Source organism: Hansschlegelia beijingensis, from assembly GCF_014196425.1.
Classification (GTDB): Bacteria; Pseudomonadota; Alphaproteobacteria; order Rhizobiales; family Methylopilaceae; genus Methylopila; species Methylopila beijingensis.
This window is the reverse complement of sequence record NZ_JACIDR010000004.1, coordinates 274369-331788: the sequence shown is the minus strand read 5'-3', so window position 1 is coordinate 331788 and position 57420 is coordinate 274369. Positions and strand designations below refer to the sequence as shown.

Genomic DNA, 57420 nt, shown 5'->3' with positions numbered 1-57420 from the left:
ATCGCCCCGAGCGCGATCCCCGCCGCGAGCGGCAGCCCCCACCAGACCGAGAGTGTCGCGACCGCGGCGGTGGTCAGCAACACAGCGACGGCCGCGAGCGCGAACAGCGGCGCCCAGTGGCGGCGCAGCTCGCGCGGCGCGAAGTCGAAGGCGGCGTCGAGCAACGCCGGCGCGATGAACAGGGCGAGCGCAAGGTGCGGCTCGATGGCGATGCGCGGCGCCCAGGGCAGCGCGGCGACGCCTACGCCGGCCACCGCCAGCATGGTCGGGTAAGGCACCGCGAGATGCCGCGAGAGCTGCAACAGCACGATGGCCGCCAGCATCAGCGTGAGCATGCTCTCAAACAGCGACATGGACGCAGCCTCAGACGCCCGGACGGCTCACGAAAGCGATAGATGATCCGGCGCCGCGCGGCGAGGCCGCGACCAACGCGCCCACCCTTCTGGAACCCGTTTTCGCGCGCGCCAGTTGAGTGGGGCCGGCGGCGCTTGTTTCGCGCCGGCTCAGCCCGTCCGATTTTCGGGCCGCTCCTGAAGGCGACATCAATGACATCCACGCTCACCAAGATCCTGGCCGTCGGCCTGGTCGGCTGCGCCCTCGGCGGATGCAGCGACGAGGCCACCGTTCCGATCGCGGAAGGCTACGGCCCGAAGCCCACGCTTCCTGCGCCGCGCGAGAGCTGGTTTCCGACCGTCAATGTCTCCAAGGCCGTCGGCTGGCCCGACGGCGGCGCGCCCAAGGCCGGCGCCGCCTTCCAGGTGACGGAGTTCGCCGAAGGACTGGACCACCCGCGCAAGGTCTACGCCCTGCCCAACGGGGACATCCTGGTGGCCGAGACCGCCGAGCCCCCGAAACCGGAGGACGGCAAGGGGATCAAGGCCTGGTTCCAGAGCTTCTTCATGGAGCGCGCCGGCGCCAAGGTGCAGAGCGCCAACCGCATCACGCTGCTGCGCGACGCCGACGGCGACGGCAAGGCCGAGATCCGCAAGACCTTCCTCACCGGCCTGAATTCGCCGTTCGGCATGGCTCTCGCCGGCGACCGGCTCTACATCGCCAACACCGACGCGATCGTCAGCGTGCCCTACAAGGAGGGCGACGAGCAGGCCACCGCCACGGTCGAGAAGCTGGTCGATCTTCCGGGCGGTCCGCTCAACCACCACTGGACCAAGGATCTGGTGGCGAGCCCCGACGGCTCCAAGCTCTACGCCACCGTCGGCTCGAACTCGAACGTCGCCGAGAACGGCATGGACGCCGAGAAGGACCGCGCCGCGATCCTCGAGGTCGACATCCCGACCAAGAACGTGCGCCTGTTCGCCTCCGGCCTGCGCAATCCGAACGGCCCGTCCTGGCAGCCCGACAGCGGCGCGCTGTGGGTCGCGGTCAACGAGCGCGACGAGATCGGGTCCGACCTCGTGCCCGACTACATGACCTCGGTGAAGGACGGCGGCTTCTACGGCTGGCCCTACAGCTACTTCGGCAAGCATGTCGACGAGCGGGTGAAGCCGCAGCGGCCGGATCTGGTCGAGAAGGCGATCGTTCCGGATTACGCGCTCGGGCCGCACACGGCCTCGCTCGGGCTCACCTTCAACACCGGCGGCCTGTTCCCGGAGCGGTACCGCAACGGCGCCTTCGTCGGCCAGCACGGCTCGTGGAACCGCCAGCCGCAGAGCGGCTACAAGGTGATCTTCGTGCCGTTCAAGGACGGCATGCCTAGCGGCCCGCCCGAGGACGTGCTGACGGGCTTCCTCAACGACAAGGGCGAGGCGCAGGGCCGGCCGGTCGGGGTCGCGATCGACAAGGCGGGCGCGCTTCTGGTCGCGGACGACGTCGGCAACAAGGTCTGGCGCGTCACTGCCGCCCAGGCCGGCTTCTAGGCCGGTCCAGGACGCGGCGGGCGGACGATCGCAGGCCCCCGCCGCGTCACTTCAGCAGATTGCCCAGCACCTTCGCGGTGTAGTCGATCATCGGCACGATGCGGGCGTAGTTGAGCCGCGTCGGGCCGATCACGCCCAGCACGCCGACGATCTTGCGGTCGCCGTCCCGGAACGGGGCCGCCACCATCGAGGAGCCGGACAGCGAGAACAGCTTGTTCTCCGATCCGATGAAGATGCGGACGCCGTCGCCCTCCTCCGCCCGGCCGAGCAGGTCGATGACGCCCTTCTTGCTCTCGAGGTCGTCGAGCAGCAGGCGGATGCGCTCCAGGTCCTCGAGCGCCTTCAGGTCCTCCAGCAGATTGGCCTGGCCGCGCACGATCAGCTGGCGCGGCTCGCCCTCCGAGGCGCCGGCCCAGCTCGCCAGTCCCGCCTCGACGACGCGCGCCGCGAGCGCGTCGAGCTCGGTCTGCGCGGTCGACAGCGCCTGCTCGAACGCCTCGCGCGCTTCGCCGAGGGTGCGCCCGCGCATCTGACCGTTGAGGAAGTTGGTCGCCTCGATCAGGACCGAGGACGGCAGGCCGCGCGGCAGCGGCAGGATGCGGTTCTCGACGGAGCCGTCCTCGCCGACCAGCACCGCCAGGGCGCGCTCCGGATCGAGCGGCACGAACTCGATATGCTTGATGGCAGGATCCTGCTTGCCCGCCAGCACCACGCCGGCGCCGCGCGACACCCCCGACAGCATCGTGGAGACGTCGGTCAGCACCTCCTCGACCGACCGCGAGCGGTTCGAGCCGCCGACCTGACGTTCGATGGCGCTCTTGTCGTCGGGCGACAGCTCGCCGACCTCCATCATGGCGTCGATGAAGAAGCGCAGGCCGAGCTCGGTCGGCAGCCTGCCGGCGCTGGTGTGCGGCGCGTAGATCAGGCCGAGCGCCTCCAGGTCCGCCATCACGTTGCGGACGGAGGCCGGCGACAGCGAGACCGACAGCAGCCGCGACACGTTGCGGGAGCCGAGCGGCTCGCCCGTCGTCAGGTAGCTGTCGACGATGCGCCGGAAGATCTCGCGCGACCTGCGGTCGAGCTGCGCGATGCCTGCGTTGGCTTCGGTGATCGGGCGTTCGATTGACATGCCTCTGAGGTAGGCCCTCGTAGCGCGCGTGAACAGGCAGGATTTAGGAAGCCGTTCGCGCGATCAAGCGCCGCCATGCTTGCGGCCGGCGCGCCGTGAGGGCAGAAGGAACGCCGTTCCCGAAAGTCTGCGAGCCCTTGATGTCGATCCGCCCGTCGAAACGCGCCCCCGAGGCCATGCGCGCCGTGTCCCTGGAGCGCGGCGTCGCGCGCTACGCGGAGGGCTCGTGCCTCGTGAAGTTCGGCGAGACGCACGTGCTGTGCGCGGCGAGCATCGAGGACAAGGCGCCCGGCTGGCTCCGCGGCCAGGGCCGCGGCTGGGTGACGGCCGAATACGCCATGCTGCCGCGCGCCACCCATGAGCGCACGCGGCGCGAGGTGAATTCCGGCAAGCCGTCCGGCCGCACGCAGGAGATCCAGCGGCTGATCGGCCGCTCGCTGCGCGCCGTGGTCGACCTGAAGATGCTGGGCGAGCGCCAGATCACCGTGGACTGCGACGTGCTGCAGGCCGACGGCGGCACCCGCACGGCCGCGATCACCGGCGCTTGGGTCGCGCTGCATGACTGCCTCGCCTGGATGAAGGCGCGCGACATGCTGAAGGGCCCGGCCCTGAAGGACCATGTCGCCGCGGTGTCGTGCGGCCTGTTCAAGGGCACGCCGGTGGTGGACCTCGACTACGCCGAGGACTCCTCGGCCGAGACGGACGCCAATTTCGTGCTGACCGGCTCGGGCGGCATCGTCGAGGTGCAGGGCACGGCCGAGGGCGCGCCGTTCTCCGAGGCCGAGCTCATGTCCCTGCTCGGGCTCGCCAAGAGCGCCTGCTCGAACCTCGTCGAGCTGCAGAAGCTCGCCGTCGCCTGAGAGGAACCGCCCGTGAGCCTCCCCGCCATCGGCCCCCGGCTCGTGATCGCGACCCACAATGCCGGCAAGCTCCGCGAGTTCCGCGAGCTGCTGGCGCCGTTCGGGCTGGAGCTGGTGTCGGCCGGCGAGCTCGGCCTGCCGGAACCGGACGAGACCGGCACGACCTACGCCGAGAACGCACACATCAAGGCGGAGGCGGCGGCCGCCGCCGCCGACCTGCCGGCGCTGGCCGACGATTCCGGGCTCGCCGTCCATGCGCTCTGGGGCGCGCCGGGCATCTTCTCCGCGCGCTGGGCCGGGCCGGACAAGGACTTCGCGGCCGCCATGCAGCGCGTCGAGGAGGATCTGCAGGACCGCGGCGCGACCGCGGCGGCGGAGCGCCGCGCCGCCTTCGTGGCGGCGCTGTGCCTCGCCTGGCCGTCCGGCGAGGCGATCGCGGTCGAGGGCTCCGTCTCGGGCGAGATCGTCTGGCCGCCGCGCGGCGGGCTGGGCTTCGGCTACGATCCGATCTTCCTGCCGGACGGCCACCAGCGCACCTTCGGCGAGATGACCGCCGACGAGAAGCATGGCGTGACCTGGGAGCCGTCGGGCCGCGGCAGCGGTCTCTCGCACCGCGCGCGCGCCTTCGGCGAGCTGATGCACGCGCTGTTTCCGGAAGGCCCGCCGCGGTGAGCGAGCCAGGCTTCGGCGTCTACGTCCACTGGCCGTTCTGCGCGGCCAAGTGCCCCTATTGCGACTTCAACAGCCACGTCCGGCGCGCCGAGGTGGACCAGACCCGGTTCCTCGCGGCCTACCGGCGCGAGATCGCCCACATGGCGGCGCTCGCGCCCGGCCGGACGGTCGCCAGCGTGTTTTTCGGCGGCGGCACGCCCTCTCTGATGAAGCCCGAGACGGTGGCCGGCGTCCTCGAGGCGATCGCGGCCGCCTGGCGGATCGAGGACGACGCCGAGATCACGCTGGAGGCCAACCCGACCAGCGTCGAGGCGGACCGTTTTCATGGCTACCGCGCCGCCGGGGTCAACCGGGTGTCGCTCGGCGTGCAGGCCCTGAACGCCGCGGACCTGCAGGGGCTCGGCCGGCTTCACACCGTCGAGGAGGCGGTCGCCGCCATGGAGCTCGCGCGAGCGATCTTTCCCCGCGTCTCCTTCGACCTGATCTACGCCCGTCCCGGCCAGTCGCCCGAAGCGTGGCGGGAGGAGCTGACCCGCGCCATCGGCTACGGCACCGAGCACCTGTCGCTCTACCAGCTGACCATCGAGGAGGGCACGCCGTTCTTCGCCCTCCACCGCGCCGGCAAGCTGAAGACGCCCGACGAGGCGATCGGGCGCGCGCTGTGGGACGTGACGCAGGAGGTCTGCGGCCATGCCGGCATGCCGGCATACGAGATCTCGAACCATGCGCGGCCCGGCTGCGAGAGCCGCCACAACCTCGTCTACTGGCGCTACGGCGAATATGCCGGGATCGGCCCCGGCGCGCATGGCCGGCTGATCGTTGACGGGGTTCGCCGCGAGCTCGCGACCGAGCGCAATCCCGAGCTCTGGGCGGCGGCCGTCGAGGCCGAAGGCTCCGGCCTCGTGGTCAACGACGCGCTGAGCCTCGAGGCCCAGGCCGACGAGTTCCTGGTGATGGGGCTGCGGCTCGCCGAAGGCATCGACCTCGCGCGCTTCCACCGCATCTCGGGCCGCAGGCTCGATCAGCGCCGCATCGACGATCTGGTGATGGACGGCATGGTCGAGAGGGTCGGCGCCGACCGGCTGCGCGTCACGCCCGAAGGCTTCCCCGTGCTCGACGCCGTGGTGGCCGATCTCGGCAGCTGACGCGGCGTTGAACGACCTGGCGTTCTGACATACGTTCGTACGGCACTTAGGAGGCTGCGATGGTCGCGCTCAAGCTCAGCCGACAGGGGAACTCGACCGGCGTGGTCCTTCCGAAGGAAGTGCTCGCGCGGATGAACCTCTCTGCCGGCGACACGATCTACCTCACCGAAGCGCCCGACGGCTATCGGCTCACTCCTTATGAGCCGGGCTTCGAGGAGCAGATGGAGGTCGCCCGCCGCATCATGAAGAAGCGTCGCAACGCTCTTCGTGAACTTGCGAAGTGAAAGAGCCCGTCTGGATATCGAAATCGACGGCCGTCGCAGCGCATGACGAGCAGATTGCGGAGCATGGGGGGCGCGGCGGGCTGATTAACGAAGGGGCGCTGGAAGCGGCGCTGCATCGGCCGCGCAATCTTCTCCATTACGGCAAGCCGGACCTCGCGGAGCTCGCGGCGTCCTACGGCTATGGTCTTGCGAAGGACCACGCATTCTCGGACGGCAACAAGAGAGTCTCGGCGGTCGTGACCGAATTGTTTCTGGAGCTGAACGGCTACGCGCTCGAACTGACCGACGCGGAGCTGGTGACGCTCTGGCTCGGCCTCGCCGGCGGAGACATCCCCGAGCAGGCCCTGGCGGACGTGCTGCGAGGGGCGATGAGACCAATGGATCCCTCGTGACCGCCATTCCGAGCGAGGCTCCCGCGGCGCGCCCGACGCCGATGATGGAGCAGTATATCGAGATCAAGTCGGCCAATCCGGACTGCCTGCTGTTCTACCGGATGGGCGACTTCTACGAGATGTTCTTCGAGGACGCGGAGGTCGCGAGCCGCGCGCTCGGCATCGCGCTGACCAAGCGCGGCAAGCATCTCGGCGAGGACATCCCGATGTGCGGCGTGCCGGTCGAGCGCGCCGACGACTATCTTCAGCGCCTGATCGCGGCCGGCTTCCGGGTCGCGGTCTGCGAGCAGACCGAGGACCCGAAGGAGGCCCGCAAGCGCGGCGCGAAGTCCGTGGTGCGCCGGGCGGTGGTGCGGCTCGTCACGCCCGGCACGCTGACCGAGGACGCGCTGCTCGAACCGCGGGCCGCGAACCTGCTGGTGGCGGTCGCGCGCGGCCGCTCGGAGGCCGGAGGGATGATCTTCGGCGTCGCCCAGGTCGACGTGTCGACCGGCGCCTTCTCGGTCGGCGAGGCCTCCGCCGCCGGTCTCGGCGCGGCGCTCGCGCGGCGCGACCCGTCCGAGATCCTGATCCCCGAAACGCTCGCCGAGGAGCTCGCCGCGGCGCTCGGCGAAACCCGCGCGGCCGTCACCCCGGTCGGCCGCGACATCGCCGACCCGGCCCGCGCGGAGGCCCGCCTCGCCCGCCATTTCGCGGTCGCGGCGGCGGAGGCGTTCGGGCTCAGCAAGCCCGAGCTCTCCGCCGCGGCGATGATCGTCGGCTATCTGGAGCGCACCCAGCTCGCGAGCCGGCCGCCGCTCGCCCGGCCGGTGCGCGAGGGCCGCGGCGCGGTGATGGAGATCGACGCCGCCACGCGGGCCAATCTGGAGCTGACGCGCAGGCTTTCGGGCGAGCGCGAAGGCAGCCTGCTCGACGCCGTCGACCGCTGCGTCACCGCCGGCGGCTCGCGCCTGCTCGCCCAGCGCATCGCCGGGCCGCTGCTCGACCCGGACGCGATCGCGGCCCGCCACGACGCCGTGCAGGCGCTGATCGACGCTCCGGAGCTCAGGCGCGCGGTCCGCGCCGCGCTCGGGCGCGCGCCCGACCTCGCCCGCGCGGCGCAACGCGTCGCCTTCGGCCGCGGCGGCCCGCGCGACCTCGCCGCGATCCGCGACGCCCTGAAGGCTGCGGAAGCGCTCGCGGAGCGCCTCGCGGCGCTCGAGACCGCGCCGGACGAACTCGCCGTCATCGCCGCCGCGCTCGCCGGGGCGGACCACGCGATGGCCGACGAGCTCGCCGCGACGCTCGCCGACGAGCTGCCGCTCAACAAGCGCGACGGCGGCTTCGTGCGGCACGGCTGCGACGCGGAGCTCGACTCCACCCGCAGCCTGCGCGACGAGAGCCGCAAGGTGATCGCCGGGCTTCAGGCGGCCTACGCCGAGGCCACCGAGATCCGCACGCTGCGGATCAAGCACAACAACGTGCTGGGCTATTTCATCGAGGCGCCGCAGCAACACGGCGAGCGGCTGCTCAAGCCGCCGCACGCCGAGACCTTCGTGCACCGCCAGACCATGGCGGGCGCGATGCGCTTCACCACCACCGAGCTCGGCGACCTCGAGCGGCGCATCGCGGAGGCGGCCGACACGGTCCTGCGCTGCGAGCTCGCGACCTTCGACCGGCTGGCGGCCCGGGTCACGGAGAGCTGGGAGAGCTGCCGGGCCTGCGCGGACGCGCTCGCGGGGCTCGACGTCGCGGCCGGCCTCGCGGAGGTCGCGGTCGAGCAGAACCTGACCCGGCCGCATGTCGACGACAGCCTCGAGTTCCGGCTGGAAGGCGCCCGCCACCCGGTGGTGGAGGCGGCGCTGCGCCGCGAGGGCAAGCCGTTCGTGGCGAACGACGCCGACCTCTCGGCCCCCGACGACGGCGGCGGACTGATCCAGCTGGTCACCGGCCCCAACATGGGTGGCAAGTCGACCTATCTGCGGCAGGCCGCGCTCTGCGCCGTGCTGGCGCAGGCCGGCGCCTTCGTGCCCGCCGCCGCCGCGCATATCGGCGCGGTGGACCGGCTGTTCAGCCGCGTCGGGGCGGCCGACGACCTCGCCCGCGGCCGCTCGACCTTCATGGTCGAGATGGTCGAGACCGCCGCGATCCTGAACTCCGCCGGCCCGCGCGCGCTCGTCATCCTCGACGAGATCGGCCGCGGCACCGCGACCTTCGACGGCCTGTCCATCGCCTGGGCGGCGATCGAGCACCTGCACGAGGTCAATCGCTGCCGGGCGCTGTTCGCCACGCATTTCCACGAGCTCACCGCGCTGAGCAAGCGCCTGCCGCGGCTGCGCAACGCCACCGTCCGGGTCGCCGAATGGAAGGGCGAGGTGGTGTTCCTGCACGAGGTCGCGCCCGGCGTCGCCGATCGCTCCTACGGCATCCAGGTCGCCAAGCTCGCCGGCCTGCCGCCCTCAGTGGTGCGGCGCGCCAAGGCGGTCCTGGATGAGCTCGAGGCCGCCGACCGCGCCTCCCCGGTGGAGCGCATGATCGACGACCTGCCGCTGTTCGCCGCCACCCGGGCCCGTCCGGAGCCGGAGGGGGAGCCGGTCCTCGAGGCGCTCGACGCGGTCGATCCGGACGCGCTCACGCCGCGCGAGGCGCTCGACGCGCTCTACCGGCTGAAGGCGCTGCGGAAGAGCTGAGAGTCGCCGCGCCCCGCGCGCAATCACCACGCTCGCCGGCATGGCGCGTTTCGCGGTTGCCCCCTATGTTTCGCGGCCTCTGATCCAAGCCCGGCTGCGCGAATCCCGATGTCGACCGTCCGCCAACGCCTGCGCGTCGCGCGCAACGCCCGTGAACTGGCCGACAGCGCCGCATTGGCGCGCGAGCTGTCGGCGCTTTCGGCGCGCCATCGCGGCGACTCCAACGCGCTTCGCCTCGCCGTGGTGGCTCACCTCAAGCAGACGCTCGCGGCCGGCCGCGAGACGGCCCGCCTCTGGCTGAACGAGGACGGCGCCGGCACGGCCTGCGCGCAGCGGCTGTCGGGCCTGATGGACGCCGTCGTGATGGCGCTGTTCCACCACGCGACCACCGACCTCTACCCGCGCGTGAACCCGAGCTCGGGCGAGCGGCTCGCCGTGGTGGCGGTCGGCGGCTACGGCCGCGGCTCGATGGCGCCCGGCTCCGACGTCGATCTGCTGTTCCTGCTGCCCTACAAGCAGACCGCCTGGGGCGAGAGCGTCGTCGAGGCGATGCTCTACGTGCTGTGGGACATGGGCCTGAAGGTAGGCCACGCGACCCGCTCGGTCGACGAGTGCATCCGCCTCTCGCACGCCGACATGACGATCCGCACCGCCGTGCTGGAGGCCCGCCGCATCACCGGCGACGAGGAGCTGTTCGAGGAGCTCACCCGCCGCTTCGACGCCGAGGTGATCGAGGGCCGGGCCGCCGAGTTCGCCGCCGCCAAGCTCGCCGAGCGCGACGAGCGCCTCGGCCGCGCCGGCGCCTCGCGCTATCTGGTCGAGCCCAACGTCAAGGAGGGCAAGGGCGGCCTGCGTGACCTGAACACGCTGTTCTGGATCGCCAAGTATGTCTGCCGGGTGCGCGACGTCGACGACCTCGTCGGCAGGGGCATCTTTTCGGCCGCCGAGCTCCGGCTCTTCAAGAAGTGCGAGGACTTCCTCTGGGCGGTGCGGTGCCATCTGCACTTCATCACCGGCCGGCCGGAGGACCGGCTGTCCTTCGACCTGCAGCGCGAGATCGCGGTCGCGCTCGGCTACACCGAGCATCCCGGCCTGCGCGACGTCGAGCGCTTCATGAAGCACTACTTCCTGGTCGCCAAGGACGTCGGCGACCTGACCGCGATCCTCTGCCACGCGCTCGAGGCGCGCCAGGAGAAGCCCAAGCCCCGGCTCGATCGCTTCCTCACCCGCTTCCGCAAGCGCAAGCCGAAGACCGCGCAGGCGAGCGAGAGCTTCGTCATCGAGGACGACCGCCTCAACGTCCGCGACGAGGGCGTGTTCGCGCGCAATCCGGTGGAGTTGATCCGCTTCTTCCAGATCGCCGGCGCGCAGGGGCTCGCCTTCCATCCGGACGCGATACGGCTGATCACCAAGTGCCTGAAGCTGGTTGACGGCGCGCTGCGCGAGAATCCGGAAGCGAACGCGCTGTTTCTCGAGATCCTGACCTCGCGGCGCAGCCCCGAGAAGGTGCTGCGGCGGATGAACGAGACCGGCGTGCTCGGCCGCTTCATCCCGGATTTCGGCCGCATCGTCGCGATGATGCAGTTCAACATGTACCACCACTACACGGTGGACGAGCATCTGCTGCGCGCGATCGGCGTTCTGGCCGAGATCGACGCGCGGGAATCCTCGGACTCGCACCCGCTCGCCAACGAGCTGATGCCGACGCTGCGCGACCGCGTGGCGCTCTATGTCGCGCTGTTCCTGCACGACGTCGCGAAGGGGCGACCGGAGGACCACTCGATCGCCGGCGCGCGGATCGCCCGCCGGCTGTGCCCGCGCCTCGGACTGACGCCGGCCCAGACCGACACCGTCGCCTGGCTGATCGAGCAGCACCTGACGATGTCGATCGTCGCCCAGTCGCGCGACCTGTCCGACCGCCGCACGATCGAGGACTTCGCCAAGATCGTGCAGAGCCCGGAACGGCTGAAGATGCTGTTCATCCTGACCATCGCCGACATCAAGGCGGTGGGCCCTGGCGTGTGGAACGGCTGGAAGGGCCAGCTGCTGCGCACGCTCTACTGGGAGACCGAGACGGTTCTGACCGGCGGCCATTCGGCCGGCGACCGCAAGAGCCTGGTGGAGCAGGCCAAGAACGACCTGCGCCAGCGGCTGACCGACTGGACAGACGCCGAGTTCGAGGCCTACGCCCAGCGCCATTACGCGCCCTACTGGCTGAAGGCCGAGCCGGAGCGCGCCGCCCAGCACGCCCGCTTCATCGCCCGCGCCGACGCGGCCGGCGAGAAGCTCGCCACCGAGGTCGCGACCGACGCCTTCCGCGGCGTCACCGAGCTCACCGTGCTCGCGCCCGACCATCCGAAGCTGCTGTCGGTGATCGCCGGCGCCTGCGCGGCGGCGGGCGCGAACATCATGGACGCCCACATCAACACCACGACCGACGGCTTCGCGCTCGACACGATCTTCATCGGCCGCGCCTTCCCGGAGGACGAGGACGAGCTGCGGCGCGCCCGCCGCATCGCCGAAAGCATCGAGCAGTCGCTGCGCGGCGAGATCCGGCTGTTCGACATCGTCGCCAGCAAGACGCGCAGCTCCGCCAAGGGCCGGCCGCGGGCCTTCGAGATCCCGCCGGAGGTCACCGTCACCAACGCCTGGTCGGACCGCCACACGGTGCTGGAGATCGTCTGCCTCGACCGGCCGGGCCTGCTCTACGAGCTCACCAACGCGATCTCGCGCCTCAACCTCAACATCGCCTCCGCGCATGTCGCGACCTTCGGCGAGCGCGCCGTCGACGTGTTCTATGTCACCGACCTGACCGGCGCGAAGATCGCGAGCGCCGCGCGCCAGACCTCGATCCGCAGCCGCCTGATGGCCGCCCTGCAGGCCGAGGACAAGCGGGCGGCGCCCGCCAAATAGGGCCGCGCCCGCCGCGGCCTCTCGCGGACGCAATGCTTCGTTGCGCTTCGTGAGGGGCCCCGCCCTGTGCGCCGGCGCCCGCAAATGGTATGGTGCGGGACGAAATCGTTGCGCTCCGCGCCGTCCCGGACGGGCGGAGAAGGAACCCGCCGGACCAGATGCAGCACTCCACCGCCGCTTCCGAGCGCGCGCTCGCCGCGACCGCGCACAAGCTGACCGCCGACCTCGCCGCCGCGAGGCCCGCGATCTATTGGGCCGACCTGATCCTGACCGCGCTCGTCGCCTATGCGGCCTTCGCGGGGGCGCTGCTGCTGCCGACCGGCCTGGAGCGCGCCGCCGCCTTCGTGGTCTCGGCGCTCGCCTTCTACCGCGGCGTCAGCTTCATCCACGAGGTCAGCCACCTTCGGCCGCAGGACGTGCCGGGCTTCAAGGCCGGCTACAACGCGCTGATCGGCGTGCCCTATCTGGTGCCCTCGCTGATGTATGAGGGCGTGCACAACCAGCATCACGCCAAGTCGCGCTACGGCACCGCGCTCGATCCCGAATACATGCCGCTCGCCCGCCAGACGGTGTGGCACGTGCTCGGCTTCATCGCGATCTCGGCGCTCGCACCCATCGGCCTGCTGATCCGCTTCGGAATCCTGACGCCGCTCGCGGCCGTGATCCCGCCGCTGCGCAAGTTCGTGGTGGAGCGCTGCTCGGCGCTGGCGATCAACCCGGCCTTCATCCGCGACCACCCGACGGACGCGCAGCGCCCGCTCTGGATCCTGCTCGAGACGCTGTGCAGCCTGTGGGCCATCAGCTTCGTCGGCCTGACGGTCGCGGGCGTGATCCCGCTGCGCGTGTTCCTGACCGCGCTCGCGCTCGGCTCCGCGGTCGCCGTGATCAACCAGCTGCGCACCCTCGTCGCCCATCACTGGGAGAACGAGGGCGACGAGATGAGCTCGACCGGCCAGTTCCTGGACAGCGTGAACGTGCCGCCGCCCTCGACGCTGCCGATGCTCTGGGCCCCGGTCGGCCTGCGCTACCACGGCCTGCACCACCTGCTGCCGCGCCTGCCCTACCACGCGCTGGGCGCCGCCCACCGCCGCCTGTGCGAGGCGCTGCCCCCCGAGAGCCCCTATCACAAGGGCAGCCATCGCGGCTTCTGGCACGTGACCGGCCGGCTGCTCGGCGCCATCCGCGACAACCGCCGCGCCCCGCGCCCGGAGATCGTGCCGGGCGAGTAGGCCCGAGGCCGCACGGCGCCGCCCTCGCTGGCGCCGCGCTTGCTCATCCCCTGCGCCGGACCTCATCGTCCGACGAACGCCAACGGGGATGACGCCCATGTGCCGCGGCGACGACGCCAACTGCCCTGAATTTCAGCTTCACTACCGCTCCTTCAAGGAGGAGCTGAGCGCCGAGCGGCGCGGCTTCCTCAAAAGCTCCTTCGTCGCGGCCGGGGGGCTGGCGACGCTCGGGGCCGCCGGCGCCGCGTCGCTGGTCACGCCGGCGCTCGCGCAGGCCTCGGCCGCGCGCGCCCCCGGCGAGCGCAGGCATCATCATCTGCCGGCGAACGCCGACACGGTGCACTGGGGTTATTTCTCGAAATCGCTCAAGCCGCGGGTCGAGGTCGAGTCCGGCGATATCGTCACGATCGAGACGCTGACGCACCACGCCAACGACGACCGCGAGCGCATGGTCGAGGGCGATCCGGGCGCCGAGAGCGTGTTCCTGTGGACCAGCGACCGGAAGGGCGTCGACCGCCGCGGCGCCGGCCCGACCGACCCCAAGGTCTACAAGAAGGGTTCTGGCGAGGGCCAGGGCGTCCACGTCATGACCGGGCCGGTCTATGTCCGCGGGGCGGAGCCGGGCGACGTGCTCGAGGTCCGCATCCTCGACTGCGCGCCGCGGCCCTGCGCCAACCCGAAGTTCCGGGGCAAGGCGTTCGGCTCCAACGCCGCCGCCTGGTGGGGCTACCACTACAACGACATGCTCGACGGCGCGAAGCGCGAGGTGGTGACGATCTATGAAGTCGACGCCACCGGATCGAAGAGCTGGGCGCAGGCGGTCTACAACTTCAAATGGACGCCGCAGACCGACCCGTTCGGCGTCGTGCACGAAACCATCGACTATCCGGGCGTGCCGGTCGACCATTCCAGGACCAGCCGCAATTTCGACGTGCTGAAGGGCGTGCGGCTGCCGATCCGGCCGCATTTCGGGACGCTCGGCCTCGCGCCCGCCGAGGCCGAGTTCGTCGACGCGATCCCGCCGAACCATGTCGGCGGCAACATCGACAACTGGCGCATCGGCAAGGGCGCGACGATGTACTACCCCGTCGCGGTCGAGGGCGCGCTGCTCTCGGTCGGCGATCCGCATGCGAGCCAGGGCGACAGCGAGCTCTGCGGCACCGCGATCGAGTGCTCGCTGACCGGCGTGTTCCAACTCATCCTGCACAAGAAGGCCGACCTGCCGGGCACGCCGCTCGAGGGGCTCGACTATCCGATGCTCGAGACCCAGGACGAATGGCTCGTGCACGGCTTCTCCTTCGCCAACTACCTGAAGGAGCTCGGGCCGGACGCGCAGTCGGCGATCTACGGCAAGTCGTCTGTCGACCTCGCGATGCGTGACGCCTTCCGCAAGATGCGCCGCTTCCTGATGGACACGCAGAAGTTGACCGAGGACGAGGCGGTGTCGCTGATGTCGATCGGGGTCGATTTCGGCGTGACCCAGGTGGTCGACGGCAACTGGGGCGTCCACGCGGTGGTGAAGAAGGACATCTTCGCCGGCCGCGCCTGAGGCTCAAAGCAAAACGGCGCCGGACTCGTCGTCCGGCGCCGTCGGCAGGGAAGTCCGTCGGGAGTTACGCGGCCGCGGCCGCCTTCTCGGTCGCGACCTCGGAGATCGTCTTCAGCACCTGGCTGGCGATCTGGTAGGGGTCGCCCTGCGAGTTCGGGCGCCGATCCTCAAGATAGCCCTTGTAGCCGTTGTTGACGAAGGAGTGCGGCACGCGGATCGAGGCGCCGCGGTCGGCCACGCCGTAGCTGAACTTGTTCCACGGCGCGGTCTCGTGCTTGCCGGTCAGGCGCATGTGGTTGTCCGGGCCGTAGACCGCGATGTGCTCGTCGAGGTTCTTGTCGAACTGCGCCATCAGCGCCTCGAAGTACTCCTTGCCGCCCACCGTGCGCATGTACTCGGTCGAGAAGTTGCAGTGCATGCCCGAGCCGTTCCAGTCGGTGTCGCCGAGCGGCTTGCAGTGGAACTCGATGTCCACGCCGTACTTCTCGGTCAGGCGGAGCAGCAGGTAGCGCGCGATCCACATCTCGTCGGCGGCCTTGCGCGAGCCCTTTCCGAAGATCTGGAACTCCCACTGGCCCTTCGCGACTTCCGCGTTGATGCCCTCGTGGTTGATGCCGGCGGCGAGGCAGAGGTCCAGATGCTCCTCGACGATCTGGCGCGCGATCGCGCCGACGTTCTTGAAGCCGACGCCGGTGTAGTAGGGACCCTGCGGGGCCGGATAGCCCTGCTCGGGGAAGCCGAGCGGACGGCCGTCCTTGTAGAAGAAGTACTCCTGCTCGAAACCGAACCAGGCGCCTTCGTCGTCAAGGATGGTGGCGCGCTTGTTCGAGGCGTGCGGCGTGACGCCGTCCGGCATCATGACTTCGCACATGACAAGGGCGCCGTTGGTGCGGGCCGGGTCGGGATAGAGCGCGACCGGCTTCAGGACGCAGTCGGAGCTGTGGCCCTCGGCCTGCTGCGTGGACGACCCGTCGAAGCCCCACAGCGGCAGCTGATCGAGCGTCGGGAAACCGTCGAATTCCTTGATCTGCGTCTTACCGCGGAGGTTCGGCACCGGCGTGTACCCGTCGAGCCAAATATACTCAAGCTTATACTTCGTCATCGCGGGTCTCTCATACTTCAGTTGCGCGATCTGCGGGAAACCGCTCCGTCAGGTGAGCCGCTGCGCGGGAGGTGCGCGGCGGCTCAGGCGGCCATCTGAAGCATTTTGCGTGCCACTCCGCCGAAAACCGCGGCGCCGCGTCGGCGGCGCGCTGGCAGGTGGAACCAAAGGCGCGTTTTGTCCCTTCCCTTGTGACCCCGGACGGCGCCCGCCGCTGCGGCAATCGGCCGACTGCACGTAGTTTCGGCAATTGCTGCTTTTTGATTAGGCAGACCGCTTAAATTCAGGACAGGCGGTGCTACATTCCGGGGAACAGCAAGACGAAAGAAACGCCCATGACCAACACCATCCAGGGCTCCGCCAAGATCTATCAGTTCCCGGTTCGCCATCTCGGTCTCGGCCGCCAGCGGCCCGGACAGGCCGCCTCCCAGGCCCCTGCTCCGCAGGTCAAGGTGCTGGCTTCGAGCGGCTGGTACCATGACGCCGCGATCGAGGACGCCCGCCGCAGCGGCAAGCACTGAGCGCCTCGCGAGCGACTGTTCAGGCCCCGCCGCCGGGCATAGCCTGACGGCGTGACGGAGGGTCGAGCATGTCGCAGAGCGGCGGCTGCCTGTGCGGCGGCGTCCGGTACCTCATTAGGGGCCCGCTCGGCGCGCCCGTCGCCTGCCATTGCGTGCAGTGCGCCCGCACCAGCGGCGCCTTCGCGGCGATGGCCGCCTGCCGCACCAACGAGCTGACCATCCAGGATTCCGGCACGCTCGCCTGGTTCCAGTCCTCCGAGACGGCGCGCCGGGGCTTCTGCGCGCGTTGCGGCGGCAATCTGTTCTGGGCGAGCGAGGTGGAGGATCAGACCTACGTCACCGCCGGAACGCTCGACCGGCCGACCGGGCTGCGGCTCGCGCAGCACATCTTCGTCGCGTCCAAGTCCGACTATTACGAACTGACGGACAGCCTGCCGCAGAAGCCGGAGTGGTGAAGCCGCGCGGCCGCTGGCGCCTCACGCCCTCAGGCAGGCGTTGATCTTCTCGATGACTTCCGTGAGCGGCTCGAGCACCGTGAACATCAGCCCGTCGCCGCCGGTGCCGCCGCCGGCGGTGTGCACCATCGTCTGACGGCCATGCTCGCGCACCGCCACGACGTTCGCGGGGTGCAGGAAGACGAGCGATCGCGTGTCGGCGTCGGTCAGCGAAATCATCTTCATCGGCGGAGCCCCGGCTCTTTCGGGGCGCCACCGTTCCACCCCGCCGCCCCGCTGTCGAGGCGGACGAACGGCTATCCGCTCGGCCCGCCTCTCAGCCGCAACGCCACTTTCTCCCTCCTCGCGGCGAAGACGTGGGGAGGGTGGCCTCGGCCGCAAGGCCGAGGTCGGGTGGGGCCTTGGGCGTAGGGGCGCAGCCGCCCGTCGTTCTCCGGCCTGCAACGGACCCGCAGAGCCGCCTCGCCGTCATGCCCGCTTGCGGGCATCCACGCCTTCCTTCGCCGTCACACTTGAGCAAGTCGTGGATACCCGCGCGAAGGCGCAGGCATGACGCGGAGGTTCGGGCGGTTCCTTCTGAGAACACCCCACCCGGCCGGGCTTCGCCCGTCCACCCTCCCCTCTGCGAGGGAGGGAAAGAGTGCCCTTCGCTCGAGCGCGACGCATCTCACCCTCCTCGCGGCGAAGCCGCGGGGAGGGTGGCCTCGGCCACAAGGCCGAGGTCGGGTGGGGCCTCGGGCACGGGGCGCAGCCGCGGGGGAGTCTCCGGCCCGCGACGGACCCCGCAGGCCCCGCTCCGCGTCAGGCCCGCTTGCGAGCATCCACGCCTTCCTTCCCCGTCACGCCCCCGACGCCCCGCCGGGCGCCTCCGCGCGCATGGGTAAATGACGGCGTTTTATTTCGCGGCCGCCGTCGGCCTCGCGGTTCACTGAACGTCCTTGCCCCGAACGCAGCCCGCCGGAGGATTCAGATGCGCCCGAAGATCTCGCCCTGCCTGTGGTTCGTCGATCAGGCCGAGGAGGCCGCCCGCTTCTATACCGGCCTGCTTCCGGACAGCCGGATCGATCGGGTGCAGAAAAGCCCGGTCGACACCCCCGGCGGCCCGGCCGGCTCCGTGCTGCTGGTCGAGTTCACGCTGGCGGGCCGGCCCTACATGGCGCTGAACGGCGGCTCCCCCGCTCAGGCGGACCCGCTCGCGGTGTCCTTCGCGGCGGCCCTCGAGACCCAGGAGGAGATCGACCGCCTGTGGGACGCGCGCTGATCGCGGATGGCGGGGCGCCGCGGCAATGCGGCTGGCTGGTCGATCGCTACGGCTTCCCCTGGCAGGTGTTTCCCTCGTTCGTGCTCGGTCTTCTCGGCGATCCCATGAGAGGGCCGCGCATGATGACGGCCCTGATGGGGATGGAGAAGCTCGATCTCGCGGCCCTGAAGGCCTAAGCGGAAGGCTGAGGGGCGCGTCGGCGGGCCCTGATCTCCTTGCCGTTGCGGCCGCCCCCTGCTATCCGCCGCGCCATGACCGCAGCGCCGCAGAAAAACATCCGCAACTTCTCGATCGTCGCCCACATCGACCACGGGAAGTCCACCCTCGCCGACCGCCTGATCCAGCAGACGGGCGGGCTGCAGGCGCGTGAGATGACCGAACAGGTCCTCGACTCGATGGACATCGAGAAGGAGCGCGGCATCACCATCAAGGCGCAGACCGTGCGCCTCAGCTACAAGGCGCAGGACGGCGAGACCTACATCCTCAACCTGATGGACACGCCGGGGCACGTCGACTTCGCCTACGAGGTGTCGCGCTCGCTCGCCGCCTGCGAGGGCTCGCTGCTGGTGGTCGACGCCAGCCAGGGCGTCGAGGCGCAGACGCTCGCCAACGTCTACCAGGCCCTCGACAATGGTCACGAGATCGTGCCCGTCCTGAACAAGATCGACCTGCCGGCCGCCGAGCCCGACCGCGTCAAGGAGCAGATCGAGGAGGTGATCGGCCTCGACGCCTCCGACGCGGTGCCGATCTCGGCCAAGACCGGGATCGGGATCGACCTCGTGCTCGAGGCGATCGTGAACCGGCTGCCGCCGCCCAAGGGCGACCGCGCGGCGCCGCTCAAGGCGATGCTCGTCGACAGCTGGTACGACACCTATCTCGGCGTCGTGGTGCTGGTGCGGGTGGTCGACGGCGTCCTCAAGAAGGGCATGAAGATTCGCCTGATGGGCACCGGCGCGTCCTACGACGTCGACAAGGTCGGCGTGTTCACGCCGAAGATGACCGACGTCGCGGAGCTCGGCCCGGGCGAGATCGGCTTCCTGACGGGCTCGATCAAGGAGGTCGCCGACACCCGCGTCGGCGACACCATCACCGAGGAGAAGCGGCAGACCGCCGAGATGCTTCCGGGCTTCAAGCCTGCGCAGCCGGTGGTGTTCTGCGGGCTGTTCCCGGTCGACGCAGCCGACTTCGAGGACCTGCGCGCCGCGATGGGCAAGCTGCGCCTCAACGACGCGAGCTTCACCTACGAGATGGAGACCTCCGCGGCCCTCGGCTTCGGCTTCCGCTGCGGCTTCCTCGGCCTGCTGCACCTCGAGATCATCCAGGAGCGGCTGGAGCGCGAGTTCAACCTCGACCTGATCGCGACCGCGCCCTCGGTCATCTACAAGATCAAGATGACGGACGGCTCCGAGATCGAGCTGCACAACCCGGCCGACATGCCGGACGTGGTCAAGATCGACGAGATCTCCGAGCCCTGGATCCGCGCCACGATCCTCACGCCCGACGAGTATCTCGGCGCGGTGCTGAAGCTCTGCCAAGACCGGCGCGGCGTGCAGATCGACCTCAACTATGTCGGCAAGCGCGCCATGGTGGTCTACGACCTGCCGCTGAACGAGGTGGTGTTCGACTTCTACGACCGGCTGAAGTCCATCTCGAAGGGCTACGCGTCGTTCGACTACGCCATCACGGACTACCGCGTCGGCGACCTGGTGAAGATGTCGATCCTGGTGAACGCCGAGCCGGTCGACGCGCTGTCGATGCTGGTCCACCGCACCCGCGCGGAGGCCCGCGGCCGCGCGATGTGCGAGAAGCTCAAGGAGCTGATCCCGCCGCATCTGTTCGTGATCCCGGTGCAGGCGGCGCTCGGCGGCAAGATCATCGCCCGCGAGACCATCCGGGCGCTGCGCAAGGACGTCACCGCCAAGTGCTATGGCGGCGACGCCACCCGCAAGCGCAAGCTGCTGGAGAAGCAGAAGGCCGGCAAGAAGAAGCTGCGCCAGTTCGGCCGCGTCGAGATTCCTCAGGAGGCCTTCATCGCCGCCCTGAAGATGGACGAGTGAGCGGCATCAGGTTCGGCTTTCGTTCTTGACACGACAACCTCCGCGTGTGAATTTTCATGAGCACACGCGAGGGGGGGGGCTGAAGATGGCCAAGTTCAAGATCAAGAAGTCGGGCGACAACCAGTACTACTGGGTGTTCGTGGCCGATAACGGGCAGACGATCTGCGTCACCGAAACCTACACGAGCAAGCAATCCGCCAAGAACGCGATCGATGTCGTGAAGGCGAAGGCGGCGGACGCCGGCACCGACGACGAGACCTGAGACCGCGCAGCCGGGGCTATCAGGCGAACTCGACCTCGACGTGCCGGTCCTTCATCTCGACGATCCGGCAGGGGCGGATGATCTGGTCGGCCTCGATCGCGAGGTCGAAGCGCTCCGGCAGTCCGACTACGGTCGAGACGTCGAGCCCGGCGCCGGTGGGCGACAGCGCCCGGACCGTGCAATCGATGGTCGAGGCGCCCTTGTTGAACAGGATGCGGCCGCCCTTGAACACGCGCCGGCGTCCGGGCTTCTCGCGCGTCGCGGAGCGGCCCATGACGCAGCGGTCGCGTCCCTCGGCCTTCGCCCGGTAGACCGCCGCGTCGGCCTCGCGCAGCAGCGGGTCGATGTCGGTCGCGCCGGCCTCGGCCGAGACGACGCCGAGGCTCGCGGTGACCCTCAGCTCGCCCTCCGGCGTGGCGTGCGTCTCGGCCGAGATGGCGAGCCGCAGCCGCTCGGCGACGTCGAGCGCGGCGCGCGGCCCGGTCTGCGGCAGCAGCACCGCGAACTCCTCGCCGCCCAGCCTGCCGATCACGTCGGACTTGCGCAACTGCCCGAGGCAGGCCCTGACGCTGCGCGCCAGCACCGCGTCGCCGACCGCATGCCCATAGGTGTCGTTGACCGATTTGAAGCGGTCGAGGTCGAGGTTGATCAGGCTGATCTCGTTGCGGTGGCGGGCCGCGAGATGCAGCGCGCGCGTCGCCTCCTCACGGAACGCCCGGCGCGACAGCGCGCCCGTCAGCGCGTCGGTGTTGGCGAGAAGGCGGAGCTCCAGCCCCTCCATGACGATCTGCGCGAGGTCGCCCAGGATGGCGACCTGCTCCTCGTCGAAGCTGCGCGGCTCCCGGTCCATCACGCACAGCGTGCCGATGGCGTGGCCTTCCGGCGTGCGAAGCGGCGCGCCGGCGTAGAAGCGCACATGCGGCTCGTCGACCACATAGGGATTCTGCGCGAAACGCGGATCGGCGCTCGCGTCGCAGATCACCAGCGGCGCGCCCTCGCGGATGGTCACGCAGCAGAACGCGTCGCCCTTCGGCGTCTCCTGCAGGTGCAGGCCGCGGCGCGACTTGAACCATTGCCGGTGCCCGTCGATCAGCGAGACCAGGGCCATGGGCACGTCGAAAATCCTGGCGGCGAGCCGGGTGACGCGGTCGAACGCCTCCTCGCTCGGCGTGTCGAGCACGTCGTAATGCGCGAGCGCCGCCAGGCGCTCCTCCTCGCTCGCCTCGGCCGATTCGACGTGAATGGCGGCCACGGAAGCTTGGTCAGAACCCACTGCGAACACTCCTGCTATGGCCGATGCGGCCCCGCCCCCTCCCGGCGGCTTCCGGCACGATGGGCGCAGCCGGCTTACATTTGGTTGCCAGGATCGATCGAAAATCCCGGCGACCCGCCAAGGTGCTGGCGCAGCCGGCCGGCGAGCGCCGCAGGGTCCTTGAGCTCGCACTCCCAGAGCACGAGCGGCTCCCAGCCGAGCGCGCGGAGCTCGACCAGGACCCGGGCGTCGCGCGCGACGTTACGGCCGATCTTGGCGCTCCAGTACTCCGCGTTGGCCTTGGGGGCGCGCGCTCCGCGGGCGCAGTCGTGGCCGTGCCAGAAACAGCCATGGACGAAGACGACCTTGCGACGCGAGGGAAACACCAGATCCGGGCTTCCAGGCAGATCCTTGCGGTGCAGCCGGAACCGGTAGCCCAGAGCGTGAGCGGCGCGCCGCACGAGCATCTCGGGCCGCGTGTCGCGGCCCTTCACGGCTCGCATCACCGCCGAGCGCTCCGCCGAGGGCGGCGCGATCATCCCGCCGCCTGCGCCGCGGTCGCGCAGCCGAGCAGCGGCTCCAGCAGTTCGGCGGCCAGAAAACGCACGACCGGCGCCGCCACGCCGTCTCCGGCGAGCCGGTAGGCGTCGTTGTAGCTCGTCGGCAGGCGGTAGCTCTCGTCGAGACCCATCAGGCGCGCCGCCTCGCGCGGCGAGATCAGCCGGCTGCGGATGCGGTCGCCCTCGACGAGAAGCAGCGTCTGCCGGCTGGAGCCGCCGGCGGGCGTCCTGAGGCAGCCGGCGCGCCCGTCGAAACGTGCCTCCGCGCGCTGCGCCTTGACGCCGTTACGGTCCGTCCGGATCCGCTTGTAGACCGCCCCGACCCGCCGCTCGCCGGAGGCCGCGATCGCTCTGATCCGCTCGCGGTGCAGCGGGGCCATCAGGGCGAGCAGCGCCTCGGTCTCCTCTGGCGCATGCCAGCGCACGCCCACAGGTTCGTCCTCGATGAGGTCGGCGAGGCAGGGAACATTGGCCCGAGGCGCAGAGAGGCGCCACCAGATCCAGCTTCTCGTGGACTGCTCGTCGAGCGCGGAGTGAGCCGCGAGGAGGGCCTTGGGGTGCCAGAGCGCCGATGGGGCGGAGGCGGCCGTCTGCGGCGGCGGCGCGAGGTCGTCGGCGACCGCGAGGATGAACAGGCGCGGCCGCGACTGCGGCAGAAACAGCGCGGCGTCGATCACCATGGCGCCGAAGCGGTAGCCTGCGGACGCGAGCGCCGCGCCGATGGCCGCGAAATCCCTGCCGCCGCGCGACGTGAGCGTTCCGACGACGTTTTCGAGGATCAGCGTGCGCGGCGCCCGGCCTTCCGCCTTGAGCGCGAGGATCGCATTCCAGAACCCCCAGAAGGCGCTCGAGCGGCCGCCCGAAAGACCTGCTCCGGCCCCCGCAAGAGAGAGATCTTGGCAAGGGAAGGAGCCCCAAGCGAGGTCGACGCGTCCAGGCAGCATTGCGGGCGTGACGTCGTGGACGTCGCCGACCCACAGGTCGTCGTCGCCCCAGTTCGCCCGGTAGGACGCGGCCTTCTTGGGGCTGAGGTCATTTGCGAACAGGCAGCGCCAGCCGGGGCCGAGCCCGGCCCGCGCCATGCCGCCGCCTGCGAAGAACTCGTAGAAGGTTGGGATCGCCGCCTCGCGCTCAGCAGGTCCGACGGCTCGTCAGGCGACCGCCGTCGTAGTGTCGTTCACCGGAGCCTCCGGGACGTTCTTCTTGATCGACTCGATCGCCTTCACCGCCGAGGCCTTGGCCACATAGCCTTCGGAGACGAACATCGTCTCGCCATTGGAGGCCTTGAAGCGAAAGCGGTACTCGCCCTTGCTGTCCTTGTAGATCTCGAACTTGTACATCGACGTCCTCCCAAGTGGCGCGCCCGCTCAGGGAAGGACGCTAGAGCAAGTCCCGGTCAGCCGCCAACGACCCTGCTCAAATTCAGTGGAAATCCCGCGATTTCGGCATGATTCGCACGTCGCGCGGGTGGATCCGCGGACGTGCGCCACGCTCCATCTGGGGGTGCAGGAACTCGTCGGCGTTGGAGAGCTGCGGCTTGAGCTCGCGCTCCGACAGACGGCCGAATTCGCGGGAGCGGTCCACCAGGCTTTCCGCCACGAGGTGGACGACTCCCTCCGGACTGCGCTGCACCCGGCCCTCGATCAGCACCAGCCGCGAGCCCATCACCTCCTTGCGGAAGCGCGCCATGATCGTGGGCCAGATCACGGCGTTGGCGATTCCCGTTTCGTCCGCGATGGTCATGAACACCACGCCCTTGGCGCTGCCGGGTTTCTGCCGCACCAGAACGACGCCGGCGGCCTTCAGCCGCCGACCGTCGCGCGCCGCGCGAACCTCGGCGCAGCTCACCGCGCCCTCGCCCGAGAACAGCGCGCGCAAAAACTGCATCGGATGGCCTTTGAGCGACAGCCGCGTGGTCTGGTAGTCGGCCACGACATGCTCCGTCAGCGGCATGGCGGGCAGCGGCGCCGTCGCCTCGCTCGCGTGGTCGGCGGCGTCCGCGGCCTCGAACAGCGGCAGGGCGACGTCGTCCGGCAGGCGGCGCACCTCCCACAGCGCGACGCGGCGGTCGAGCTTCATCGAACGGAAGGCGTCGGCGTCGGCGAGTTTCACGAGCGCCGCCTTGGGCAACCGGGTCCGGCGGCGCAGCTCCTCGATCGAGGTGAAGAAGCCCGAACGGGCCGCGACGAGCGCCTTTGCCCATTCCTGCCGAAAACCCTCGATCTGCCGGAAACCGAGCCGGATGCGCAGCGCGCCGTCGGGACGCCTTTCGAGCGTGTTGTCCCAGAAGCTGACCGCGATATCCGCGCCGCGCACCTCGACGCCGTGCTCCCGGGCGTCGCGGACGATCTCGGCCGGAGCGTAGAACCCCATGGGCTGCGCGTTCAGCAGCGCGCAGGCGAACGCCGCCGGATGACGGCATTTGAGCCAGGACGAGACATAGACGAGCTTGGCGAAGCTCGCCGCATGGCTCTCCGGGAAGCCGTATGAGCCAAACCCCTCGATCTGCTTGAAGCAGCGGTTGGCGAATTCGGGATCGTAGCCGCGCGCGATCATGCGGCCGACCATCTTGTCGCGAAACACGTCGACGCCGCCGCGGTTGCGGAAAGTCGCCATCGAGCGGCGCAGCGCATTGGCCTCCTCGCCGGAGAACTTCGCAGCCACCATCGCGATCCGCATGGCCTGCTCCTGGAACAGCGGCACGCCGAGCGTCTTCTCCAGCACCTTCTTGAGCTCGTCCTTCTCGCCATGTTCGGGCGCCGGACCGGGATAGACGATGCTCGCGGGGTCCTTCGCCCGCTGCGCGAGATAGGGATGCACCATGTCGCCCTGGATCGGGCCGGGCCGGACGATCGCGACCTCGATGACGAGGTCGTAGAACTTCCTCGGCCGCAGCCGCGGCAGCATGTTCATCTGCGCCCGGCTCTCGACCTGGAACACGCCGAGCGAGTCCGCGCGCGACAGCATCGCGTAGACCTCGTCATCCTGCTTCGGAACCGAAGCGAGCGACAGATCCTCCCCGTCATGCGCGCGGATCAGGTCGAAGGCCTTTCGGATGCAGGTCAGCATGCCGAGCGCCAGCACGTCGACCTTCATGATCTTGAGCGCGTCGATGTCGTCCTTGTCCCACTCGATGAAGGAGCGGTCCGGCATCGCGGCGGGGCCGACGGGGACGATTTCGTCCAGCCGGTCCTGGGTCAGGACGAAGCCGCCGACATGCTGGGAAAGGTGACGGGGAAAGCCGACCAACTCGGAGGCGATCGCCACGGCGCGCTTGAGATACGGGTTCTGGGGATCGAGGCCCGCCTGGCGCACATGGACTTCGTCGAGGCCTGAGCCCCAGCTGCCCCAGACCGTGCCGGCGAGCGCGGCGGAGATGTCCTCGCTCAACCCGAAAACCTTGCCTACCTCGCGGATGGCGCTGCGCGGCTTGTAGTGGATCACCGTCGCGGCCAGCGCGGCGCGATGCCGGCCGTAGCGCTCATAGATGTACTGGATGACCTCCTCGCGCCGCTCGTGCTCGAAATCGACGTCGATGTCCGGCGGCTCGGAGCGTTCCTTGGAGAGGAAGCGCTCGAACAGCACGTCGGTCTCCGCCGGATCGACGGCCGTGACGCCGAGCACGTAGCAGACGGCCGAGTTCGCGGCCGAACCGCGCCCCTGGCACAGCACGCCTATCGACTGCGCGAAGGCGACGATGTCGTGCACGGTCAGGAAATAATGCGCGTAGTTCTCGCGCTTGATGAAAGCGAGCTCCTTGGCGAGGAGTTTCTCCACCTTGCGTGGCGCGCCCTGCGGATAGAAGCGCTTCACGCCCTCGCGGACCAGATCCCGCAAATGGCCGTGCGGGGTTTTTCCGGGAGGGATGGGCTCGCTCGGGTAGTTGTATTTCAGGTCATCGAGACTGAAGACGATCCTCTCGGCATAGCGCAGCGTCTCCGCCACCGCCTCCGGCGCGTCGCGGAACAGGCGCTCCATCTCCGCGGCCGGCTTGAGGTGGCGTTCGGCGTTGGCTTCGAGGATGCGGCCGGCCGTCTCCAGCGTCAGGCCTTCGCGGATGCAGGTGACGACGTCCTGCAGCGCCCGACGCTCCGGCGTGTGGTAGAGCGGCTCGTTGGTGGCGATCAGCGGGACCCTGCAGCGGTCGGCGAGCCGCTTGAGCCGGCTCAGCCGACGCCCGTCGTCGCCGCGCCGCGGCATGGTCGCGCCAAGCCAGAGCGTTTTGGGAAAAGCGCCCCGGAGGGCTTCGACGGCCGCTCTCGTCTCCGCGCCAGGATGCGGCGGCGGCATGACGATGGCGTTCAGCCCTTCTCCCCAATCAAGGAGGTCGGAGAGGCGCAGCAGGCACTCGCCCTTCTTCGCCCGCTGCTTGCCGATGGAGAGCAGCCGGCAGAGCCGTCCCCAGGCCGCCCGGTCATAAGGGTGGACCACGATGTCCGGCGAGCCGTCCTCGAAGACCAGACGCGCGCCCGGGAGCAGCTTCACCGGCCGCGGCAGCTCGGGATTGGTCAGCGTCGTGTAAGCCCGCACCACGCCGGCCACCGTGTTGCGGTCGGCGATGCCGATCGCCTCGACGCCGTAGAAGCTGGCGGCCGCCACATACTCCTCGGGCCGGGAGCCGGCGCGCAGAAAAGAAAAGGCGGTCATGGCCGCGAGCTCGGCGAAGCGGCCGGTCATGCGAACAGCCCATGCACGAACCAGCGCGGATGGCGGACCTCGCGGCCGAACAAGCCGTCGCGGAACAGCCAGAAGCGGGCGCCGACGGTGTCCTCCACGCGGAAATAGTCGCGGGTCAGCGGCGCTTCGTCGTCCCGCCACCATTCGAGCGCGATGCGCTCCGGCCCCTCGGCCCGCACCACATGGTGGGTCGCACGCCGCCAGACGAAGCGCAGCGGCGGCCCGTCCGGCACCTCCGCCAGCACCTCGACAGGCTCGGGCCGCGCGAACATCCGGAGCGGCCGGCGCGGCGGCTCGCCTGTCCGGACCTGCGGCCAGGCGGCGGCCTCGCGGACGTCCTGCGCCGGACGCGGCGCAGCCTCGGCTTCCGGCCGGTGCGCGTGGCCGGCCAGGAAGCGGAGCACGCGGCGTCGGCCGTGGCGGGCCGAGAGACGGTCGACCAGCTCGGCCAGTTCGTCATCCGCCCGCTCGCCGGGACCAAAACCCTGCGGACTCGGCGTCAGCGGTTCGACGGCGAGCGCGGAGAGCCGCATGAGGTCAAAGCCGAACCCCGGATCCAGCGGGTCCGCCAGCGCGTCGAGACGTTCACGGAACAGGCGCAGCAGAAGGTCCGGGTCGCGGGTCGGCGCGCCGACGCCGAGCGCGATGCGCACGACCTTGCCGTCGGCGCGAAAGAAGGCGGCCTCGGCTTCCCGCAACCCTTCGCCCGCAGTTTCCAGGCGCGCAGCGAGCGAGCCGGCGAGCGCGCGCAGAACCGCGAGCGCCGCGTCGGCGCTGGAGAGCGGTTCTGCGAAGCGCCGCTCGACCATCCGGACGGGGACCGGACGGCGCGGCGAAATCGGCGTCTCGGCTCGCCCGAGCGCCTCGTCGAGCATGGAGACGAGCCTTGCGCCGAAGCGCGCGGCGAGTTCGCTCCGGCTGCGGGCGGCGACGTCGCCGATCGTCTTCAGCCCGGCGCGGACGAGGCCGAGCCGCGCAGCCTCCTCCAACCTGAGCGCCGCGATCGGCAGTTCTGCGACGAGCGCGGCCTCGCTTCCGGGCGGCGGGACGGCGCCTTGCGAGAACCAGGCGAGCGCCCGCGCCGGCCCGGGGGCGCCCGCCACCGCGGCGCGGGCCATAAAGCCCTGGCGACGCAGGCCGGCGACGAGATCCTCGGCGAGCGCAGCCTCGCCGCCGAAGAAATGCGCGCAGCCCGAGATGTCGAGCGTCAGCCCGAAGGGCGGATCGAGCGCGACCAGCGGCGTGTAGCGGTCGCACCAGTCCGCGACCGAGCCGAGGAGAGCTGCGTCCTCCCTCGGATCGGCGATGTCGACGCGCAGGTCCGGGCAGATCGAGCGCGCATGGGTGAGCGCCGCTCCCGGAACGCAGCCGGCCGCCGCCGCGCGGGCGTCGACCGCGACGAGGCGCAGCAAGCCGCCCGCGCGCTCGACGATCGCCAGCGGCCGCTCATCCGGCTCGCCGCCGGAAAACGCCTCCTTCCGCCGCACCCTGTCGATCGAGAGGTTCGGCAAAGCGAGCGCCAGGATGCGCCGACCGGGCGCCGGCGGAGCGGCCGGCGTCGTCCCCAAAAGCGACGGCAGGCTCGATGAGGCGGAAGCGGCCGTCATCCGCCCACTCCAGAGGCCAACGGCCAAGCGGCCCGAGGCGGTTGCGGACAAGCTCCACTGTCGCGCGGGGCCATCCCCAATCCTCGGCGGCGGAAGAAGAGGCGAGCGGCGACACGCGCCAGCGCGTCTCGGCGATCGAGAGTCCGGGAGCGGTCGAGGCGGATGAATCGGTCCGCAGGAGCAGCGCCATGACCCCGGAACGCCCGGCGGCGAGCGCAAGCCGCCGACCCGCCACAAGGTCGAACCGCCTCAGCGCCCCGTAAGGCTCGATCAGCGCCGCCGCCAGCGCGCGGCAGCCGAGCGCCGTCTCGGCGGCCTTCAGGGCCGCGTCCATGTTCGGCGCCCGGAACAGCACGATGCGGGCCGGGTCGAGGCCGAGCTCCGCAAGACCGGGCGGCCAGGGCTCGCCGCTCTCGCATCCCGCCATGTCCTGTCGGATCCATAACACCGCCCTCCCCTCGCCGATCGATCGCGCCGCGAGCGCCGCCGCGAACCCGCTCGCCGCCGCCGCCGCGGCCGCTGAGGCCGCCGTCACCGCATGCAGCGCTCCGCGTCTCAGGCCGCCGCCAAGCGCGTCGTCGACCGGACCGACCCCCAGCGTGACCCGGCTTCCGCTTCTTGGCGGCCGCCCGGCTCCCGCATCGATCCGGGCGAGCGCGCTCCGTAGCGCGCCCAGCGTTTCCTCCGCCGCGCCCATGCCGTTCCCGCCGCCTGAAAGTTCCTGTTTTGTTCTTATGGAATCCTCCCGGGAGACGAGTCAACCGACTCCCTCGGACGCAAGGAGCGGCTGCGTTCTCCCGGATTGCTTCTTCGGCCGTTACAGCTTAGCGGATCGAAGCCTCCGGCGGAGAGATCGATGGAGTTCATTCGTCACGCGTTGGACGGCGTCGTCGAAATACGCCCGCGTCTCGTTCCGGATTCGCGCGGCAGCTTCTTTGAGAGTTTCCGGCGCTCAGCCTTCGAGGCGGAGGGACTGATCGCCGATTTCGTGCAGACCAACCGGTCGCGCTCCCACGCCGCCGGAACAGTGCGGGGCCTGCACTACCAGCTCGCGCCCTCCGCGCAGGGCAAGCTCGTCTCCGTGATCCGCGGGGCGGTGTTCGATGTGGCCGTCGATCTGAGGCGGAGCTCGCCCACCTTCGGGAAGCATGTCGCGGTGACGCTCACCGCCGCGTCGGGCGCGGAGCTGCACATCCCGCCGGGCTTCGCGCATGGCTTCTGCACGCTCGAGCCCGACACCGAGGTGCTTTACGCCGTCACCAGCTATTATGCGCCCGAACGCGAGCGCGCGATCTTCTGGGCCGATCCGGCGCTCGGCATCGACTGGCCGACGCCGCCCGACGGGGCCCGGCTCTCCGACAAGGATCTGCGCGCGCCGATGCTCGCCGACGCCGCCGACCTCTTCTGAGCCCCAGGGATCCCTCCCCGATGTCGCCCCGCCTCAAGGACGCACGAATCCTCGTCACGGGCGGCGCCGGCTTCATCGGCTCGGCCGTGGTGCGACGGCTGCTCGGGGCCACCGAGGCTTCGGTGATCAATGTCGACGCGCTGACCTATGCGGCGAACCTCGGATCGCTGCCCGGCGCTGCGGAGAACCCGCGCTACGCCTTCGAGAAGACCGACATCCGCGACGCCGCAGCGATGCGCCAGGTGTTCGAGCGCCACCGGCCGACCGCCGTGATGCATCTTGCGGCGGAGACACATGTCGACCGGTCGATCGACAGCCCGAAAGCCTTCGTCGAGACCAACATGGTCGGGACCTTCGTGCTGCTGGAGGAGGCGCTGCGTCACTTCCGCAGCCTGGATGCGGGCGAGCGCGCGGCATTCCGGCTGCTGCACGTCTCGACCGACGAGGTGTTCGGCTCGCTCGGACCGACCGGCCTCTTCGACGAGACCACCCCCTATCGGCCGAGCTCGCCCTATTCGGCGTCGAAGGCGGGCGCCGACCATCTGGTTCGGGCCTGGCGGGAAACCTTCGGGTTGCCGACGCTCGTCACCAACTGCTCCAACAATTTCGGCCCCTACCATTTCCCCGAGAAAATGATCCCGCTGATGATCCTGCGGGGACTCGAAGGGGCCGAACTGCCCGTCTACGGTTCGGGGCGGAACGTTCGCGACTGGCTCTATGTCGAGGACCACGCCGAAGCTCTCATCCTGGCGCTGGAGCGCGGCCTCCCCGGCGAGACCTACAATGTTGGGGCGCGCTGTGAGCGGACCAACATCGCCGTCGTGGAGGCGGTGTGCGACCTGCTCGACGCCTTGGCGCCGTCGCTTGGGCACAGCCGCCGCGACCTGATCCGCTTCGTCGAGGACCGACCGGGACACGATGCGCGCTATGCGATCGACCCGTCCAAAATCGAGCGGGAGCTTGGCTGGCGTCCCCGCGAGAGCTTCGAGAGCGGGCTTGAGAAGACGGTGCGGTGGTATCTCGCGAACCGCGCCTGGTGGGAGCCGCTGCTGAGGCGAACCGAGAATGGCGGCGACGCTCTCGCCCGCCGGGGCCTTCGGTGACCGCGATCCTGATCACGGGAGGCCGTGGCCAGCTGGGCTCGGCGCTTCGCCGCCATTCCTGGCCCGAGAGGGTCCGGCTGTTCGCCCCGGCTCGCGACGAGCTCGATCTTTTCGACCCTGCGGCCGTGGCGGCCTTCCTGCGCGAGCGCAGCGTCGCCGCCATCGTGAACGCCGCCGCCTTCACGGCCGTCGATCGGGCAGAAACCGAAATCGCGGCCTCATTCGCCGCCAACGCGCAGATTCCCGCCGTCCTCGCCGAGGCCGCGCGGCAGGCGGACGCCGCCCTGCTGCATGTCTCGACGGACTATGTGTTCGACGGACGCTCGGCCCAGCCGTATGACGTGGGCGATCCCGTCAACCCCCTCAACGTCTATGGCTCGAGCAAGGCCGCCGGAGAGCTCGCGGCGCTTCGCGCTCCGCGCGCGGCCGTGGTGCGCGCCTCATGGCTCGTCGGCCGCGACGGGACGAATTTCGTTCGGACCATGTTGCGGCTCGCGAGCGAACGCAGCGTCGTGCGCGTGGTCGCGGACCAGCGCGGCGCGCCGACGATCGCCGCAGACCTGGCCGACGCGCTCGCAACCGTCGCGCTCAGAATGGCGACCGATCGCTCCGCGCCCGCCGGCGTCTTTCACTTCGCGAACGCCGGCGCCACGACCTGGCGCGACTTCGCGGCCGCGATTTTCGCGGAAGGCGCCCGACGGGGTCTTTCGACGCCAAGGCTCGAGGCGGTCACCACGGCGGAGTACGGCGCGGCCGCCCTCAGGCCGGCGCATTCCCTGCTCTCGACGCGTCGGCTTGAACAGGACTACGGAATCAAGCCCCGCCCGTGGATCGAGGGGCTTACCGGGCTGATCGGCGACATCATCGGAGACGACGCGTGAAGGGCATCGTGCTCGCCGGCGGCGCCGGCACCCGCCTTCATCCCGCGACGCTCGCGGTGAACAAGCAGCTGCTGCCCGTCTACGACAAGCCGATGATCTACTATCCGCTGTCGGTGCTGCTGCTGGCCGGCATAAGGGAGATTCTGCTGATCTCCTCGCCCGAGTCGATGGAGAGCTACCGCAGGCTGCTCGGGACCGGGGAGGCCTACGGGATCGAGCTGAGCTACGCCGAGCAGCCCCGCCCGGAGGGCATCGCGCAGGCCTTCGTGATCGGCCGCGACTTCATCGGCGGCGACTGCGCGGCGCTTGTGCTGGGCGACAACATCTTCTTCAGCGCCAATCTGCGCGAGCAGCTTCGAGCGATCGTGGAACGGCGGCGCGGCGCCACGATCTTCGCCTATCACGTGGATCAGCCGGAACGGTACGGCGTGGTGGAGATCGGCTCGGCCGACGAGGTGGTCGACATCGTCGAGAAGCCGAAATCTCCTCGCTCCAACTGGGCCGTGACGGGCCTCTATTTCTACGACAACCAGGTGCTCGACATCGCGGCCGGCCTGCGCCCCTCGGCGCGCGGCGAACTCGAGATCACCGACGTCAACAAGGCCTATCTCGCCCGCGGCCAGCTCACCGTGGAGCGCCTCGGCCGAGGCGCGGCGTGGCTCGACACCGGCACGCATGACAGCCTGCTGGAAGCCGGCGAATTCGTCCGCACGCTGCAGCGCCGTCAGGGACTGGCGATCGCCTGCCTCGAGGAGATCGCGTTCCAGAACGGCTTCATCGACCTCGCCGCTCTCGAAGCGCGGGGCCGGATGTTCGAGAAGACAGCCTACGGCGCATATCTCCTTCGCCTCGCTCGGGGCGGCGGAGATAGCTGAACGCCTTCATGCGCTGGAGGCTGCCTACTGATGGAGAGGTCATAACCCCGAAGCGGCCGCAGGCGGGCCTGCGCGAATGCGCCGGAGGAGCTCGCAGACCCTCGTCTCTCCGTACGGGGCGTCTTGCAAAAATGCGCGACCTTCTCTAGAACCCGCCCGAACGCGGCGGCCCTTCCCGCCGCTTTTCGCCATTCTATGACGCGAGGCGCTGCAGCGCGGCCGGCGTCTTGAGGACTGACCGATGAAGATCCGTAACTCGCTCAAGTCGCTGCGCAACCGGCACCGCGACAACCGCATCGTCCGCCGCAAGGGCCGCGTCTACATCATCAACAAGACGCAGAAGCGCTACAAGGCGCGCCAGGGCTGATCGTGCGGCCGCTTTGACGCGGCCTGATCGCACGCTAAGCTCGACGGCATGATCCGATACGGACTTGCCGTCAGCCTCCTGCTTCTTCAGCTCGGAGCCGCTTACGCGGCCGAGCCTGAACTCGCGCCCCCAGTTCCCCCCAAGTCGCCAGCTCCGGCCGCGCCGGAGCCGCGCGATTCGGCCGTGAAGGGTGAGGCGCTTGACGAATTGCTCGTCCAGCTCGCGAAGGCTGACGAGCCAGGCGCGGCGAAGCGCATCGCCGCGGCCGTGCAGGCGCTGTGGCGCCGTACCGACAGCGACACGATAGATCTCCTGCTGACGCGCTCGACCCAGGCCCAGCGGCAGTCGAAGATCGACGTCGCCATCAAGCTCATGGACGAAGTGGTGAGCCTCAGACCCGACTTCGCGGAGGGCTGGAACCGCCGAGCGACCCTGCACTTCGTGGCCAAGGACTACGACGCCGCGATGCTCGACATTCGCGAGACGCTGGCGCGGGAGCCCCGGCATTTCGGCGCCTGGCTCGGCCTCGGCCGCATCCTCGAGGATGCCGATCTCGACGCGAAGGCGCTCGCCGCCTATCGCCGCGTCCTTGAGATCTATCCGCAGATCGAGGGTTTGAAGAAGCGGGTGGACGATCTCGCCCTGAAAGTCGAGGGCCAGCCGATCTGATCGCGAATCCCGAAGGGTTCAGGCGTGGCCGGCTTCGGGAGCAAGCTTGGCGAGATCGATGCCGATCTTGGCCAGCGCGCGTTCGTATTTCGTGTCCGCCTCGTCACCGAACACCAAAGCGCGATCGGCCGGGCAGTTGAGCCAGCCATTCGCCTGGATCTCGTTTTCAAGCTGACCCGGCGCCCAGCCGGCATAGCCCAGCGCCAGCAGCGCCCGCTCCGGGCCGTCGCCGCGCGCGATCGCCTTCAGGATGTCGAGGGTGGCGGTCAGGCAGATCCCGTCGTCGATGGGAAGGGTCGAATCCTCGATCATGAAATCGGCGGAGTGAAGGACGAAGCCGCGCCCCGATTCGACAGGGCCGCCGCGCAGGATCTGGATCGCCCCCGCCTTCTCCGGCAGCCTTATCTCCTCGCCCGCCGTGATGATGTCGAGTTGCACCAGAAGGTCCGGGAAACTGATATGCGGCGCCGGCTTGTTGACCACGATGCCCATAGCGCCCTCGGCCGAATGGGCGCAGACGTAAATGACCGTGCGGGCGAACCGGTCGTCCGCCAAGGTGGGCATCGCGACGAGCACCTGACCGTCGAGATAGCCGGAGGCGTCGGTGCGGTTGGCCTGATGTCTTCGGAGCATCTGGGGCATGGGCGAAGAGTATGTGGCCTCTGAAGCTTTTGGAAGGCGGACGAAGCCACGCCTCGCCGCCATGTCGAACCTTCTTCGCGAGGCCGTGAATTGGCCGCCGCTCACGACAACCTATTTTGGGGCGACATGTTCCGAAGTCTCCTCCTGCCGCTCGCCTTTTCGCTCCTCTCGGCGCCAGCCTTCGCGGAGCCGGCCTCGCCGTGGATCGCCGACACCGGCGCTCGTTTTCGCTTGGTCGACGGCGGCCTGAAGGATGGGGCCCGTCTGGTGGCGGTTCAGATCGCCCTCGAGCCCGGCTGGAAAACCTACTGGAGGCAGCCCGGCGCCAGCGGCGTGCCGCCACGCTTCGATTTCTCAGGATCTGAGAATGTCGAATCCGCGTCGGTCTCCTACCCTGCTCCGGAACGGAGCGCGGACGAGGACGGCGTGACGAATGTCTATCATGGCGTCGTGACGCTGCCGGTCCGCGTCCGGCCCGTTGATCCGGCCGCGCCCGTGACCCTTCGGGTGGTGGCTGACTATGGGGTGTGTGAACGGATCTGCGTGCCGGCGCGCACAGAGGCTGAACTCCAGCTTGCCCCCGACGGCGGCCGGGCGGGGCCGGCGCGCGACGAGGTTCTGGCGGCCCTCGCCCGGGTCCCCGACATCAAGCCGCTCGGCGCGCCAGGCCCGGTCGCGATCGGCTCCGTCGTTCAGACGGGCGCGGCCGGAGGGTCTGCGTTGCGCGTGGAGGTCTCCGCTCCCGAGGGAGGCAAGCCGCCGGAGCTGTTCGCCGAGACCGGCGACAGCGAGTATGTCGCCGCGCCCGAACTCGCCGGGAAGCCAGCCGCCGGACGCGCCGCGTTCCGGATAGCTCTCGACGGGCCGGCTCTGCCTGCTGCGGGCTTTCGCCTGACGCTTGTCGCCGGCGGCGAGGCGATCGAGACGCGCGTGCCCCTCGACGCCATCAGGCCCAAGTCCTAAGTCTCGCGGACTTCTTGGACCGCAACGCGGCCTCCACGCACCAGGAGACGGCCCATGACGATCAAAGTCGGCGACAGGCTGCCGAACACCACCTTCCGTCGCCTCGGCCCCAATGGGCCTGAGACCGTCATGGCGGACGAAATCTTCGGCGGCAAAAAGGCGGTGCTGTTTGCGGTTCCGGGCGCTTTCACGCCCACCTGCCACAAGAACCATCTGCCGGGCTATCTCAACAACATGGACGCGCTCGCCGCCAAGGGCGTCGAGGTCGTCGCGGTGACGGCCGTGAACGACCCGTTCGTGATGGACGCCTGGGCGAACGCCACGGGTGGCAAGGGCAAGATCGAGTTCCTGTCGGATGGCAGCGCGGATTTCGCGAAGGCGATCGGCCTCGAGCTCGACGCCTCCGCCGGCGGCCTCGGGATCCGCTCGAAGCGCTACGCGATGGTGCTGGATGACATGACGGTCACCAAGCTCGCCGTCGAGGATCAGCCCGGCAAGGCCGATCTCTCCAGCGCCGAACGCCTGCTCGAGGCGCTCTGACCTAAAAGGCGTTACGCAGCCCCAATGCGTAACGCCTTACCTCTTGATGCGAACAAAATGAGTACATAGAACAGAGGGCCGCCGCTGGAGGACCTTCTGTCTTGGACATCGCCCGGAAGCTCGCGATCCTCGCCGACGCGGCCAAGTACGACGCCTCCTGCGCCTCGAGCGGAACCGACAAGCGCCATTCCGCCGGCGGCAAAGGCGTTCGGCCGCAGGGACTCGGGTCAACAGAAGGCGCTGGCATCTGCCACTCCTATGCTCCCGACGGCCGATGCATCTCCCTGCTCAAGATCCTTTTGACGAACGCCTGCGCGTTCGACTGCCTGTATTGCGTCAACCGCTCCTCCAGCAACGTGCCGCGGGCGCGGTTCACGGTGGCCGAAGTCGTCCGGCTGACGCTCGACTTCTACCGGCGGAATTACATCGAGGGCCTGTTCCTCTCCTCCGGCATCGTCAGGAGCCCCGACTACACGATGGAGCAGGTGGTCCGCGTCGCGCGGACCCTTCGGCTGGAGCACGGCTTCAAGGGCTACATCCACCTCAAGACGATCCCCGACGCGTCTCCGGAGTTGCTTGCGGAGGCCGGGCTCTATGCGGACCGGCTGTCAATCAATGTCGAGCTGCCGACCGAGACGGCCTTGAAGCAGCTGGCCCCCGAGAAGGACATCAGGGCCGTCCGCCGCACCATGGCGGGGCTTCGCGGCCGGATCGACGAGGCGAAGGCGGATCGGCGCGCGCCGCGCTTCTCGCCTGCCGGCCAGAGCACGCAGATGATCATCGGCGCCGACGCGTCCGACGATCGGGCGATCCTCGGAACGTCGGCGAACCTGTACGGCTCCTATCGCCTCAAGCGCATCTACTACTCGGCGTTCAGTCCGATCCCGGACGCCAACGCCCGCCTGCCGCTGCAGGCGCCGCCGCTCGTGCGGGAGCACCGTCTCTACCAGGCTGACTGGCTGATGCGTTTCTATGGGTTCTCCGTCGAGGAGATCACCGAAGGCGGCGGCATGCTCGACCTCGCCGTCGACCCCAAGCTGTCCTGGGCGCTGCGCCATCGCGACCGCTTCCCTCTCGACATCGACCGGGCCTCGCGCGAGGAGCTGCTGCGGGTGCCCGGGCTCGGCAAAACGGTGGTCGAGAGGATCCTGTCGGCGCGGCGCTTCCGCGCCATCCGCTGCGAGGATCTCGCGCGGCTGAAGGCGCCGCTGCGCAAGGTGCTGCCCTTCCTTCGGCTGGCTGACCATTCGCCATCGATCGGGCTGCTCGAGTCCGAGCGGCTGCTGGAGCGCATCGCTCCGCCGCCGCGCCAGATGGCGCTCGCTCTTTGACAGCGCGCCGGGTCGTCCTCGACGGTCCCGCCGACGTCGCGGGTTGGCGCGCGGCTGCGCGAAGCCTGCTCGCAGCCGGGACGCCGGCTTCGTCGGTCGTCTGGTCGGTGGCGGGCCAGCCGGACGACCTGTTCTGCGCAGCCCAGGAAGAGCCTCCGGCGCATGCGGAGGCGCAGGGTTTCTCGGTCGCGCGCGGCTTCCTCGAGCTCGCCGCGGCAGGACTTCTCCACAGCGACCCCGGCCGTTTCGACCTGTTCTACCGCCTGCTCGCGCGCGTCGTGGCGGATAGATCGGTTCTGGACGACGCGGCGGATCCGGACGTCGTGCGCGCCCGCGATCTCGCCAAGGCGGTCCGGCGCGACAAGCACAAGATGACCGCCTTCGTGCGGTTCCGGGAGATCGCGACCCCGGGCGGAGCGCATTTCGTCTCCTGGTTCGAGCCGGAGCATCACATCGTCGAGGCGACCGCGCCGTTCTTCGTGCGCCGCTTCGCCTCGATGCGCTGGTCGATCCTGACGCCGGAGCGTTCGGCGCATTGGGACGGTGACGAACTCGTCTTCTCGGAGGGCGCAAGGCGCGCCGACGCCCCGGACAGCGACGCCCTTGAGGCCGTCTGGCGGACCTACTACGCCAGCATCTTCAATCCTGCGCGGCTCAAGGTCGCCGCGATGCGGTCCGAGATGCCGCGCAAGTACTGGCGCAACCTTCCTGAGGCTTCGCTCATTCGTCCGTTGATCGCCTCAGCCGCCGACCGGTCGGCGGCCATGGTCGCTGCGCCGGCGACCATGCCGAAGAAGGGCCACCGCCCGATGAAGCAGACCGAACTCCCCGCAGCCCACGACGCCTCGACGCTCGACGCGCTGCGAGCGGAGGTTGACGAGTGCCGCAACTGCCCGCTCTGGGCCGACGCCACGCAGGCGGTGTTCGGCGAAGGGCCTGCGGACGCGAGGGTCATGTTCGTGGGCGAGCAGCCCGGCGACAAGGAGGATATCCAGGGCCGGCCCTTCGTCGGCCCGGCCGGGGCGCTGTTCGACCGGGCCGCGCAGGAGGCCGGCCTCGAGCGCGACAAGGTCTATGTCACCAACGCGGTGAAGCACTTCAAATTCGAGCCCCGCGGCAAGTTCCGGCTGCACAAGACGCCAGGACCGACCGAGATCGCAGCGTGTCGGCCGTGGCTGGAGCGCGAGATGGCCACCCTCAGGCCGCGGCTGGTGGTGGCGATGGGCGCCACCGCGGCGCGCGCCGTGATGGGACGCGTCGTCAAGATCGGCGAGACGCGCGGCTCGATCCTGCAGCGAGACGGCGAGCCGGACGTGCTGGTGACGGTCCACCCGTCCTATCTGCTGCGGCTGCCCGACGAGGATCGCAAGCGCGCGGAGTTCTCCCGGTTCGTCGAAGATCTGCGGCTCGCGGCGCCGTTCGCCAAATTGGCCTAAGGGCCTCAGCGCGGAAACGCGACGCAGGATCCCTCGAGAGCGACTTCGACAACGCTGGCGTCGGCCGCGAAGCTCGTCGGCGCGCGCACCGGCAGCCGGAACTCGCCGATCGCGACCGTCAGGACCGTGTGATCGCCCCGGAAACTGCGGGCCAGGATTTTGGCCGCGCATCCGGAGCCCGGAGCGCCCAGAACGATCTGCTCGGGCCGCACGCAGACCCGGGCGAAACCGTTCACTCCAGGCGACGCCGCGCCGAGCGGCATGCTTCCCAGTGCTGTCTCCGCCACCGCGCCGCGGATCGTGGCGTCGAGGAACACCGCCGCGCCGGTGATCCGCGCCACCTCGGCGCTCGCGGGCTGCAGGTAGACGGATCGCGGATCGCCCTGCTGCGCGATCGCGCCCTGGTTCATGACCGCGACCGTGTCGGCGCTCGCAAAGGCCTCCTCGGGATCGTGCGTCACCAGGATGGCCGAGGCGCCGGAGCGCCGGAGCGTAGCGACCACCTCGGCCGAGACGGCCCGGCGGAGATCAAGATCGAGGCCGTTGAACGGCTCGTCGAGCAGCACGATTTCAGGGCGCGGAGCGAGCGCGCGCGCCAGCGCGACGCGCTGTTGCTGCCCTCCCGAAAGCTCGTGCGGATAGCGTTCCGCAAGTTCCTGCACGCCGACAAGCGCCAGGACCTCGCCGATCCGCTCTCTCGTCCGCTCCCGCCGCGCGAGGCCGAAGCCCACGTTCCCCAAGACCGTCAGATGCGGGAACAAGGCCCCTTCCTGGGGCACGTATCCGATCCTTCGTCGCTCCGGCGGCACATGCAGGCCTTCGCCCGCGACCTCCCGGCCATGGATCTCGATCGCGCCGCCGTCGAGCCGCTCGAAGCCCGCGATCAGCCGCAACAGGGTGGTCTTGCCGCATCCCGAAGGCCCGAGCAGGGCGGCGATCTCGCCGTCGCGCACGGCGAAGTCGACGCCACGCAGCACCGACTGGCCATTGAAGGCCTTCTTCGCCTCGCGGACGCGGACGCTCGTCATCAGAGATCGTGAAGCTCCAGGCTGCGGCGGGTGAACACATAAACGGGGATCGCCGAAACCGCGACCAGCAATGCGGCGAAAGGCGCCGCCGCCGCATAGCGGCCTTCGTTCGCCTGCGACCAGACCTCGGTTGCGAGCGTGGTCACGCCGATGGGCGCAAGCATCAGGGTCGCGGTGAGCTCCCGCGCGAGCTCCAGCGTGATCAGCGCGAGCGCGGCGCCCACCCCCGGCAGCATGTTGGGAAGCGTCACCGCGACGAAGGCCGCGACCGGTCCCTTGCCCAGGCTCCTGGCCACCTCTTCGAACCGAGCCGGCGCCAGTTCCAGCGACGCCCGCAGGGCCGACTGGGCGAGCGGCAGGGCCAGCACAGCGTAAGCCGCGAACAGCAGCGCGACCGTCTGGTAAACCTCGGGAAAGAAGCGGATCGAGAAGAACACGAGAGCCAGCGCGACGACCAGACCGGGAAGTCCGTGCACGACGTAGGGCAGCCTCTCGGCGAGCCCGGACAGGCGTCCCAGGTGGCGGGTGGCGGCGAGCGCGAGCGGGGCGGCGAGCGCCGTGACGACGAGGGCTCCGGGCAGCGCGAGGGTCAACGAGCCTTTCACGGCTGGCCAGATGTCGGCGGCGGCGTGGCCGAACGATTTGCCGACCGCGAGCCAATAGGCCAGCACCGCGCAGGGCGCGCCGAGCGCCAGCGCGATCAGCGCGGCCATTCCGAAGAGGACGAATGGCCGCGCGCCCCCCAGCGGCGTGAGCGACAGCCGTCGCCGCCCCCCCTTGCCGACCCGCGCGAACCGCAGATCGCGGCGCAGCTTCATCTCGAACAGCGCCGGCGGCAGCGCGAGCGCGAGCAGCACGGCCGATTGCAGGGCCGCCGTGCCGCCGTCGAACTCGAGTTCGTAGGATTCGAAGATCGCGGTGGTGAAGGTCTGGACCCGCAGGAGCGCGAGCGCCCCGAACTCGGCGAACATATGGGTGAGCACGAGCAATGCGCCGGCGCCGAGCGCCGGCCAGGCCTGGGGCAGCGTCACGCTCACGAACCGCCGCCACGACGTTCGACCGAGGGAGCGCGCCACGTCGTCGAAGGCGGGATCCATGCCGCGCAGCGCAGCCGCCACCGGCAGATAGACCAGCGGATAGTGCGACAGAGTGAGGATCAGCACCGCGCCCGGCATCGTCTGGAACGCGACGCCCATCGAGGCCCAGGCGAAGCTCGCGACGAAGGCCGGGACGGCCAGCGGCAATGCGGCCGCCACCCGCCACCAGCGCCGGCCCGGAACGTCGGACCGCTCGACGCACCACGCGACCGCAACCCCGATCAACGCCGACAGCAGCGTCACCGAGCCCGCAAGCGTGACCGTGTTGACGAGAAGCTCCGCGGTGCGCGCCCGGAACAGCTCCTCGGCGACGCCCGCCAGACCGACCTGCCACGCCCGGGTCGCCACATAGGCGATCGGCAGCGAGATCAGCAGAGTGGGCGCCAAGACGGCGAGCGTGAGCCAGCTCGGCGACCTCGTCCGCCGGCCGGCGCCCGCCAGCGCGAGCGTCAAGCGAGCCCGGCCTCGCGACGCAGATCCCGCGCGAGATCTGAATCCGCGATGTCCTCGGGCGACACGTCGGGCGGGTCGAGCTCATCAAGCGGCTTCAGGGGATAGGGCGACTTGACGTCAGGCCGCACCGGGTACTCTGCGACGGCGCCGACGAGAGCCTGTTGGCCCGGAACGCTGACCATGAACGCAAGAAGGCGCTGCGCCAGCTCCTGGCGCTTGCTCGACTTCAAAATGCCCGCGCCGGACAGCGTGACCAAAGCCCCGGGATCCTTGTGGCCGAGATATTGGAGCTGGCACTTCATCCTGTCGGCTCCGACCTCGTCGGCGACGCGGAACCAGTAGTAGTTGTTGACGAGCGCCGTCGGGATCTCCCCGCGCTGCACCGCCTGTACGGCCGCGACATTTCCGTTGTAGACGCGACCGTTGGCCTTCAGCCCCTTCAGCCAGTCGAGCGCGGCCTCGCGGCCCTTGAGCTTGACGATGGCGAGCGCCTGGGCCTGGAACTCGCCGCTGGTCGGCACGAAGCCGACGCGGCCGCGCCACTCCGGGTTCGCGAAATCCATCACCGAACCCGGCAGCGCCTCCGGCTCGATCATGTCGACATTGTAGGCAACGACCCTGCAACGCGCGCTGACGCCGACCCAAGAGCCATCCTTGGCCGCGAATTGGGAATGAACCTGCGCGATCGTGTCCGGCTGCGCCGGCGCCAGCAGGCCCCGGGCGGCGAGCGCAGCGATGGGGGCGCTCTCTTCGGAGTAGAACACGTCGGCCGGCGAAGCCTGGCCTTCCTCGATGATCTGGTTGGCGAGCTGGGCGCTGTTGCCGCGACGGATCGCGACCTGGACGCCGGTTTGCTGGGTGAAGGCTTCGACGATCGCGGCGGTCGTCTCCGCATGCTGGCCGTTGTAGAGGGTCAGCGCGCCGCCCTCGTTCGCCCAGGCGCTTCGCCCGGAGCCGAGCAAGGCGGCGCCGCCAGCCGCAGCCAGCCCCGCGGCAAAGGCGCGGCGGTCCAACCTTTTCATTATAATTACTCCAAACAACGCAAGTGTTTAGGTGTCGTGAAAGGAGTCCCACTCGCAGGCGGAGTCAACAGCTCAAGCAGCGGTGGCGGCTGCGCGCAGCGCCGCCCTCGGCCGGGCCGAGCGAGCTCAGGCCAAAGAGAACTCGAGCCCAACGCCAGCGGGCCGGCCCGCCAAGGCTGTGATGTCAGAAGCTCAACGTCCCGACTGCAACGAGCTCGCGATCGCGAGGCGCAGCACGCGAGACAGCTCCTCGACCGAATAGGGCTTCTGCAACAGCTCGAAGCCGGAGCGCCCCTCCTGGGCCAGCACGTCGCTGTAGCCGGAGGTGAGGACGATGGGCAGGTCCGGCGTCAGTCGCCGTATCTCGCGAGCGAGATCGACCCCATTCAGGCCGGGCATCACGACATCGGAGAACACCACGTCGAACGAGGCGGCCGGGTCCTTGAGCATGACGAGGGCCTCGGAGGCGTTCATCGCCCAGCTCGTCACGTAACCGAGATCCTGCAGGGTCTGCGTCGCGAACCCGCCGACCTCCACATTGTCCTCGACGATCAGCACGCGGCGTCCACCGCCGACCGGCGCCGGGCGGGTCGTCCGACGCGCCGGCTCCGGCTCGGCGGCCTCCTCAACCTCGGGAAGATAGATCGTGAAGGTCGCGCCTGCGCCCGGCGTGCTCTCGACCGCGACGTCTCCGCCGGACTGCTTGGCGAAGCCGAACACCTGCGACAATCCGAGACCCGTGCCCTTGCCGATTTCCTTGGTGGTGTAGAACGGCTCGAATATCTGCGAGATGATGTCCGGCGCGATGCCTTCGCCGGTGTCCGTGAGCGACACTGCGACGAACGGCCGGCCGCTCGGCGCATGGCCCCGGATCGAGGGCAGCCCGGCGCCGGAAACGACCCGGAGCTCAAGCGCGCCCTCCCCGTTCATCGCGTCGCGCGCGTTGACCGCCATGTTGACGAGCGCCGTCTCGAACTGGCTGCGGTCGGCTTTGACGAAACACGGCCTCTCCGGCAACGTGCTCTGCACGTTCACGCGCGCGCCGGTCACCGTGTCCAGCATGTCGGTGAGGGCGGAGACGCAGGCCCCGACCTCGAACACCTCCGGATTGAGCGCCTGCCGGCGGGCGAAGGCGAGGAGCTGCCCAGTCAGGCGCGCCGCCCGGTCGGTCGTTTCCGAAATCGCGTCCACGTAGCGACGGCGCCGCTCCTCCGGCAGGTCGGGCCGCCTCAGAAAGTCGACCGACGAGCGGATGATCGTCAGAAGGTTGTTGAAGTCATGCGCCACCCCGCCGGTGAGCTGTCCCACGGCTTCAAGCTTCTGAGATTGCCTGAGGGCTTCTTCAGCCTGTGCGAGCGCCGAAGCCTGCTGCTTCTCGGCCGTTATTTCCCGCCCATAGGCATAAATGAGATCGCCTTCCGCGGAGGTGCGCCAGGAGAACCAGCGCGGCGTCCCGTCGAGGTGTCGGAACCGGTTCTCGAAATTGGTCAGGTCGCGGGCGTCCGACGCCTCCCGGAGCGCGGCCTCCGTCACCTTCAGATCGTCCGGCCAGATGAACTCCCGGAAGTTTCTTCCCACCACCTCCTCGTGCGGATGGCCGAGAATGGCCGTCCAGGCCGGATTGACCGCGCGAAACACGCCGTCGACCCCGAGGACGGTCAGAAGGTCGCGTGAGTTCCTCCAGACTCGGTCGCGTTCGGCGGTCCGCTCGGCGACCTGCGTCTCGAGCCCTTCGTTCAGCTGTCGAAGCCGGGACTCGAGCTTGCGACGCGGCGTGATGTCGTTGAAGAGCGCCGCCACCCGACGCTGCTCCGGTTTGTCGAGCCGGAACGCGTGGACGTCATACCAGCGCTGCCCAAGCTCGCTCGCGGAGCTCTCGAACCTGACGGGCTCCCCCGTCAGGGCCACGCGCCCATAGATCTCGAACCAGTGGTCGTCGTGATCCGGCGCCAGTTCGCGCATCCAGCGTCCCGCCGCGTTCGTGAGCCCGGTCTGCGCCTCGAACGCCGGGTTGGTTTCGATGAACCGGTAGTCCACCGCACGTCCGGCCTCGTCGAACTTCATCTCGAACGTGCAGAAACCGGCGTCGATGTTCTCGAACAGATCGAGATAGTGCTGCCGCTCGACCCGAAGCGCCTCAAGCCGCGCGCGCGCCTCGTACTGCCGCCGACGACCGCGGAGCGCGGCCCGGACCACGCTGATCAACGTGGTCGGATGAAACGGCCGTTCCACGAAGCTGACGTTTCCGAGCAGTTCCGACAATCTGGTCGCCGCCGGGTTACGCTCCGTTCCGGCGCCATGGCGCACCAGCACGACGAACGGCATGTCCGACCATGGCGGCTGGTCGGAGATCCAGGCCGCAAGCGGCGAAAGATCGACACGTTGCAGCGCCTCCTCGGTGACCACGACGGCGCCCGCCGTCTCGACAAGGCCGGCGATCATCCCGTCCAGATCGCGAACGATCAGCGAGGCGATCGTCGCCTCCCCCATCAGCGACTGCGCGATCCGCGCGTCTCTGCCCAGAGGCGCGAGGATCAGGACGCGTTCGGATGATGGGTTGTGCGGCGCGGTCACGAAAAGGGGCCGGACCTCTCGGGCGCCCCGCCCATGAGGGGCAGCTCTCTGCCTTTGCCGATAAAGACCGGCGTTCCTCTCAGGATGCCCTGGAAGTCTTCGAGCGCCGGCCCGACCGACAGCCCACCCGGACCGATGCGGTACTCCCGGATCGTGTCCTCATGTGCGCTCGTCCGCTTCTTGACGATCGACATGGCCCGACGGACCTGGCCTGAGGCTTCGAAATAGCGGAGCAGCACGACAGTGTCGGCAAGATAGGTCAGGTCGACGGACGATCTCATGTCGCCCATCAGCCCGTGTTGCGCGAGCGTGAGGAAGGTCGAGGCACCCTGCCTGTTCAGATACTGCAGCAACTCGTGGATGTGCAGGATGAGCGAATGCTCGTCCGGCATCGCGGCCTGGTAGCCGTTCAGACTGTCGATCACCACCGTCTTGATGCCGTTGGCGTCGACCCGAGCGCGGACCCGATGGGCGAACTCGCCGGGCGTGAGCTCTGCGGCGTCGACCTGCTCGATCACGAGGCTGCCCTCCGCGAACCAGCGCCGCAGCGGGAAGCCCATGGCGGCCGTCCGTTCGAACAGAAGCCCGAGCTCCTCATCGAAGACGAACATGGCGCAACGCTCGCCGCGCCCTACGGCCGCCGCCACGAACTGGATTGCGATCAGGCTCTTGCCGCTTCCGGTCGGCCCGAGGATCAGCGTGCTGGACCCGCTCTCGACGCCCCCCCCGAGAAGGGCGTCGAACTCCGGGATCCCGCTGCTGCGCGGGACGCGCTCGAACTCGGTCTTGTGCTCGAGGGAGACAAGCCGGGGAAATACGGCGATCCCGCCCGTCAGGATGGCGAAGTCATGGTAGCCGCCGCGATAGCGCTGCCCACGATACTTGACGACGCGAAGCCGGCGCCGCTCGGGGCCATAGTTGGGCGCCAGCTCCTCGAGCCGGATGACGCCATGCGCCACGCTGTGGACGGTCTTGTCGCTGACGTCGGCCGTCAGGTCGTCGAGCAGCAGCACGGTCGTGCCGCGCTTCGCGAAATAGTGCTTGAGCGCGAGGACCTGGCGCCGATAGCGCAGTGAACCGCCGGCGAGCAGGCGGATCTCCGAAAGGCTGTCGATGACGATGCGGGAGGGCTGCACGCGCTCCACCGCCTCGAAGATCATCCGGGTCGTTTCGCCGAGTTCGAGATCCGACGAATAGAGCAGGCTCTGCTGCTGCTCCGCGTCGAGCAGGCTGTCCGAGGGCGCGAGCTCGAAGATGTTGACGTGCGCGGGGATCGACCAGCCATGCGACGTCGCGGTCTCGCGCAGCTCCGTCGCGGTCTCCGAGATGGTGATGTAGAGGCCGACCTCGCCCAGCGCGCCGCCCTCGAGCAGGAACTGCAGCGCGAGGGTGGTCTTGCCGGTGCCCGGCGACCCTTCCAGCAGATACAGACGATCCCGCCGCACGCCCCCGATGAGGATGTCGTCAAGGCCTGTCACGCCGAAAGCGGCCTTGTCGTCAGATCCCGAGGGGTGAGGCATGTCGATGGACCCAAATCACAGCAGGCGCATGTGCGCGTTGACCGATATAGCGCGCTTTTGCAGCGGTGAAGCGGGGGCGGGCGTGCCGAAGAAACGCGTCTTGCGACCTGCGGGGCGTCGAGCGGCCGCCGAGGAAGCTTCCGGGCCCGTCGTGGCGTTGCGCTCCTCCCCTGCCGGGCGCAGGGTTCTGAAATGACGCTGAGCCCTGCGCCCCGCCCGGATGGGCCCGAACGCTCCCTGACCCTCGCGTTGCTGATCGACGGCGACAACGCGTCGCCAAAGATCGTCGAGGGTCTGCTCGCCGAGATCGCCAAATACGGCGCCGCCAGCGTGAGGCGGATCTACGGCGACTGGACCAAACCGAACCTCGCCGGCTGGAAGTCGTGCCTGCTGGAGCACTCGATCCAGCCCGTGCAGCAGTTCGCCTACACGACCGGGAAGAACGCCACCGACGGCGCGATGATCATCGACGGCATGGATCTGCTCTACACGGGCCGCTTCGATGGATTCTGCCTCGTCTCAAGCGACAGCGACTTCGCCAGGCTCGCGTCGCGGCTGCGCGAACAGGGCCTGCGGGTCTATGGCTTCGGCGAGCGCAAGACGCCGCGACCGTTCATCACCGCCTGCGACAAGTTCATCTTCTTCGACGTCTTGCCGAAGTCGGCCGAGCCGGCCGCTTCCGAGCCGACCGTCCCGGCGGCCCCCAAGAAGGCCAAGACCCCGAAGCCCGCCGCGAAGCCCGCGTCCACGCAAGCGCCGCCCAAGCGTTCCGGCGAGGCGATCGACGCCGCCGCCCGCGCCCTGCTGACCTCGGCGCTGGCGGCGGTCGCCGACGACGCCGGCTGGGCCAGCCTCGGCGCCATGGGCAGCCACATCGCGAAACGATCTCCCGAGTTCGACTCGCGCAACTATGGCTTCGCCAGGTTGAGCGACCTGGTGGAGGCCACCGGGTTGTTCGAGGTGGACCGAGCAGCCAAGAGCGGCGCGGTCGCGATCAGGCTGAGGTGAGACGGCCCCCGGGCCCTGCGCCGCGCGGCGCAGGGCCTTGCTTGGCTGGCTTCGGAGCCCCTGCTGAAGGGCCGAGACCAGGAACGGTTCGCCGCACCGCGGCGCTGTTCGGCCTCCGTCGGCTGAGAAGCGAACGCTGTCGCTTCGAAGGCGCCCCGGGCCCGCTCAAGACCAAGCCGCGAGAGCGCTTCCTTTTCCAAGGCAGGTCCGTTCCACCGAAGACGAGGCTCAGAGTACGAGCGACACGCCCCAGAGAGGACGCCTGAACGAAAGGCCGCGCTGTAGAGAAGCCCGCAGACCCCGATTGCCCCCTGCCTCCGGTTCAGCTAGGTTCCGCGCCGGCTCAGGCACCCGTAGCTCAGCTGGATAGAGCGCGGCCCTCCGAAGGGCATCCGGGTCGAAAGTTCAACAACACCGAGGCGTTGAGGCCCTTGAGGAGTGTGAACGCCCCGAGCGTGATCGGCGCTGTGGATCGCGTCGGCGTCCACGTTTCATCCACTCCCGGCTCCTGTCTGCCACCTCCGAGCGAGCGAAATGGCCTTCTGCATGGCTATTGCGGACTTGGCTTCGTTCGCGGGGTCAGGTCGGACAAACAGTCCGTATCGAGAAAGGTGCGGAAGCGAAATGAGTGCGCGTCCCCTCGGGAGACCGAAAATATTGATGCCAACTCGGCCCCAGCCGGCGTCCAACGACTGGATTGGCTTGCCGCCATCGATGGCTACGATGTGCGCAGCGGACTCATGCCCAAAAGAAATGATCGTCACTGCAGGTGAGGCGGAGAGCAAGGCTTTCCAAATCGGTTTTGCGAAAGCAAGCGCCTCAGCTTGGAACGGCAATTTGGCCCACGATCTGGATCGGAACGGCACAAGGTAGCCGCTTAGAACGTCCGATGGTCGCTCGCCGATGATCTCAAAAAGACGTAGGACCTGCCTCTGTAGCCTTTCCTGGCCCGCGGGCTGTTCCTCCCACCGCTCTGTTTCATACGCACTACCGTCCTCGACCGACAGGATCGGATCTTCCGGCTTATGGCCGCCGGGATTTGTAGCTATCAAGGCAGTTCTGGCGGCCGAAATGTTACGACGGGGGCAGGTCAAGAAGCGCCAGCCAAGAGCGTGGTTTCGGGCGGCATGCTCTAAAGCTATACTACTTCCGACGGCTTCTAGGTCCGAACAAGCTCATGTGCTCCTCAACGCCCAGCCAGTCTGTCTGTCGCCAGTTTGATAGAAGTGCCGAACTCGCCGAATAAATTCTTTGAAATCGGCGTTCTCCTGGACGAGCCGGTTGCACGTCGTCCAGTCGACGGCGGCTCGCTCGCGCGCCGGGATCAAAACTTGGCTTTCAGACGGGTTCTTGTCGTCCAGTCGGATTACGCCAACGCCATGTAACGCATAGAGCATCCTCAGCTCTTGCATCGTGTCAGTTCCCTCTATCTCCGCTGCGGCTAGATAGGCGGCGTTCGACCACGACGAGTTGGAGACTGCCTGAAAATAGGCCTCTCGAACGTTTGAGCGGTTGATCAGCCGCTTCACTTCGGCTGACCAAAGACGGGCCCGAGAGTCGCCGGTTTGGCTCACACACTGTCTAAGTTCGTCGTGCCAGCCCTTCGTTAAGTCCTCAATGCCGACTACGTCAGGGTAGAGCCAACGATTGCCATTTGGCCCGCGTCGATTGTTCGACCTACGTTCATCGATGCGCATCGCATCGACAGAGAACTCGGTTGCAAGATAGTCGCCCAGAAGCGGGTAAAGGTCGTGCTCGGATAGCGCCTCTTCGACCGATTCCGGCTTGATGACCGCAATAACAGGAGCGCTCGCTCGGACTTGATCCGCACCCTCAACTTCTGCTTCGAGCGTCTTCTCGGACCAATAAAACTGCCGCGGGCGGCCTTCGGTCGTGCGGACCTGTGGGAACTTTGACTGAATGACTGGACGCTGCGCTCCAATCTCCCGGACGATCTGCTGGATAAGATCGTCATGAGATTGCATCCACGCGCTCTTTTCGCGCTTCGCGTGACAAGCCTCCGGATTGGTCTCGAAGACCAAAAGGGCAAGCTCGCGCGCGTCCAACCGCTGCTCAGGTCTGTCGCGTAGGAGCTCCGGCACTGTCTTTGAAAGCTGCAGCGAGGGCGCGGCCATACCCTCCTCCCTATCTCGAGCACCTGATCATTCATAAAGCATCATCAGGCTGCGCGTCACATGCCAGAACCCTATCCACCATCCGGGATTGTCCTTCATCCCGTGCCGCCCCCGTCCGACGCATGAGGGCGGGCCGCCTGGTTCGCGTCGGGAGGCGAGACGTGGCGAACATCACGAAATATCGCGGGCGGTGGGTCGCGCAGGTCCGTCGCAAGGGCATCGCGCCGCGCGGCAAGAGCTTCGACACGAAAGCCGACGCCGAGAAGTGGGCGCGCCAGCTTGAAGCTGAGGTCGACCGTTGTGGGACGCTGCCAGACGCGCGCGTCGCTGCCTCGACGACTGTCGCGCAGATCATCAAGCGCTACCAGCAGGAGATCACCCCGCTGAAGCGCAGCGCCAAGAGCGAGCACCAGCGCCTGAACGCCCTGCTCCGGCGCCCCATCGTGTACCGGACCCTCACGCTGCTCTCGGTGTTCGGCCATTCTTTGCGTCGCGTCTGCGCGCCATCCTTGGATCTGACCGATTTCAAGCCACCGCGCTCTGGTTCAGATCCTCGATCACCCTGAACAGCCGGTCGATGCGCGGGCCGTCGAACACCTGATCGGGCCCCTGTGGTGCGACGTCGGTGAACGGACTCTCGTAGAGCAGGCGTGGCTCCATGGCGCCGCGCTCGGTCAGGTGATCGACCACGAGACCGATGAATTCGATCTGCTCGCTCGAGGCCGCGCCATCCGCGATGAACTCGGCGAACGCCTGCTGAACAGCCTGCCGGTCGAGGCCAACCAAGGAGCGGACGAAGCCGCCGAAGCCTGACGCCGTCGCTCGAGCCCGCTCGATGGCGCCAGCGTCGCCGATCCCTGCATCGAGCAGCATGGCCTCGAGCTCGCGCAAGTCGGTCGCGGTCAGCGGCTTGCCCTGACGCAGCTTGTGCAGCGCGATGTGGTCCTCATGCTTCTTCAGGAACGCCCGAGCCTTGGCCTTGAAGCGCACGAAGTCGACCTCGCCGACCTGGGGCAGCTCGTGCTCGACCCCCTCGCCAATCTCGTCCGCGAAGTCGGAGTAGACGATCTTCCGCCTCTGCTTCTCGATGTGCTGGATCAGGCCGCGCAGCCGCAGCCGGACAAGCTCCAGCAACGGGACGGTCACGCCCTCCCACCAGGGATCCGTCTGGATTTCCTCGATCAGCGTCGCCTGCGCGGCTATTCCGGGGATCGCGGTCTGCCCCTCGAGCGCGGAGGCGATCTCGAAAAGCTGCGCCTTCAGCGCCGCGAACCGCCGCGAGCCCAGGGCGAGCTCCAGCGAGAACATCAGCAGGTCGAAGCGCTTCGCCTCTTCGGTCCCGTGCCGCTTGGCGGTCGGCAGCGGCGCGACCTGATCGACAAGCTCCTCGCGCGCCTTGGCGTCGATCGAGATCCAGGCGGCCGGCTCCAGATATTTCTCGACCGTGCGTCGGCGCTGACGCACGACGAAGTTGTCGAGGTTCATGCCGGCGATGGTCTCGCGCAGTTGCTCGACCGCGTCGGCGCGGACCTCCTCCTCGGTCGGCGGCGCGTCGTCGCCGGCGTCGTAGGGTGCGCCCGGCTCCGCCATGCCGTCGGCCTTCGCACGCGTCTCGTCGAGCGCCCGCACGAGATCGAGCCGGGCCGCGAACAGCCGCTCGGACAGGGATCTCGCCGCGCCGGGGTCCTTCATCTCGGGGTTCGCGCCGAAGAACTCGAGGTTCTGGCAATAGTCGAACACCCGGAAGAACGCCTTGTCGTCGCCGGGCCCGAACAGGTCCGGGCAGAGCCGCGTGCCGCGCCCCATCATCTGCCAGAACTTGGTCCGGGAGCGCACGGCCTTGAAGAAGACGAGGTTGACCACCTCCGGCACGTCGATGCCGGTGTCGAGCATGTCGACCGAGATCGCGACATGCGGCGCCCTGGTCTTCTCGGAGAAGTCGTCGATCAGGCTCTGCGCGTAGTCGGTCTTGTAGGTCACGACCCGCGCGAAATGGCCGGCGTGCTCGGGATAGGCGGCGTTGAAGCGCTGCTCGATGAACTCGGCATGGGCCTGGTTCTTGGCGAACACGATGGTCTTGCCCAGCCGGTCGCCGCCCTCGACCTTGACGCCCTTCTCCATGAAGTGCGCGATCACCTGGTCGACCGTGTCCTCGTTGAACAGCCGCTTGTTGATCTCGGCCGCCTCGACGCTGTCGGGGATCTCGTCCTCGCCCCACTCCAGCATGTCCCACTGGTCTTTCTCTTCCGGCGAGAGGTCGTCGTAGCGAAGGCCGGAGCGGATGATCTTCAACGGCACCGAGATCGCCTCGGGCGGCACGAGATGACCGTCGCGCACCGCCTCGTCGAGCGAATAGGCGTCGGTCGGCACGCCGTCCTCGAGGTCGAACAGCGCGTAGGTGTCGTGGTCGACGTCCTCGCGCGGCGTCGCGGTCAGGCCGACGAGGAACGAGTCGAAATACTCGAAGATCGCGCGGTAGCGCTGATAGACGGAGCGATGCGCCTCGTCGATCACCACCAGGTCGAAATGGCCGGGGCCGAAGGCGCGCTTTCCCTGCGCCTTGCCGTCGATCAGGTTCATCATCGTCGGATAGGTCGAGGCGAACACGCGCCCCTCGGCTGTCCTTTCGGTGACGAGGTTCACGGGCGCGGAATCCGGCAGATGCGCCTTGAAGGCGTTGACGGCCTGTTTCACCAGCGCCGTCCGGTCGGCGAGGAACAGCACGCGCTTCACCCAGCCGGCGCGCATCAGCAGGTCGACCAGCGAGATCGCCGTGCGGGTCTTGCCCGAGCCCGTCGCCATGACGAGCAGGCCCTTGCGCTCGGAATGTTCCTCAAAGCTCTTCGCCATCGCCCGGATGGCGCGCTGCTGGTAGGGGCGGCCCGCGATCTTGAGGTTAAGCCTGGTCTCGGCGAGCGTCTTGCGGCTCGTCCGCCGCTGGACCGCAAGCTCCAGTTCGTCGCGCTTGTAGAAGCCGCCGATCTCTCGGGGCGGATAACGAAGGTCGTCCCAGATCCAGTGCTCGTAGCCGTTGGAGAGGAAGATCACCGGCCGCTGGCCGAATCTCTGCTCGAGCGCGTCGGCGTAGAGCTTGGCCTGCTGCCGGCCCTTTTCCGGGCTGTGCTTGGTCGCCTTGGCCTCGACCAGCCCGAGCGGCTTGCCGTCGAGCCCCCACAGCACGTAGTCGACGAAGCCGGAGCCCTTTTCGTTCGGCATCGGCTCGACGCGGAACTCGACGTCCTCCGGCCTGTCGAGCATCCAGCCGGCCTCCCGCAGCAGCAGGTCGATGAAGCGGTCGCGGGTTTCGGCTTCCTTGTAGTCGTGGGCGTCGGGAACCGCGGCGTTGGCCTTGCGGGCGGCCGCCACCTCGGCACGGAGCCGCGTCAGCTCCTCGTCGAGCTCTGTCCTGCTCGCGAGCAGCCTGGTGAGCTCTCCGTCCTTGGTCTCGAGGTCTTTCTGCTGCTGCTGGATGTGCGCGAAGGCGCGACGGACCACGTCGTCCTTGCGGGTGAGCGCGCCTGCATCGAAGGCGAGCTCATCGGCCGGCCGCGCTTTCCGCGCATAGGTGCGCGCGAACCAGAAGCAGACGTGGAACAGCTCCTTCACGGCGCCCGCGGCGTCGCCCGGCGAGATCGTCTTCTCCTCGTGCACCGCGCGGTTGCGCAGGGTGTTGATGTATTTGGCTTTCGCAAAGACCGCCGGTCCTGCCAGCTGCTTGAAGCTCGGCTCGTGCAGCAGCGCTGCAATGTTGTCCTGGTAGGGCAGCGTCAGGCCGGGGTCGTTCCGGAACGCCCATTTGACCGCGACCTCGACCGCCTTGCCGGCGAAGAACGCCGCCGCGGTGGGCGACGCCGAAGCCTGCTTCTCGGCCTCGACCGCCGCCTGATGGACATGGGGAAACTCGGTGGCGAGGAATGCGAAATTGGACATGCGGACCAGCTAGGTCGTCTGACACGGAACCACCGCCGTCATGCCCTGCGGAGCCGGGCATCCACGACTTTCTGAGATCGTAGCGCCCTACGCCCCAAGTCGTGGATGCCCGCGAAAGCGGGCACGACGGTAGAGACAAGCTGACCGGCGAAGCACGATATCGCAAGTTGCATGTGACGCCGGCTAAAACTCCGCCCGCCACGTCGCGGCCCGCAGCATCACGCAACTCTCCAGAGGCGGCGTAAGCTCGAAGGCCCGGGGCTGGCGCGCGAAGTCGTAGAGCCGCGCGATGCGGAACGCGTCGGGCCGCTCCTCGGCGAAGGCGCGCTCGTTCTCGGACAGGAAGAACGGCGTCGTGCTCTGCCCCACCGTTGTCTTGACCTCGATCAGCCGCTCGCGCCCGGCGAGGTCAAACGAACGGATGTCGTAGCCGGCGCCGTCGCCGTCTTCCTACGAGACCCAGCGCACGGCGCGCGCGAGATCGGCCCGCCCGGCGGCGCGCAAAGTCGCCTGCTCGTGGAAAAAGATGCGCTCCTCGCCCTGCCGCCCGAGCGCGCGGTTGCGCGCGTCCCGCAGGGCCGGATCGAATTTCTTCACGATCCGCTCCAGCGGCGCAGGCGTCGGCTCGAAGCCCGGCGTTGGCGGCGCCTCGAAGAACAGGCTTGTCGGCTCGGCCAGCCCCGCCGACGCGACGGCGGCGACCGGGTTGTCGAACAGCGCCGGCCGGGCGGCGAGGAAGCGCTCGACACCGTCGACCAGCGCGCGCTGAAAGTTCGCCATGGGCTTGTAGCCCTGGATCCAGGGCATGCCGAGCCGCAGCAGCACGGCGCTGATGTTCTGGTGCTTGAACTCGATGGAGCCGCGGCTGCGCCCGATGAGCCCCTGCAGCGCGGCGTTGCGCTGCGCCTTGACGAAAGGCTCGCCACGAAGCTCCAGCGCCAGCATGTCGAAGTAGTCGGTGACGATCAGATCGACCTGCGCGTCCGTCCAGTCGCTGCCGGCTACGTCTTCGGGCATGGCTAGAGCTGGCCGGGCATGAACACCACTATTTCCGCAGGATGCGCAGGCTCTCGGGCGAGATCAGCGACGGTCGCTTGCCCGGCTTGGTCATCCATAGGGAAAACCCACGTGCAAGCAAATCCGCAACCTCATCGAGAGTTCGGGCATAGACCATGTGTTTGGCGTGATGCTTCTCTTTGCCATTAGACGGATCGGCGAGCTTGAACCTGCCATCCCCCGCTAATGCGGGCGTTTCGGCGTCTCCGGGCCTCGGCGTCACACGTTCGATACCCGTCACTGTTCCAGCCATTTCTGATCCTTTGCATGTATCCGACTTTCGATGTGAGCGCCGAATGCTCGGAAGTTATGCTTCTGAGCAATCATAGCTGACCGGAGAAGGCGCGGTGTTGGAGAGAGGCGAAGAGAGCACTGGTGCCTTCGGAGGCGGCAGCGGCACCTTTCTCAAGACCTTTCAGTTTGTCGAGTTCGACAGCGAACCGTAACTGCAGATCCAGCGGTGGCAAGAGCACAGGAAACTGCGAAAGCTGAGACTTGTTGATCGATGCAATTCCGGTCGTCTGCTTTGCCGATCGAAGGAAATAGCTTTTTCCGTATCGGCTCCCGATAAGATAATTCAGATATACCGGGTGGACCTCGCGTTGGTCGGTTCGGATTCGGAAGATGTGGTTCTGATGTATGGCTTCGGGTAACTCGCCCTTCCAAACCGTTCCGCGACCGAGTTTGTCAGGGTCGCCGCCTTCAGTGACCACCAAGTCGCCATCGCGCAGCCGGAATCGGGCGATCTCCTCCTCGCTCGCTTCAATTGCCTTCACAGATGACAGATCGAGCGCTCTATCCTGGACGTTCGCGACCGCGAGATACGGCACCGTCCTTAGCGGTCCGGTGGGCTCCTTCCTCCCTTTCGTTATCCCTGAGCCTATGTCTGCGACCTCTGAAAGCGCAGCCGTCTTGTTCCAGCGGTTCGGGTTCGCTTGCGGATCGCCGAACATCTGGATGAACAGGGATTGAGGAACGGCGCCGATGAGGTCCACGATCCGCTTGCGCTTCCGGCGCAGCGCGTCCGCCTTGTCCAGGATCGCCGCGATCCGCCGCTGCTCGTCGAGCGGCGGGAGGGGGATTTCTAGACGTCGAATGAAGTCTGTAGGCACGCGCTTCTGACCGGCGCTGCCGGTCATATTCCTCGCGCCGACCTCGCGGAAGGAGGTGTTCCATACCGTGTGGAAGACATAGTCGGGCAACACGTCGTTAGACGCTCGAAGCACATGAAACTCGGTCGATCCAAAACCTATTGGGTGTCGAAGCGAGCTTGTCCGCGTCGCCTTTCCATTCTCGAAGCAAGGCGTGATCTTTGCGACGAGGACGTCGCCGCGCTTGAAGAACGAGTAGCCTTTTCTGACCTCGCCAGCCGCTCGCTCTTGCTCTTCATCTATGAAACCCTCTTCAGAAACGCCTGCCATGGAGAGGAATGAGACACGCGCGTCGTCTTGGAGCGACTTCGGGGCGCGCGGATTAATCTCGCAGATGTCGCCAAGCCGAGCGGTTCTCGCGCTCAAAGCATTGCCTCCAGCTCATCCAGCCCTTCCGAGATCTCCTGCTCCAGCGCGCGCAGCTCCGCGATGATCTCCTTCGGCGCGCGGTGTTCGGGCGCCGCGTGCACCACCTCCTTGTAGCGGTTGAGCGAGAGGTCGTAGTCGGCCGCCGCGATCTCGGCCTTGGGCACGCAGAAGCTCTGCTCGGTGCGGGCCCGCGCGCGCTCCGCTCCTGCCCGATCGGCCCAGCGCGCGGCCGCGTCCGGCAGGTTGTTCTTCGTCGCCTCCGCATCGTCGAGCGTCAGGCTCACCCAGGTCGAGCCCTCGCGCTTGCCCGGGTTCACGCCCTGCTTCTCCGCCGGCAGCAGCGGCGTGCGCTTGTCATCGAGCGAAAAACCGTCGGCCTTGAGGTCGTAGAACCACACGAAATCCGTGCCGCCGGAATTCGTCTTGGTGAACAGCAGGATCGCGGTCGAGACGCCGGCGTAAGGTCGGAACACGCCGGACGGCAGCTTCACGATGCCGTCGAGCCGGTGGTCCTCCACCAACATCTTGCGGATCGCCTTGTGCGCCGTGGAGGAGCCGAACAGCACGCCGTCCGGCACGATGACGGCCGCGCGCCCCCCGGGCTTCAGCAGCTTGATGAACAGCGCGAGGAACAGCAGCTCGGTCTTCTTGGTCTTGACGATTTTCTGCAGGTCCTTGGCGGTCGTCTCGTAATCGAGCGAGCCGGCGAAGGGCGGGTTGGCGAGCACCAGCGAGTAGCGCTCGCTGTCGCCGCCATGCTCCTCGGCCAAAGAGTCCTTGTAGCGGATGTCCGGCTTCTCGACGCCGTGGAGAAGCATGTTCATCGAGCCGATGCGCAGCATCGTGCCGTCGAAGTCGAAGCCGTGGAACATGCCCTCGTGGAAGTGTTTTCGGAGCGCTTCGTCGCGGAAGATCTCGGGGTGGTTGTCGCGCAGATATTCGCCGGCGCCGACGAGGAAGCCGCAGGTGCCCGAGGCCGGGTCGCAGATCACGTCCTTCGGGTTCGGCGCCGTCATCTCGACCATCAGCTCGATGATGTGCCGCGGCGTGCGGAACTGGCCGTTCTGGCCCGCGCCCGCGATCTTCGAGAGCATGTATTCGTAGAGGTCGCCCTTGGTGTCGCGGTCCGCCATGGGGATGTCGGCGAGCAGGTCGACGACCTTCGCGAGCAGACCCGGCGTCGGGATGGTGAAGCGCGCATCCTTCATGTGCGCCGCGTGCGCCGTGTCCGCCCCCGCCATGGTGCGGATGAAGGGGAAGACGTGGTTCGCGACGATCTCGAACATCTGCGCCGGCGCCGCGTTCTTGAACCGCGCCCAGCGCATCTCCTCATGAGGCAGGCCGCCATCCTTGCCGACGCCGTCACGGCCTTCGGGGAAGACGCGCCGCTCC

General features: G+C 68.6%; 51 protein-coding genes and 1 pseudogene (2 of these 52 cut by a window edge). 28 read left to right on the top strand and 24 right to left on the bottom strand.

All coding sequences use genetic code 11. From position 1 onward, the window contains the following. A protein-coding gene (locus tag GGR24_RS14070; RefSeq protein ID WP_183395991.1) for a cation:proton antiporter crosses the window boundary here: on the bottom strand, nt 1-353 show its 5' portion. The gene continues 1186 nt to the left of window position 1, outside the view; the window shows 353 of its 1539 coding nt (coding positions 1-353); its start codon is at nt 351-353; the stop codon falls past the left edge of the window. Nucleotides 354-545: 192 nt separating this feature from the next. Between GGR24_RS14070 and GGR24_RS14065 the strand changes: the two genes are divergently transcribed. Then, nucleotides 546-1874 carry a PQQ-dependent sugar dehydrogenase gene (locus tag GGR24_RS14065; protein WP_183395990.1) on the top strand — a complete coding sequence of 443 codons (1329 nt, stop codon included), beginning with the start codon at nt 546-548 and terminating at the stop codon, nt 1872-1874. A gap of 46 nt (nt 1875-1920) precedes the next feature. Here GGR24_RS14065 and hrcA read toward each other — a convergent pair whose 3' ends face one another. Continuing rightward, the gene (gene hrcA, locus GGR24_RS14060) at nt 1921-3003 is read right to left on the bottom strand and encodes a heat-inducible transcriptional repressor HrcA (RefSeq protein WP_183395989.1); all 1083 of its coding nucleotides are present in this window, start codon (nt 3001-3003) and stop codon (nt 1921-1923) included. Nucleotides 3004-3149: 146 nt separating this feature from the next. On the opposite strand from hrcA, the gene rph reads away from it, so the two are divergent. The 9 genes from rph (at nt 3150) to GGR24_RS14015 (ending at nt 14716) form a co-directional block, all read left to right on the top strand. Continuing rightward, nucleotides 3150-3863: a ribonuclease PH gene (gene rph / locus GGR24_RS14055; protein ID WP_183396036.1), complete on the top strand. Its 714-nt coding sequence runs from the start codon at nt 3150-3152 to the stop codon at nt 3861-3863. Between the two features lie 12 nt (nt 3864-3875). After that, entirely contained in the window at nt 3876-4535 is a 660-nt protein-coding gene (gene rdgB / locus GGR24_RS14050) for an RdgB/HAM1 family non-canonical purine NTP pyrophosphatase (RefSeq protein ID WP_183395988.1), read from the top strand. After that, nucleotides 4532-5680, top strand: coding sequence for a radical SAM family heme chaperone HemW (gene hemW / locus GGR24_RS14045; protein ID WP_183395987.1), 1149 nt, complete (start codon nt 4532-4534; stop codon nt 5678-5680). Before rdgB ends, hemW begins: the two co-directional genes overlap by 4 nt. Nucleotides 5681-5739: 59 nt before the next feature. Further along, a complete protein-coding gene (locus GGR24_RS14040; RefSeq protein ID WP_183395986.1) occupies nt 5740-5964 on the top strand; it encodes an AbrB/MazE/SpoVT family DNA-binding domain-containing protein in 225 nt (74 codons plus the stop codon). After that, complete coding sequence (locus GGR24_RS14035; RefSeq protein WP_343066261.1) at nt 5961-6356, top strand: type II toxin-antitoxin system death-on-curing family toxin; 396 nt, start codon at nt 5961-5963, stop codon at nt 6354-6356. Before GGR24_RS14040 ends, GGR24_RS14035 begins: the two co-directional genes overlap by 4 nt. Next, complete coding sequence (mutS, locus tag GGR24_RS14030) at nt 6353-9025, top strand: DNA mismatch repair protein MutS (protein ID WP_183395985.1); 2673 nt, start codon at nt 6353-6355, stop codon at nt 9023-9025. The genes GGR24_RS14035 and mutS overlap by 4 nt, the downstream gene beginning before the upstream one ends. Before the next feature lie 108 nt (nt 9026-9133). Continuing rightward, nucleotides 9134-11938, top strand: coding sequence for a [protein-PII] uridylyltransferase (locus GGR24_RS14025; RefSeq protein ID WP_183395984.1), 2805 nt, complete (start codon nt 9134-9136; stop codon nt 11936-11938). A 158-nt stretch (nt 11939-12096) separates the two neighbouring features. Then, entirely contained in the window at nt 12097-13167 is a 1071-nt protein-coding gene (locus tag GGR24_RS14020) for a fatty acid desaturase family protein (protein ID WP_183395983.1), read from the top strand. 97 nt (nt 13168-13264) lie between these two features. After that, complete coding sequence (locus GGR24_RS14015) at nt 13265-14716, top strand: acetamidase/formamidase family protein (RefSeq protein WP_183395982.1); 1452 nt, start codon at nt 13265-13267, stop codon at nt 14714-14716. Between the two features lie 64 nt (nt 14717-14780). Here the strand turns inward: GGR24_RS14015 and GGR24_RS14010 are convergent, their stop codons facing one another. Then, the gene (locus GGR24_RS14010; protein ID WP_183395981.1) at nt 14781-15818 is read right to left on the bottom strand and encodes a glutamine synthetase beta-grasp domain-containing protein; all 1038 of its coding nucleotides are present in this window, start codon (nt 15816-15818) and stop codon (nt 14781-14783) included. Between the two features lie 335 nt (nt 15819-16153). Between GGR24_RS14010 and GGR24_RS14005 the strand changes: the two genes are divergently transcribed. Continuing rightward, nucleotides 16154-16339, top strand: a complete 186-nt coding sequence (locus GGR24_RS14005) for a DUF2735 domain-containing protein (RefSeq protein WP_183395980.1) — start codon at nt 16154-16156, stop codon at nt 16337-16339. A 68-nt stretch (nt 16340-16407) separates the two neighbouring features. Beyond that, nucleotides 16408-16794, top strand: a complete 387-nt coding sequence (locus GGR24_RS14000) for a GFA family protein (RefSeq protein WP_183395979.1) — start codon at nt 16408-16410, stop codon at nt 16792-16794. Nucleotides 16795-16815: 21 nt separating this feature from the next. Here GGR24_RS14000 and GGR24_RS13995 read toward each other — a convergent pair whose 3' ends face one another. Next, complete coding sequence (locus tag GGR24_RS13995) at nt 16816-17019, bottom strand: hypothetical protein (protein ID WP_183395978.1); 204 nt, start codon at nt 17017-17019, stop codon at nt 16816-16818. 745 nt (nt 17020-17764) lie between these two features. Between GGR24_RS13995 and GGR24_RS17875 the strand changes: the two genes are divergently transcribed. From GGR24_RS17875 to GGR24_RS13980, 4 genes are all read left to right on the top strand, one after another. Beyond that, nucleotides 17765-18055 carry a VOC family protein gene (locus tag GGR24_RS17875; protein WP_343066260.1) on the top strand — a complete coding sequence of 97 codons (291 nt, stop codon included), beginning with the start codon at nt 17765-17767 and terminating at the stop codon, nt 18053-18055. Beyond that, nucleotides 18040-18231, top strand: coding sequence for a VOC family protein (locus tag GGR24_RS17870; RefSeq protein ID WP_343066259.1), 192 nt, complete (start codon nt 18040-18042; stop codon nt 18229-18231). The genes GGR24_RS17875 and GGR24_RS17870 overlap by 16 nt, the downstream gene beginning before the upstream one ends. A gap of 75 nt (nt 18232-18306) precedes the next feature. After that, nucleotides 18307-20112 (top strand): translation elongation factor 4, encoded by a 1806-nt coding sequence (gene lepA, locus GGR24_RS13985; protein ID WP_183395977.1) that lies wholly within the window; start codon nt 18307-18309, stop codon nt 20110-20112. Between the two features lie 85 nt (nt 20113-20197). After that, the gene (locus GGR24_RS13980) at nt 20198-20374 is read left to right on the top strand and encodes a YegP family protein (protein WP_183395976.1); all 177 of its coding nucleotides are present in this window, start codon (nt 20198-20200) and stop codon (nt 20372-20374) included. 19 nt (nt 20375-20393) lie between these two features. On the opposite strand, the gene GGR24_RS13975 is transcribed toward GGR24_RS13980, so the two are convergent. From GGR24_RS13975 to GGR24_RS17695, 7 genes are all read right to left on the bottom strand, one after another. Further along, on the bottom strand, nt 20394-21647 hold the full coding sequence (locus GGR24_RS13975; RefSeq protein WP_343066258.1) for a sensor domain-containing diguanylate cyclase: 1254 nt from the start codon (nt 21645-21647) through the stop codon (nt 20394-20396). Between the two features lie 74 nt (nt 21648-21721). Beyond that, nucleotides 21722-22165, bottom strand: a complete 444-nt coding sequence (locus GGR24_RS13970) for a very short patch repair endonuclease (RefSeq protein ID WP_183395975.1) — start codon at nt 22163-22165, stop codon at nt 21722-21724. Beyond that, nucleotides 22162-23304 (bottom strand): DNA (cytosine-5-)-methyltransferase, encoded by a 1143-nt coding sequence (locus GGR24_RS13965; RefSeq protein WP_183396033.1) that lies wholly within the window; start codon nt 23302-23304, stop codon nt 22162-22164. The genes GGR24_RS13970 and GGR24_RS13965 overlap by 4 nt, the downstream gene beginning before the upstream one ends. Nucleotides 23305-23337: 33 nt before the next feature. Then, the gene (locus GGR24_RS13960) at nt 23338-23526 is read right to left on the bottom strand and encodes a YegP family protein (protein WP_183395974.1); all 189 of its coding nucleotides are present in this window, start codon (nt 23524-23526) and stop codon (nt 23338-23340) included. A gap of 82 nt (nt 23527-23608) precedes the next feature. Further along, complete coding sequence (locus GGR24_RS13955) at nt 23609-26863, bottom strand: error-prone DNA polymerase (protein ID WP_183395973.1); 3255 nt, start codon at nt 26861-26863, stop codon at nt 23609-23611. After that, on the bottom strand, nt 26860-28374 hold the full coding sequence (locus GGR24_RS13950) for a Y-family DNA polymerase (protein ID WP_246398443.1): 1515 nt from the start codon (nt 28372-28374) through the stop codon (nt 26860-26862). The genes GGR24_RS13955 and GGR24_RS13950 overlap by 4 nt, the downstream gene beginning before the upstream one ends. Beyond that, the gene (locus tag GGR24_RS17695; RefSeq protein ID WP_246398441.1) at nt 28310-29167 is read right to left on the bottom strand and encodes an ImuA family protein; all 858 of its coding nucleotides are present in this window, start codon (nt 29165-29167) and stop codon (nt 28310-28312) included. The genes GGR24_RS13950 and GGR24_RS17695 overlap by 65 nt, the downstream gene beginning before the upstream one ends. Nucleotides 29168-29326: 159 nt before the next feature. On the opposite strand from GGR24_RS17695, the gene rfbC reads away from it, so the two are divergent. From rfbC to GGR24_RS13920, 6 genes are all read left to right on the top strand, one after another. Further along, entirely contained in the window at nt 29327-29878 is a 552-nt protein-coding gene (rfbC, locus tag GGR24_RS13945; protein WP_183395971.1) for a dTDP-4-dehydrorhamnose 3,5-epimerase, read from the top strand. Between the two features lie 20 nt (nt 29879-29898). After that, nucleotides 29899-30981, top strand: a complete 1083-nt coding sequence (gene rfbB / locus GGR24_RS13940) for a dTDP-glucose 4,6-dehydratase (protein WP_183395970.1) — start codon at nt 29899-29901, stop codon at nt 30979-30981. Further along, nucleotides 30978-31862 carry a dTDP-4-dehydrorhamnose reductase gene (gene rfbD, locus GGR24_RS13935; RefSeq protein WP_183395969.1) on the top strand — a complete coding sequence of 295 codons (885 nt, stop codon included), beginning with the start codon at nt 30978-30980 and terminating at the stop codon, nt 31860-31862. Before rfbB ends, rfbD begins: the two co-directional genes overlap by 4 nt. Continuing rightward, entirely contained in the window at nt 31859-32737 is an 879-nt protein-coding gene (gene rfbA / locus GGR24_RS13930; protein WP_183395968.1) for a glucose-1-phosphate thymidylyltransferase RfbA, read from the top strand. Before rfbD ends, rfbA begins: the two co-directional genes overlap by 4 nt. 241 nt (nt 32738-32978) lie before the next feature. Then, entirely contained in the window at nt 32979-33104 is a 126-nt protein-coding gene (ykgO, locus tag GGR24_RS13925) for a type B 50S ribosomal protein L36 (RefSeq protein WP_020186918.1), read from the top strand. Nucleotides 33105-33152: 48 nt separating this feature from the next. Further along, nucleotides 33153-33773, top strand: a complete 621-nt coding sequence (locus GGR24_RS13920; RefSeq protein WP_183395967.1) for a tetratricopeptide repeat protein — start codon at nt 33153-33155, stop codon at nt 33771-33773. Between the two features lie 18 nt (nt 33774-33791). Here GGR24_RS13920 and GGR24_RS13915 read toward each other — a convergent pair whose 3' ends face one another. Next, the gene (locus GGR24_RS13915; RefSeq protein WP_183395966.1) at nt 33792-34415 is read right to left on the bottom strand and encodes a YqgE/AlgH family protein; all 624 of its coding nucleotides are present in this window, start codon (nt 34413-34415) and stop codon (nt 33792-33794) included. 126 nt (nt 34416-34541) lie between these two features. Here GGR24_RS13915 and GGR24_RS13910 point away from each other — a divergent pair, with 126 nt between their 5' ends. From GGR24_RS13910 to GGR24_RS13895, 4 genes are all read left to right on the top strand, one after another. Then, the gene (locus GGR24_RS13910; RefSeq protein WP_183395965.1) at nt 34542-35378 is read left to right on the top strand and encodes a protein-disulfide reductase DsbD domain-containing protein; all 837 of its coding nucleotides are present in this window, start codon (nt 34542-34544) and stop codon (nt 35376-35378) included. 54 nt (nt 35379-35432) lie between these two features. After that, nucleotides 35433-35918 carry a peroxiredoxin gene (locus GGR24_RS13905; RefSeq protein ID WP_183395964.1) on the top strand — a complete coding sequence of 162 codons (486 nt, stop codon included), beginning with the start codon at nt 35433-35435 and terminating at the stop codon, nt 35916-35918. A gap of 101 nt (nt 35919-36019) precedes the next feature. Next, the gene (locus tag GGR24_RS13900) at nt 36020-37249 is read left to right on the top strand and encodes a putative DNA modification/repair radical SAM protein (protein ID WP_183395963.1); all 1230 of its coding nucleotides are present in this window, start codon (nt 36020-36022) and stop codon (nt 37247-37249) included. Beyond that, the gene (locus GGR24_RS13895; RefSeq protein ID WP_183395962.1) at nt 37246-38685 is read left to right on the top strand and encodes a UdgX family uracil-DNA binding protein; all 1440 of its coding nucleotides are present in this window, start codon (nt 37246-37248) and stop codon (nt 38683-38685) included. Before GGR24_RS13900 ends, GGR24_RS13895 begins: the two co-directional genes overlap by 4 nt. A 5-nt stretch (nt 38686-38690) precedes the next feature. On the opposite strand, the gene GGR24_RS13890 is transcribed toward GGR24_RS13895, so the two are convergent. The 5 genes from GGR24_RS13890 to GGR24_RS13870 all read right to left on the bottom strand — a co-directional run bounded on the left by GGR24_RS13890 (nt 38691) and on the right by GGR24_RS13870 (nt 46379). Continuing rightward, nucleotides 38691-39713, bottom strand: coding sequence for an ABC transporter ATP-binding protein (locus tag GGR24_RS13890; RefSeq protein ID WP_183395961.1), 1023 nt, complete (start codon nt 39711-39713; stop codon nt 38691-38693). Continuing rightward, nucleotides 39713-41263 carry an ABC transporter permease gene (locus GGR24_RS13885; RefSeq protein WP_246398437.1) on the bottom strand — a complete coding sequence of 517 codons (1551 nt, stop codon included), beginning with the start codon at nt 41261-41263 and terminating at the stop codon, nt 39713-39715. The genes GGR24_RS13890 and GGR24_RS13885 overlap by 1 nt, the downstream gene beginning before the upstream one ends. Continuing rightward, nucleotides 41260-42285: an extracellular solute-binding protein gene (locus GGR24_RS13880; protein ID WP_183395960.1), complete on the bottom strand. Its 1026-nt coding sequence runs from the start codon at nt 42283-42285 to the stop codon at nt 41260-41262. The genes GGR24_RS13885 and GGR24_RS13880 overlap by 4 nt, the downstream gene beginning before the upstream one ends. 192 nt (nt 42286-42477) lie before the next feature. After that, a complete protein-coding gene (locus tag GGR24_RS13875; RefSeq protein WP_343066257.1) occupies nt 42478-44859 on the bottom strand; it encodes a hybrid sensor histidine kinase/response regulator in 2382 nt (793 codons plus the stop codon). Next, nucleotides 44856-46379 (bottom strand): ATPase domain-containing protein, encoded by a 1524-nt coding sequence (locus GGR24_RS13870; RefSeq protein WP_183395959.1) that lies wholly within the window; start codon nt 46377-46379, stop codon nt 44856-44858. The genes GGR24_RS13875 and GGR24_RS13870 overlap by 4 nt, the downstream gene beginning before the upstream one ends. Before the next feature lie 192 nt (nt 46380-46571). Here GGR24_RS13870 and GGR24_RS13865 point away from each other — a divergent pair, with 192 nt between their 5' ends. After that, the gene (locus GGR24_RS13865; protein ID WP_183395958.1) at nt 46572-47387 is read left to right on the top strand and encodes an NYN domain-containing protein; all 816 of its coding nucleotides are present in this window, start codon (nt 46572-46574) and stop codon (nt 47385-47387) included. 1175 nt (nt 47388-48562) lie between these two features. On the opposite strand, the gene GGR24_RS13860 is transcribed toward GGR24_RS13865, so the two are convergent. Next, nucleotides 48563-49522, bottom strand: a complete 960-nt coding sequence (locus GGR24_RS13860; protein ID WP_183395957.1) for a COG2958 family protein — start codon at nt 49520-49522, stop codon at nt 48563-48565. 161 nt (nt 49523-49683) lie between these two features. Here GGR24_RS13860 and GGR24_RS13855 point away from each other — a divergent pair, with 161 nt between their 5' ends. Then, nucleotides 49684-50088 (top strand): hypothetical protein, encoded by a 405-nt coding sequence (locus GGR24_RS13855; RefSeq protein WP_183395956.1) that lies wholly within the window; start codon nt 49684-49686, stop codon nt 50086-50088. On the opposite strand, the gene GGR24_RS13850 is transcribed toward GGR24_RS13855, so the two are convergent. From GGR24_RS13850 to GGR24_RS13830, 6 genes and pseudogenes are all read right to left on the bottom strand, one after another. Next, nucleotides 50048-53452, bottom strand: coding sequence for a DEAD/DEAH box helicase family protein (locus GGR24_RS13850; RefSeq protein WP_183395955.1), 3405 nt, complete (start codon nt 53450-53452; stop codon nt 50048-50050). The two genes, GGR24_RS13855 and GGR24_RS13850, sit on opposite strands and share 41 nt — an antisense overlap. 183 nt (nt 53453-53635) lie before the next feature. Further along, a pseudogene (locus GGR24_RS17690) lies at nt 53636-53884 on the bottom strand (protein NO VEIN domain-containing protein); the annotation flags it as partial. Between the two features lie 18 nt (nt 53885-53902). Then, complete coding sequence (locus tag GGR24_RS13845) at nt 53903-54469, bottom strand: hypothetical protein (protein WP_246398435.1); 567 nt, start codon at nt 54467-54469, stop codon at nt 53903-53905. A 28-nt stretch (nt 54470-54497) separates the two neighbouring features. After that, complete coding sequence (locus GGR24_RS13840; RefSeq protein ID WP_183395954.1) at nt 54498-54761, bottom strand: hypothetical protein; 264 nt, start codon at nt 54759-54761, stop codon at nt 54498-54500. Between the two features lie 70 nt (nt 54762-54831). Beyond that, complete coding sequence (locus tag GGR24_RS13835; protein WP_183395953.1) at nt 54832-56025, bottom strand: restriction endonuclease subunit S; 1194 nt, start codon at nt 56023-56025, stop codon at nt 54832-54834. After that, nucleotides 56022-57420 carry the 3' portion of a type I restriction-modification system subunit M gene (locus tag GGR24_RS13830; RefSeq protein ID WP_183395952.1) on the bottom strand. Its footprint extends 176 nt past the window's final position, so the window shows 1399 of its 1575 coding nt (coding positions 177-1575); its start codon lies beyond the right edge, outside the window — the gene reads right to left on this strand; it ends in the stop codon at nt 56022-56024. Before GGR24_RS13830 ends, GGR24_RS13835 begins: the two co-directional genes overlap by 4 nt.

Bases quoted from the DNA above. Each gene is read 5' to 3' on its own strand.
- GGR24_RS17695 (WP_246398441.1), bottom strand. From the start codon at position 29,167: ATGGGCGCGGCGGAGGAAACGCTGGGCGCGCTACGGAGCGCGCTCGCC.
- GGR24_RS14020 (WP_183395983.1), top strand. From the start codon at position 12,097: ATGCAGCACTCCACCGCCGCTTCCGAGCGCGCGCTCGCCGCGACCGCG.
- rfbB (WP_183395970.1), top strand. From the start codon at position 29,899: ATGTCGCCCCGCCTCAAGGACGCACGAATCCTCGTCACGGGCGGCGCC.
- hrcA (WP_183395989.1), bottom strand. From the start codon at position 3,003: ATGTCAATCGAACGCCCGATCACCGAAGCCAACGCAGGCATCGCGCAG.
- GGR24_RS13920 (WP_183395967.1), top strand. From the start codon at position 33,153: ATGATCCGATACGGACTTGCCGTCAGCCTCCTGCTTCTTCAGCTCGGA.
- GGR24_RS17875 (WP_343066260.1), top strand. From the start codon at position 17,765: ATGCGCCCGAAGATCTCGCCCTGCCTGTGGTTCGTCGATCAGGCCGAG.
- GGR24_RS14005 (WP_183395980.1), top strand. From the start codon at position 16,154: ATGACCAACACCATCCAGGGCTCCGCCAAGATCTATCAGTTCCCGGTT.
- GGR24_RS14025 (WP_183395984.1), top strand. From the start codon at position 9,134: ATGTCGACCGTCCGCCAACGCCTGCGCGTCGCGCGCAACGCCCGTGAA.
- GGR24_RS13840 (WP_183395954.1), bottom strand. From the start codon at position 54,761: ATGGCTGGAACAGTGACGGGTATCGAACGTGTGACGCCGAGGCCCGGA.
- GGR24_RS13970 (WP_183395975.1), bottom strand. From the start codon at position 22,165: ATGATCGCGCCGCCCTCGGCGGAGCGCTCGGCGGTGATGCGAGCCGTG.
- GGR24_RS13980 (WP_183395976.1), top strand. From the start codon at position 20,198: ATGGCCAAGTTCAAGATCAAGAAGTCGGGCGACAACCAGTACTACTGG.
- GGR24_RS14065 (WP_183395990.1), top strand. From the start codon at position 546: ATGACATCCACGCTCACCAAGATCCTGGCCGTCGGCCTGGTCGGCTGC.
- GGR24_RS14040 (WP_183395986.1), top strand. From the start codon at position 5,740: ATGGTCGCGCTCAAGCTCAGCCGACAGGGGAACTCGACCGGCGTGGTC.
- GGR24_RS13865 (WP_183395958.1), top strand. From the start codon at position 46,572: ATGACGCTGAGCCCTGCGCCCCGCCCGGATGGGCCCGAACGCTCCCTG.
- GGR24_RS13850 (WP_183395955.1), bottom strand. From the start codon at position 53,452: ATGTCCAATTTCGCATTCCTCGCCACCGAGTTTCCCCATGTCCATCAG.
- GGR24_RS13915 (WP_183395966.1), bottom strand. From the start codon at position 34,415: ATGCCCCAGATGCTCCGAAGACATCAGGCCAACCGCACCGACGCCTCC.
- GGR24_RS14010 (WP_183395981.1), bottom strand. From the start codon at position 15,818: ATGACGAAGTATAAGCTTGAGTATATTTGGCTCGACGGGTACACGCCG.
- GGR24_RS13845 (WP_246398435.1), bottom strand. From the start codon at position 54,469: ATGCCCGAAGACGTAGCCGGCAGCGACTGGACGGACGCGCAGGTCGAT.
- GGR24_RS14000 (WP_183395979.1), top strand. From the start codon at position 16,408: ATGTCGCAGAGCGGCGGCTGCCTGTGCGGCGGCGTCCGGTACCTCATT.
- GGR24_RS13860 (WP_183395957.1), bottom strand. From the start codon at position 49,522: ATGGCCGCGCCCTCGCTGCAGCTTTCAAAGACAGTGCCGGAGCTCCTA.
- GGR24_RS13955 (WP_183395973.1), bottom strand. From the start codon at position 26,863: ATGACCGGCCGCTTCGCCGAGCTCGCGGCCATGACCGCCTTTTCTTTT.
- GGR24_RS13870 (WP_183395959.1), bottom strand. From the start codon at position 46,379: ATGCCTCACCCCTCGGGATCTGACGACAAGGCCGCTTTCGGCGTGACA.
- GGR24_RS14015 (WP_183395982.1), top strand. From the start codon at position 13,265: ATGTGCCGCGGCGACGACGCCAACTGCCCTGAATTTCAGCTTCACTAC.
- GGR24_RS13995 (WP_183395978.1), bottom strand. From the start codon at position 17,019: ATGAAGATGATTTCGCTGACCGACGCCGACACGCGATCGCTCGTCTTC.
- ykgO (WP_020186918.1), top strand. From the start codon at position 32,979: ATGAAGATCCGTAACTCGCTCAAGTCGCTGCGCAACCGGCACCGCGAC.
- lepA (WP_183395977.1), top strand. From the start codon at position 18,307: ATGACCGCAGCGCCGCAGAAAAACATCCGCAACTTCTCGATCGTCGCC.
- GGR24_RS13880 (WP_183395960.1), bottom strand. From the start codon at position 42,285: ATGAAAAGGTTGGACCGCCGCGCCTTTGCCGCGGGGCTGGCTGCGGCT.
- rfbC (WP_183395971.1), top strand. From the start codon at position 29,327: ATGGAGTTCATTCGTCACGCGTTGGACGGCGTCGTCGAAATACGCCCG.
- GGR24_RS13905 (WP_183395964.1), top strand. From the start codon at position 35,433: ATGACGATCAAAGTCGGCGACAGGCTGCCGAACACCACCTTCCGTCGC.
- GGR24_RS13960 (WP_183395974.1), bottom strand. From the start codon at position 23,526: ATGTACAAGTTCGAGATCTACAAGGACAGCAAGGGCGAGTACCGCTTT.
- GGR24_RS13910 (WP_183395965.1), top strand. From the start codon at position 34,542: ATGTTCCGAAGTCTCCTCCTGCCGCTCGCCTTTTCGCTCCTCTCGGCG.
- GGR24_RS13890 (WP_183395961.1), bottom strand. From the start codon at position 39,713: ATGACGAGCGTCCGCGTCCGCGAGGCGAAGAAGGCCTTCAATGGCCAG.